This is a genomic window from Tardiphaga sp. 285_C5_N1_2 (assembly GCF_052076065.1).
GTDB classification, from domain to species: Bacteria; Pseudomonadota; Alphaproteobacteria; order Rhizobiales; family Xanthobacteraceae; genus Tardiphaga; species Tardiphaga robiniae.
Window position 1 is genome coordinate 4,487,755 of record NZ_CP197241.1, and the last position, 57,671, is coordinate 4,545,425.

Here is a 57,671-nt window from a genome sequence, read left to right on the forward strand (position 1 = left end):
GCAGCACGTCGCGCTGCTGCCGCAACGTCTCATCGTCCGCGCGAATGATCGCGATGTCGTACCGTTCGTAGGTCATGAAGCCGCGTCCGACCACCGTCGGGGCCGAGACAGCGACATCGGCAGCACGGTCCGTAATGGTGGGACGGTGATCGTTGTCTTTCGTCATCGTGTCCTACTGCGCAGCATCCCCGCCCGGTGCCGTTTCGATCCTGAACGCTGCGGCAAACAGCGCGCGGGTGTAATCGCTCTTCGGGTTCTTGAACAGCTCGGCCGCCGGCCCTTCCTCGACCACCTTGCCATGGCGCATCACGATGAGATGGCTGGCCAGTGACGCGACCACGCGCAGGTCATGCGAGATGAACAGATAAGTGAGATCGCGCTTGCGCTGCAGCTCGCGCAGGAGATCGACCATCTGCGCCTGGAACAGCATGTCGAGCGCGCTGGTCGGCTCGTCCAGCACAACGAAGCTCGGCTCCAGCACGGCTGCGCGCGCGATGCTGATGCGTTGGCGCTGGCCGCCGGAGAACTCATGCGGATAGCGGAACCGGGTCTTCGGATCGAGACCGACATCCTGCAGCGCCTTGACGACGCGCGTCTCACGATCCTCCGGCGAAAGAGAAGGCTGATGCACGCTGAGCCCCTCGGCGACGATATCTCCGACTGACATACGCGGCGACAGCGCCCCGAACGGATCCTGAAACACGATCTGCATGTCGCGCCGGATCGGCCGCATGTCCTTGAACTGCAAACCCTGAATGTCCTTGCTGAGGAACACGATCGGCCCCTGCGAGGAAATCAGCCGCAGCAGCGCGAGCCCTAACGTCGTCTTGCCCGAGCCGGACTCACCGACGACGCCCAGCGTCTCGCCCTGCCGCACTTGCAGGCTGACGCCGTCCACCGCTTTTACGTGGCCCACCGTCTTGCGCAGCAAGCCTCGCTTAATCGGGAACCAGACCTTGAGACCGTCCGCCGACATCACCACCGGCGCTTCCGGCCGTGGCGGCGCAGGATCAGGCTTCGGCTCGGCTGCGAGCAGCGCCTTGGTGTAGGCATGCTGCGGCGACGTGAACACCTGCTCCACCGGCCCCTGCTCGACGATCTTGCCATTGTTCATGACGCAGACGGTGTCGGCGATACGGCGGACAATGCCAAGATCGTGGGTGATGAAGAGGAGGCTCATGCCGAGCCGCTGACGAATATCGGCCAGCAGAGCGAGGATCTGCGCCTGCACCGTGACGTCCAGCGCCGTGGTCGGTTCGTCGGCGATCAGCAGATCGGGCTCGTTCGCGAGCGCCATCGCGATCATGACGCGCTGGCGCTGACCGCCAGACAGCTGATGCGGATAGCTGGCGAGACGCGTTTCCGGATCGGGAATGCCGACTTGCGTCAGCAATTCCAGCGTTCGTTCGCGCGGCTTGCTGCCGCGAATGCCGTTATGGAGTTGCAGTATCTCGCCGATCTGCGCACCGATCGTGTGCAGCGGGTTCAGCGAGGTCATCGGCTCCTGGAAGATGATGGAAATATCGTTGCCGCGGATGCCGCGGATCTCGCGCTCCGACATGCTCAGGAGCTCGTGGCCCTTGAAACGGATATGGCCGGACGGATGTGATGCCGTCGGATAGGGCAGCAGCCGCAAGATCGACATGGCGCTTACGGATTTGCCCGAGCCGGACTCGCCCACAAGCGCAACGCACTCGCCCCGTTTTATCTCGAACGACACCCTGTCGACCGCGACCGATGTATTGCCGCCATGGTGGAATGCGACCGAGAGATCGCGCACATCGAGCAGCGGCTGGTTGATGGCATCCATGCTGCGGCCCTACCTGAACGTCTTGCGCGGATCGAAGGCATCGCGGACGCCTTCGCCGATGAAGATCAACAGCGACAGCATGATCGCCACCGCGAAGAAGCCGGTGAAGCCCAGCCAGGGCGCCTGCACATTGGCCTTGCCTTGCGATAGAAGTTCGCCGAGCGATGGCGAGCCCGGCGGCAGACCGAAGCCGAGGAAATCCAACGCGGTCAGCGTCATCACCGAGGACGATACGATGAACGGCAGGAAGGTCATGGTCGCAACCATCGCGTTCGGCAGCAGATGCCGAATCATGATCTTGGCGTTGGATACGCCCAGCGCCCGCGCCGCCATGATATATTCGAAGTTGCGACCGCGGAGGAATTCAGCGCGCACGAGACCGACCAGCGATACCCATGAAAACAGCAGCAGGATGCCGAGCAGCACGAAGAAGCCGGGCACCAGAACCGATGACAGGATCAGCAGCAGATAGAGCGACGGGATCGCACTCCAGATTTCGATGAAACGCTGGAACGCCAAATCGACCCAGCCGCCGAAATAGCCCTGCACACCGCCTGCGGCGATGCCGATGATTGACGAAACGATCGTGAGCGCGAGGCCGAATAGCACCGAGATGCGGAAGCCGTAGATCAGCCGCGCAACAACATCGCGGCCCTGATCGTCGGTGCCGAGCCAGTTATATTCGAGATCGCGGCAGCTCTTGAGGCCCTTCTTTTCGACCACCGGCTTGCACTGCTCCTCGGTGAGCATCCATGTCGGCTTTGACGGCGCCGGCGTCGGCAAATCGAGATTGTGGGTATCGTAGGAATAGCGGATCAGCGGCCAGAGGATGGTGCCGTTCTTCTCGGCGATCAGCTTTTGCAGGAACGGGTCGCGATAGTCCGCAGCCGTCTCGAAATCACCGCCAAAAGTCGTTTCCGAATAGGTGACGAAAGCCGGGAAATACATCTTGCCGTCAAACTTGATGAAGAACGGCCGGTCATTGGCGATCACCTCGGCAAACAGCGAGATGAAGAACAGGAACAAGAAAATCCAGAACGACCAGTAGCCACGGCGATTGGACTTGAAGTTCTGCCAGCGACGCTGGTTGAGCGGCGAGATGCCGAGCGGGTGACGCGATGGTGGCACGGCTTCGCCGAGCGGCGACTGCGTGGTGCTTTCCACAGGAAGGGGCGCGGTGATGGTCATCAGACTTCTCGCGCCTCAAAGTCGATCCGCGGATCGATCCACATATAGGCCAGATCGGACAAGAGATTCACGACGAGACCGACCAGCGAGAAGATGAACAGCGTGCCGAACACCACGGGATAATCGCGGTTGAGCACGCTCTCGAAGCCGAGGAGACCGAGCCCGTCGAGCGAGAAGATGGTTTCGATCAGCAGCGAGCCCGAGAAGAACGCGTGAATGAACGCGCCCGGGAAACCGGCGATGACGATCAGCATGGCATTGCGGAAGATGTGATTGTAGAGCACCTGCCGCTCATTGCAGCCCTTGGCCCGTGCGGTCATCACATATTGCTTGCGGATCTCGTCGAGGAACGAGTTCTTGGTCAGCAGCGTCATGGTGGCGAAGGCACCGAGCACCATCGAGATCAGCGGCAGCGTCATGTGCCAGAAGTAGTCGATGATCTTCCAGTACCACGGGAACTGGCTCCAGCCGTCCGATGTCAGGCCGCGCAGCGGGAAGATGCTCCAGAACGATCCGCCTGAAAACAGGATGATCAATAGGATCGCAAACAAGAAGCCGGGAATGGCGAAACCGACAATGATGACGGCCGAGGTCCAGGTGTCGAAGCGTGAGCCGTCCTGCACCGCCTTGCGGATGCCGAGCGGGATCGAGATCAGGTAGGTGATCAGCATCATCCAGATGCCGAGCGACATCGAGACCGGCAGCTTCTCCTTGATCAGCTGCAGCACCGTCGTGTCGCGGAAATAGCTCTTGCCGAAATCGAAGCGCGCGAAATTCCACAACATCAGCGCGAAACGTTCAGGCGCAGGCTTGTCGAAGCCGAACTGCTTTTCCAGGCTCTTGACGAAATCCGGATCGAGCCCCTGCGCGCCGCGATATTTCGAGTTCACCGCATCGCCTGCGGCACCGGGCTGTGCCCGGTTACCGAAGTCGCCACCGGACGAGCCGGAGACGCGCGACGCGCCGGTATCCGCGCCGCTGAGCTGCGCGATCACGCGCTCGACGGGACCACCGGGCGCGAATTGTACCACGACGAAGGAGACGAACAGGATTCCCAGCAGCGTGGGAAACATCAGCAGCACGCGCCGTGCGATATATGCGCCCATGCTATTTGGCCTGCTCGCTTGAAGGTTTTACGGACGCCCACCAAAGATCGGGGGCACCGACGCCGATATATTTCGGCAGATTGGCGGGATGGCCGAACACATCCCAATAGGCCACGCGATGCGACGCTGCATACCATTGCGGCACCCAATAACGTCCGGCGCGGATCACACGATCCAGCGCCCGCGCCGCAAAGACCAGCTTGGGCCGCGTATCGGCGGCGATAACTTCGTTCATCAGGGCATCGACGACAGGATCGGAAATGCCGGCCAGATTGTTCGAGCCTTTGGTGGTTGCCGACTGCATCGAGAAGAACGAACGCAGGGAATCGCCGGGAATCGTGGAAAAGCTGAAACGTTCGATGGCTGCATCGAAGTCGAAATCGTCGCGGCGTGCGCGGAATTGCACGGGATCGACAAGGCGCACACTGGCCTCGATGCCGAGCGTGCCGAGATTCTTGATATAAGGCATGTGATGCGCCTGGAAGGCAGGCTCATCGAGCAAAAACTCGACCTTGAACGGCTCACCCTGCGCCGTCATGCGCTTGCCGTCCTTCATCACGCAGCCGGCGTCGTTCAGGAGCTGGATCGCCTTGCGCAGCAGCGCACGGTCCTGACCTGACCCATCCGATGTCGGTGGCAGATAGGGCGCTCCGAAAACCTCGGCCGGCACTTTGTCGCGGAACGGCTCCAGCAATGCGAGCTCTTCCGGCGACGGCGCACCAGTCGCCATCAGGTCAGAGTTCTGGAACGGCGACACCGTGCGCACATAGGCGCCATACATGATCGTCTTGTTGGTCCATTCGAAATCGAATGCATTGCCGAGCGCCTCGCGCACGCGCGGATCCTTGAACTTGGCGCGGCGTGCGTTGAGGAACCAGCCCTGCGCGCCGGACGGTGTATCGTCGGGCAGCATCTCCTGTTTGACCCGGCCATCCTTCACCGCCGGGAAATCGTAGCGCGTGTTCCAGATGCGCGAGGTGAACTCCTCGCGATACAGATAATTGCGGCCGGTGAAGCCTTCGAAAGCCACGTCGCGGTCGCGATAGAAGTCGAACCGCACCGTATCGAAATTGTAGCTGCCCCGGTTGACCGGAAGGTCCGCGCCCCACCAGTCCTTCACACGATCGAATTCGATATAGCGTCCGACCTCGAAGCGCCCGACCTTGTAGGGACCGCTGCCGAGCGGCGTCTCCAGCGAGGTCTCATCGAATGCGCGCTTGTCGTAATAGGCCTGCGAGAAGATCGGCATGCCGGCGACAAACAGCGGCACATCGCGGCCGCGTTTCTCGGCGAAGGTCACCACCAGCGTCACGTCATCGACAGCCTCGGCCTTCACCATATCACGCATCTGCTGCGTGATGATGGGATGGCCCTTGGTCTTGAGCGCCGTCAGCGAAAACGCCGCATCGCGCGCAGTGAGCTTGCTGCCGTCATGGAATCGCGCCTCCGGCCTCAGCGTAAAACGATAGGTCAGACCATCGGCAGAGATCTGCACGGACTTCGCGACCAGCCCGTACATCGCGTCTGGCTCGTCGCCCGCGCGCACCATCAGCGGGGCGAAGGTCATGCCCATGCCCTGCGCGCCGTCGCCCTTCAGAACATAGGCGTTCAGCGAATTGAAGGTCTGGAACGACTGGTTGAATGCACGGCTCGACGGCACCGTCGAAAAGGCGCCGCCCTTCGGCGCCTTGACGTTGACGTAGTCGAAATTCGGAAAATCGGCCGGATATTTCAGATCGCCAAAGGCGGAGATGCCGTGGGCTTCGCTCGGCGCCTGCGCCAAAGCGGGGCTGAAGTGCGCGACCGCAATAGCGCCGATCCCGAGACCCAGCACGTGCCGACGATTGAGCTGCGCCATGCGCGATGTGCTCCTCAAGAGCGCTTGCCGATCTTTGCGGCCTTGTCGGCGTCGTACCACCAGATGGCTGGGAAACCCGACTGGCCGTATTTCGGCGGCTCGGGCGGTCGGCCAAAGCGATCCCAGCGCGCGGTGCGTACCTTGTTGTAGGTCCATTGCGGCACCACGAAGTTATTCCACAGCAGCACGCGATCCAGCGCCTTGGTCGCAGCGACGAGATCGTTGCGGTCCTTGGTGAAGATCACGCGATCGATCAGCTTGTCGATCGCAGGATTCTTGATGCCGACGATGTTGCGTGAGCCGGCCATATCGGCAGCCTGCGAGCCCCAGAATTCACGCTGCTCGTTGCCGGGTGACAGCGACTCCGGCCAGGACGACACGACGATGTCAAAATCCCAGGTCCGCAGCCGGTTCTCATATTGGGTGGCATCGATGGTGCGGACCGACACGCCGATGCCGAGACGTTCGAGCGACGGCTTGAAGAACAGCATCACGCGCTCGAAAGAAGGATCCTCGCCGAGCAATTCCAGCTCAAACGGCGCACCGGTCTTGGCATTGACCAGTTTGCGATCACGGACTTCGTAGCCCGCTTCCTTGAACAATTGTAGCGCTTCGCGAAGATTGCCGCGTACATTTTCAGCACTGCCACCGACCGGATTCGTATAGGGCTTGGTGAAAACCTCCGGTGGCACTTCGGCACGCACCGTCTCCAGAATCTCCAGCTCCTTGCCTTCCGGCAGGCCCGACGACGCAAGCTCGGTGCCGTCGAAATAGCTGGAGATGCGCTTGTACTGGCCGAAGAAGATCTGCTTGTTCATCTCCTCGAAGTCGAACGCATAGTTCAGCGCGCGGCGAACACGCGCATCCTTGAACTTGTCGCGGCGAATGTTGAGCGCGAAGCCCTGCATGATGCCCGACGAACGATTGAGGAATTCTTCGAGGATGACGCGCTTCTCGGCCACCGCCGGAAAGTCATAGGCCGTCGCCCAGTTCTTCGCGCTATTTTCGGTGCGCCAATCCACCTGGTCGCCCTTGAAGGCTTCGAGCGCAACGGTGCCGTCGCGGAAATATTCGTAGCGCAGCTCGTCGAAATTATTGCGACCGACATTCACGTTGAGGTCGCGCCCCCAATAGTCTTTCACACGCTCCACCGACACCGAGCGCCCCGGGACGAACTCCTTGATGCGATAGGCGGCGCTGCCGAGCGGCATCTCCAGCGTGGTGCTGCCGATGTCGCGCTTGGTGCCGGAGGCGTTGCTGCCCTCCCACCAGTGCTTGGGCAGCACCGTGAGCTGGCCGACGATCTGCGGCAATTCGCGGTTGCCGGGTGCATCGAAGGTGAACTTGATCTCGCGCTCACCGACCTTCTCGGCCTTCACCACATGGCGGTAATAGGCGGAATATTGCGGGTGATATTTCTTGAAGGACTCCAGCGAGAAGATCACATCCTCCGGGGTCACCGGCTTGCCATCATGCCACTTGGCATTCGCCCGCAACCGATAGGACACCCAGGAGTAATCCTCGGGATGGCTGACGGCTTCCGCGAGCAGGCCATATTCGGTCGAGACCTCGTCCAGCGATCCTGTCGTAAGGGACTCGTAGATCAGTCCGACGGCACCGGCGATGTTGCCCTTCACGCCGGCCACCGCGATGTTGAAATTGTCGAAGGTGCCGATGGCGATCTGGCGGACGGTGCCGCCCTTGGGAGCTTCCGGATTGACGTAGTCGAAGCGCTTGAACTCCGCCGGATACTTGATCTCCCCGAACAGGGACAGCGCGTGGCGCCACTCTACACCTTTAGTCGTAGACTGGGCACTTGCTGCGTCGATGACGGAGAGGCTGCCGGCACCACCGATGACAGGGGCAAGTGCGGCGAAGGCGCTGGTCTGGAGAAGGCGGCGTCGGGAAATCGTCAATGTGTTGAATCCTGTGAACCGAAGCAGTCTATTAGAACGGTCATATAAGGCGAGGGTTCGACCGATTATGCCGGCTTTTCCGCAGGATACCACCCGTCACGCTGGTTGCATCCTAACGCGTTGCGGCCAAACGTCCCGCTTAAGCTTTGGTAATGCAGATACGAAAACGGCCAGGCTGAGCCTGGCCGTTGAATCGATGATAAATTACCCAGGAACAGCGTTACGACACCGTCCTCATTTCGCTGCAGTGGGCAGCGGCACCGGCTTATCGGCGAGAGTTGCCAGATAGGCGATCACGTCGGCGCGCTCGCTATCCTTTTGAATGCCGGCGAAGCCCATGGCCGTGCCCGGTACGGTGCCCTTCGGATTGGCGATGAACTTGTTCAACTCCTCGAAGGTCCAGGTGCCGCCCTTGGCCTTCATGCCCGCCGAGAAGTTGAACCCGGCCTTGCCTTCGCCCACCTTCTCATTGACGACGCCGAACAGGTTCGGGCCAACGCGGTTCGGACCGCCCTTTTCGAAAGTATGGCAGGCGGCGCACTTCTTGGCTGCGGTTGAGCCCTTCTCGACCGAAGCGGTCTGCAGCAGCTTTTCGATCGGTTCGGACGGCGCGGCAGCAGCCTTGGCACCACCGGCAGCCTCTTCCTTCACGGCAATATCAAAGCCGGGCTTTTCCATATGCTTCGGTGAAAACACGGCCTGGGCGGTGAAATTCGTCACCATCAGAACCAGGCAGGTGCCGAGAATGGCGCCCATAATCTTGTTGAGTTCGAAGGAGTCCATAGTCGAAAAGCCCCACGCCGTTTTAGGTCATTGGAAGGCCGCTCCAACGGCCTCGACACACTCAGGAATCACGTTCCTGCGGCCCTCGGGCCTGCCGTTTTGAGATAACGGTTTGCCCATCCTCTGGCAACCCGTATAAACGCCGCGCCCTTTGATGTGCATCATACTTTTCGGGGGGAAGATCACTGGAATCCAAGCCGATTTTGACATGACAGACACACGCACCCTGGTGCTCATTCCCGCCCGCATGGCGGCCACCCGCCTGCCCGGCAAGCCGCTGCTCGATATCGGCGGGCTGCCGATGATCGTGCATGTGGCGCGACGCGCCAAAGAGGCCGGTCTGGGCCGTGTCGCCATCGCCACCGATACGGCCGACATCGCGGACGCCGTTAAAGCCCACGGTTTCGAGGCGGTCATGACCTCCCCGGACCATCCATCAGGGTCCGACCGGATATTTGAGGCCCTGTGCAAACTGGACCCGGCCGGACACGTCCAGACCATCGTCAACGTCCAGGGCGACCTGCCCACTATTCCGCCGGGCGACATTAGCGCCGCGGTCCGCCTGCTCGACGACCCCGCGGTCGACATCGCGACCCTGGCGACCGAGATCCACAAGGATGACGAACATACCAATCCGAGCGTGGTGAAGCTGATCGGCTCGCCAGCCGGGCCTGACCGGCTGCGTGCGCTGTATTTCACCCGCGCCACGGCGCCCTATGGCGACGGGCCCCGCTACCATCACATCGGGCTTTATGCCTATCGGCGCGCCGCGCTCGAAGGCTTCGTCAAACTCGCGCCGTCGACGCTGGAGCTGCGCGAAAAGCTCGAACAGCTCCGCGCACTGGAAGCCGGCATGCGGATCGACGCCGCCATCGTCGATAGCGTCCCGCTCGGCGTCGATACGCCCGCGGATCTCGAAACCGCCCGCCGGCTACTGGCAAAAACCTGAGTGACTGATACAAGGCCCGCCATGACCATTCCCAAAAATCAGATCATGAAGATCGCATTCCAGGGCGAGCCCGGCGCCAATTCCCATATCGCCATCGTTGAGGCGTTTCCGAATGCCGAGCCGCTGCCCTGCGCCACTTTCGAGGATGCGCTGGCCGCGATCACCTCGGGCGAGGCCGATCTCGGCATGATTCCGATCGAGAACTCGATCGCCGGCCGCGTCGCCGACATCCACCATCTACTGCCGCAGTCAGGCCTGCATATCGTCGGTGAGTGGTTTCTGCCCATTCACCACCAGATGATGGCGCTGCCCGGCGCGAAGCTCACCGACATCAAGACGGTGGAAAGCCACGTCCACGCGCTCGGCCAGTGCCGCCGCATCATCCGCAAGCTCGGCATCAAGGCCATCGTCGCCGCCGATACCGCCGGCTCGGCCCGCGCGATTGCCGAACGCGGCGACAAGAGCTGCGCCTCGCTGGCCTCACGGCTCGCGGCAGATATCTACGGGCTCGAAATTCTCGCCGAGGACGTCGAGGACGAGGATCACAACACCACGCGTTTCGTCATCCTTTCCAAAGACGCCAAGTGGGCGCCGCAGGGCTCCGAACCGCTGGTCACCAGTTTTGTTTTCCGCGTCCGCAACCTTCCTGCGGCGCTCTACAAGGCACTCGGCGGCTTCGCCACCAACGGCGTCAACATGACCAAGCTGGAAAGCTACATGGTCGACGGCGAGTTCTTCGCCACGCAGTTCTACGCCGATGTCGACGGCCATCCGGATGACCGCAACCTCGCTTTCGCACTCGAAGAACTGAAGTTCTTCTCACGCGAATTCAGGATCGTCGGCGTCTATCCGGCGCATCCTTTCCGCGCGACCTTCGGCGAACCGACCTCGTAACCGGCAAGTTCAGGACGACGCCGGCCGGACGTGATCGGTCAGCGCATGCGTCGCCGCCATGGGCGATCCAGGCAGAAATAGCTGAACCGGACGGATTTCATAGACCGCAGTCGGATTGACGCGGCGCAGATCGCGCGCGGTCGCGACGGCGTCCTCACGGGTCGCACAATCGACGACATAGAAGCCGAGCAACTGCTCCTTGGTCTCAGCAAAGGGGCCGTCGATGACCACGCCAGCGCCGGGTCCGCGCAGGGTGAATGCACCCTTAGTGCCGCCCAGCCGCGCGGCCGGCCCCATCCGGCCGTCGGCCGTCAGCTTCTCGTGAAGCTCATGAAGATTGGCCATCACGGCGGTATCTTCATCGGCCGTCCACGACACGACGACGTCTTCGACGTGATAGGCCAGGATTGCATAGAGCATAGGTTTTACCTCGTGTGGTGACGGCGCCTATCCAAGGACGTTTCGGTAGTCCCGATCCCGACATTGCCTTTCGAAACTTTACGACGCCTCGCAAATTGACGCATCGACCGCAACCAACTCGACGATATTGCCGTCCGGATCGGTGACGTAAATGGAGCGCCAGCCGATCCATCGGTGTTCGTAGGTGTTCGGCTTGAAACCCGCCTTCGTCAGGGCATCAAGAGCAGACTGATAGTCCGATAACGCAATCTCCAGCGCAAGGTGATGCAGAGTGGGTGCCCGCAAATCGGGAGCGGACCATTTCGTGTCGTCACGATTGGACGGCTGATCGGCCCTGAAAAGGCCGATAATCCGGTGATGGCCTTCAAAGCCATCTTCCACTTTGAGAAATACAATCCGATCGTCGAAGGCGCGCAGCACACTGAGGCCAAGGACATCTCGATAGAAACTGACCGCGCGCGGCATGTCGCTGACACGCAGAACAACTTCGCCAAGGCCACGCGGTGTTACCAGAGGCGCCATCACCCCCTCCCATTGTCGCGGCGCTCGCTAAGCTCGCTGCGCCTAGGCTGCTGCTCTCTGCAATTGAAATACATCCGCCAACAGATCATAGGACCGCTTCCGCGCCTCATGATCATACATCGCGGTAATGACCATCAACTCATCGGCCTGGCATTCGCTGACGAGCGGCTGCAGCTTTTCCATGACTGTCGACGGGCTGCCGACGAACAGTCGCGAACGGTTGCGTGCGACCTTCATCTTCTCGCTGTCGCTATAGGGATAGGCCAGCGCCTCCTCTACGCTTGGCAGCGGCGCATATTCGCCGCGGTCGCGGCGCAGGCGATTGAGATCGGCTGACGAGGCCAGCCGCTCGGCCTCGGCATCCGTCTCCGCACAAATCACTGCGACGGCGAGAATCGCATGCGGCACCTGTCGCCAGCCGGAGGACTTGAAGCGCGCGCGGTAATGCACCATCGCATCCGCCGCATCATGGGATGCGAAATGATGCGCGAAAGCGAAGCCCATGCCAACCTGCGCGGCCAGATCCGAACTGTAGTCGCTGGAGCCGAGCAGCCAGAGTGGCGGCAGCGGCACGTCATTCGGCATCGCCACGACGTTGTTATAGGGATGACCTTCCGGGAATTGCCGCGTCTCCCACAGTACCAGTTCGCTCAGCCGCTCGAGGAAATCATCGCCCTCGCGGCCGGCAAGACGGTTGCGCAACGCATAAGCTGTGGCACCATCGGTCCCCGGCGCACGGCCAAGGCCGAGATCGATCCGGCCGGGAAACAGCGCCTCCAGCATCTTGAAGCGCTCGGCCACCATCAGCGGCGCATGGTTCGGCAACATCACGCCGCCGGAGCCGACCCGGATATGCTGCGTTACCGCCGCGATCTGCCCGATCATGATCTCCGGCGCCGGACTCGCGACCGATGCCAAATTGTGGTGCTCGGCCAGCCAGTAGCGGACATAGCCGAGGCGATCGGCATGTTTGGCCAGATCGATGCTGTTGCGGAGCGCGCCCGCGGGCGGCGTGCCTGACGTGACGACCGAGAGGTCGAGAATGGACAATGGGATCATGGCGCCAAGCTAGTGCCTGCGCTGGAGAGGGCAAAGAGCGTTTTGGGCCACCAACGCCTCCCCCAAACGCCGACGGCAACGAGGGCCGCCTCTCGTGGGACGAATTATGATATAAGAATAATTACACGACATCTGCCCACATACACCGTCCATAGATCGAAGTGGCTACATTGGCTATTTAAAGCCATATTCTGGCAGTTTTGCGGGAAACCGGCGCTGCCCACTTATATTCCAACGAGGGAAATTACGCGAGATATCTGCCCTTAGTTGGGCCAATTCCCACCCTAAAACTGCTCTAGATGGGCTATTTCAGTCACCGACCATAGCCTATCTTTGTGCAGTGCAGCCAAAGTCCCTTGGACTTGGCGCCAGATGACACCCGGTACCGCCCTGCGCGGTGGAGTTCGACGCGATGACCGAGATCAACCCGGCCACCTCAAGCAAGCTTCCCAATATCTCCTTCGAGTTCTTCCCGCCGAAGACCGAGGAGATGGACCGCACCCTGTGGGACACCATTGAGCGCCTGGCGCCGCTGAACCCGTCCTTCGTGTCGGTGACCTATGGCGCCGGTGGGTCGACGCGCGAGCGCACCCACGCCACCATCGTCCGCCTGCTCAAGGAGACCGCCCTCACCCCGGCGGCGCATCTGACCTGCGTCGGCGCGCCGAAAAGCGAAATCGACGATGTCGTGACCCGCTATCATGAGGCCGGCGTTCGCCACATCGTGGCCCTGCGCGGCGATCCGACCACAGGCATCGGCACGGAATATATACCGCACCCCGACGGTTACAAGACCTCCGCCGATCTGGTCGCCAGCATCCGCAACCGCTATCCCGATATCGACGTCACCGTCTCCGCCTATCCGGAGAAGCATCCCGAGAGCGCCGACTTCGATGCTGACATCGATACGCTAGAGGCGAAAGTCGATGCCGGCGCGACTCGCGCCATCACCCAGGTGTTCTTCGATAACGATCTCTACTTCCGCTACCTCGACAAGGTCCGCGCCCGCGGCATCGATATCCCTGTGCTGCCCGGCATCATGCCGATGCATAATTTCAAGCAGGCGAGAGCCTTCGTCACCCGTGCTGGCACCACAGTGCCCGACTGGCTCGCCGCCAAGTTCGACGGCCTCGATAACGATGCCGAGACACGCAAACTGGTAGCCACCACCGTGGCCGCTGGCCAGGTGCAGAAGCTCGCCAAGCAGGGCGTCAGTGACTTCCATTTCTATACGATGAACCGCGCCGATCTCGTTTTCGCCATTAGTCACCTGTTGGGCTTCCGGCCGAACGGCGCGCAGAAAGCTGCCTGATCTCATGTCCGTACCCGTTTCGCCGAAGCGTACCGAACTGCTTGCCGCCGCTGCCGAGCGCATTCTCGTGCTCGACGGTGCCATGGGCACCATGATCCAGGGCCTGCAATTCGACGAGGCCGCATTCCGCGGTGAGCGCTACAAGAATTTCCACCGCGACCTCCGCGGCAACAACGACCTGTTGATCCTGACGCAGGCCGACGCCATCGAGGACATCCACGCGCAATATCTGCGCGCCGGTGCCGACATCGTCGCCACCAACACCTTCTCCTCGACCTCGATCGCGCAGGCCGATTACGACCTGCAGGACATCGCCTATGAGATGAGCCGCGAAGGCGCGCGCCTCGCCAAGAACGCCGCGATCACCGTCGCTGCCGAGGACGGCAAGCCGCGCTTCGTCGCCGGCGCCATCGGCCCGACCAACCGCACCGCCTCGATCTCGCCGGATGTCGCCAATCCCGGCTATCGCGCGGTGACCTTCGACGATCTGCGCATCGCCTATAGCGAGCAGATCAACGGTTTGCTTGACGGCGGCGCCGACCTCCTGCTGGTCGAGACCATCTTCGACACGCTGAACGCCAAGGCGGCGCTCTATGCCATTGCCGAAATCTGCGAGGCGCGCGGCATCGACGTGCCCGTGATGATCTCCGGCACCATCACCGACAAGTCCGGACGCCTGCTGTCCGGCCAGATGCCCGAAGCGTTCTGGAATTCGGTGAAGCACGCCAGGCCCGCGACCATCGGCTTCAACTGCGCGCTCGGCGCCGAAGACCTGCGCGCGCATATCGCCGATATCGGCCGCGTCGCCGATACCCTCGTCTGCGCCTATCCGAATGCCGGCCTGCCCAACGAATTCGGCCAGTATGACGAGAGCCCGGAATTCATGGCGGGGCTGATCGGCGAGTTCGCTGCCAGCGGCCTCGTCAATGTGGTCGGCGGTTGCTGCGGCACCACGCCGGATCATATCGCGGCCATCGCCAAGGCCGTCGCGCCGCACAAGCCGCGCGTTGTACCGGAGATCGCACCGCTCCTGCGCCTGTCAGGTCTGGAGCCGTTCGAACTGACCTCGGCGATTCCCTTCGTCAATGTCGGCGAGCGCACCAACGTCACCGGCTCGGCTAAATTCCGCAAGCTGATCACCACCGGCGACTACACCGCCGCGCTGCAAGTGGCGCGCGACCAGGTCGAGAACGGCGCGCAGGTCATCGACGTCAATATGGACGAAGGCCTGCTGGATTCCGAGGCGGCGATGGTCGAGTTCCTCCATCTCGTCGCCTCCGAGCCGGATATCGCCCGCGTCCCGGTGATGGTCGACTCGTCGAAATTCAACGTCATCGAAGCCGGCCTGAAATGCGTTCAGGGCAAGCCGATCGTCAATTCGATCTCGATGAAGGAAGGCGTGGAGAAATTCATCCATGAGGCCAAGATCGCGCAGCGCCATGGCGCCGCCGTGGTCGTGATGGCCTTCGACGAAGTCGGCCAGGCCGATACGTTCGCGCGCAAGACCGAGATCTGCAAACGCGCTTACGACATTCTGGTCAAAGAGCTGAACTTCCCGCCGGAAGACATCATCTTCGATCCGAACATTTTCGCCATCGCGACCGGCCTCGAAGAGCACAACAATTACGGCGTCGACTTCATCGAGGCGACGCGCTGGATCCGCCAGAACCTGCCGCATGCGCATATTTCCGGCGGCGTCTCCAACTTGTCCTTCTCGTTCCGCGGCAACGAGCCGGTGCGCGAAGCGATGCACTCAGTGTTCCTGTATCATGCCATCAAGGCGGGCATGGACATGGGCATCGTCAATGCCGGCCAGATGATCGTCTATGACGACATCGATCCCGAGCTGCGCCAGGTCTGCGAAGACGTCATCCTCAACCGCGATCCCGGCGCCTCCGAACGGCTGCTCGAACTGGCCGAGAAATTCCGCGGCCAGACCAAGCAGGCGAAGGAACAGGATCTGTCCTGGCGCGAATGGCCGGTGGAGAAGCGGCTGAGCCACGCGCTGGTGCACGGCATCACCCAATATATCGACGAGGACACCGAAGCTGCGCGCCTGACCGTGGCGCGCCCGCTGCATGTCATCGAGGGCCCGCTGATGGCCGGCATGAATATCGTCGGCGATCTCTTTGGCGACGGAAAGATGTTCCTGCCGCAGGTGGTGAAGTCGGCCCGCGTGATGAAGCAGGCGGTGGCTTACCTGATGCCGTTCATGGAGCAGGAGAAGGCCGACAATCTCGCTGCAGGTATCACCGGCGATGGCCGCAAGAATGCCGGCAAGATTGTGCTCGCCACTGTGAAGGGCGATGTCCACGACATCGGCAAGAACATTGTCGGCATCGTGCTCCAGTGCAACAATTTCGAGGTCATCGATCTCGGCGTCATGGTGCCGGCCTCCAAGATCATCGACACCGCCAAGGCCGAAGGCGCCGACATCATCGGCCTGTCCGGCCTGATCACGCCGTCGCTCGACGAGATGACATTTTTGGCCGGCGAGATGGAACGGCAGGGTTTGAAGATGCCGCTGCTGATCGGCGGCGCGACGACCAGCCGTGTGCATACCGCGGTGAAGATCGATCCGAACTACCGCGCCGGCGCTGTGGTGCATGTCAACGATGCCAGCCGCGCCGTGGGTGTTGCATCGTCGCTGCTGTCGCCGGAGAAGAGCGTCGCCTATGCGGCCGAGGTGCGCGCCGATTATGCGAAGATTTCTGCCGCGCATTTCCGCGCTCAGCAGGACAAGAAGCGGCTCTCGCTGATCGCAGCGCGCGCCAACGCGCATGTCGCGGACTTCAGCAAGACGGTGCGCAAGCCGACCTTCCTGGGCATCCGGACTTTCAGCGATTATTCGCTCGAAGAGCTTGCTGCCTATATCGACTGGACGCCGTTCTTCCAGACCTGGGAACTGTCCGGCCGTTTCCCCGGCATCCTCACCGACAGCGTGGTCGGCGAAGTCGCGACGTCGCTCTATGCCGATGCGCAGAAGATGCTCAAGCAGATCGTCGAGGAGAAGTGGTTCACGGCGAAGGCAACCATCGGCTTCTGGCCGGCCAACGCCGTGGGCGACGACATCCGCCTCTATGCCGATGACACCCGCACAACCGAGATCGCGACGCTCTACACGTTGCGCCAGCAGCTCGAAAAGCGCGAGGGTCGCTTCAACGCCGCGCTTTCCGACTTCATCGCGCCGAAGACCTCGAATGTGCCGGATTATATCGGCGGCTTCGTCGTCACCGCGGGCATCGGCGAGGATATTATCGCCGATCGCTTCAAGAACGCCAATGACGACTACTCGTCAATCTTGTGCAAGGCACTGGCCGACCGTCTCGCCGAAGCCTTTGCAGAACGCATGCATGAGCGCGTGCGCAAGGAGTTCTGGGCCTATACGCCGGACGAGAACATCTCGACCGACGACCTGATCCTGGAGAAGTATCAGGGCATCCGCCCTGCTCCCGGCTATCCCGCACAGCCCGATCACACCGAGAAGGCGACGATCTTCAAATTGCTCGATGCGGAGAACACTGCGGGCGTAACACTCACCGAAAGCTACGCCATGTGGCCGGGCTCGTCGGTGTCCGGGCTCTATTTCAGCCATCCCGAGAGCTATTATTTCGGCGTCGGCAAGATCGAGCGCGATCAGGTCGAGGAATATGCCGCGCGCAAGAACATGAGCGTGGCCGAGGTGGAACGTTGGCTGGCGCCGGTGCTGAACTACATTCCGGGTGCCGAGCCTGCGCCGGTCGCCGTACCCGCGCCTGCCAATGACGAACTCGCGACCCATCCGCCGGGATGTAACTGCGCGGTGCATTTGATGTATCGCGGCAAGAAGGTCGGAGCGAAGTAGCGCTTTGCAAGTCGCAGGATGTGCTTGTCAAACAGCCAAGCTCTCGCATTCTCGCGGCGCTTGCGCGTCCGAGGTATGAGCAGTCCCCCTCAAACGATGAGGGGTGGCGGCGCGCCGTGAGGCGCAAAGGGTGGTTTTATCGCGATCCGCTCCACCGGAACGCCGGCAAGCTGCAACCGCGCAACGCCTCACGGCGCGCCACCGCGGCGATTTCTGTCCCCGGGACCGTTCTTCCGGGCAAAGGCGCAGAGCTCCGCACTCCGCTGATCCCGACGGTTTCCCGCCGTTCACCAATGCCACGTCCAGCCAGCATGAGTGGCAGACCCCCGTAGTGGGGCCGGACGGTGACCCAAGACCTCCCGAGTGCGCGGGGTACGTCACCCCACACCCGCAGGCGCCGCATCCCTGTCCACTTCAAGACGCCTCTAGAAGCGCCCCTCGCGAACGGGATAGAAGGCATATAGACCTATATAGGATTTTCGTCAATAGGGCGCGAGGGATTATTTTCTCTCTACCACCGCCGCGACGAATTCCGCTCCCGGCAAAGTTATCGTTTCAATCCCGTGGCGACGGAACGATCAGGAAGGCCGCAGCTTGTCGTATGCGCAATATTTGCGTTTGGAGGGTTGAAATGAAACGTACCATGATCGCGACGGCAGCCGCGGCGCTCCTGGGTCTGGGCCTGATGCTTCCAGCGAACGCCATGCCGGTCGGTGGGCTTGCACCTGCGAGCACCGCCAGCGACATCATCCAGATTCGTGGCCATGGCGGCGGACATCACGGCATGCACCGCGGCGGGCGTGGACATCATTACGGCTGGGGCCGCGGACGCGGCCATCATTATGGCTGGTCGCGCGGACGGCATCGCGGCTGGCGCTAAAATCTGATTCATCTTCGATGAATCAGATTCTAGCTTCTTCTTTTATTTGAGCATGATCTTATCCGAAAACCGGTATCTACTTTTCGGGATCATGCTCTAACGACCAACAGCAGGCGCGATCAACCTGACATGAACATCATGAAGAGCCGCCCGCACAGGCGGCTCTTTCTGTTGGCGAGCAGGCTTTCAATCCTTCCCCGGATCGCTCGCCAGCACACCCTTCACCGCCTGCGCCCAGCCCTTCAGTTTTCGTGTCCGCGTGGCTTCGCTCATGGCCGGCTTGAAGCGGTGTTCGAGCCGCCAGTTGTCGGCGAATTTGGCAGGCTCCGGAAATACGCCGGCCGTGAGACCGGCGAGATAGGCAGCACCCAGCGCGGTGGTTTCCTGGATCATCGGGCGATCGACTGGTGCATTCAGCAGATCCGCGAGACGCTGCATGGTCCAGTCCGATGCGGTCATGCCGCCATCGACGCGCAGCACGACAGTCGCAGCGGAGACATCGGGCCAGTCGGCACGCATCGCCGCATAGAGATCCCTCGTCTGATAGCAGACGCTTTCCAGCGCGGCATGGGCGAGTTCGGCCGGGCCGGTGTTGCGCGTCAGTCCGAACAGCGCTCCGCGCACATCGGGATTCCAGTAAGGCGCACCGAGGCCGACAAAGGCCGGGACCAGATAGACCGATTGCGAAGAATCGTTCTGATCAGCGAGCGGCCCGCTTTCGGCCGCGCTCTTGATGATGCCGAGCCCGTCACGCAGCCACTGCACGGCGGAGCCGGCAACGAAGATCGAACCTTCCAGCGCATAGGTCCGCACGCCGTTGAGCTGATAGGCAACCGTGGTGAGCAGCTTGTTCTTCGATTGCACCGGCGTCGTGCCGGTGTTGAGCAGCGCAAAACAGCCGGTGCCGTAAGTCGACTTGATCATGCCCGGCGCGAAACAGGCCTGCCCGATGGTTGCAGCCTGCTGATCCCCGGCAATGCCGCCGATGATGATCGTGCCACCGAACAGATCGGTGCTGCCGAAATCCGACGAAGAGTCCTGCACCCTGGGCAGCATCGCCTTGGGCACACGCAGCAGCTTCAGCAGTTCGTCATCCCACTCGCCGGTGTGGATGTTGAAGAGCTGCGTGCGCGAGGCATTGGTGGCGTCGGTGGCATGCACCTTCCCCGCCGTCAGCCGCCACAGCAGATAGCAATCGACAGTGCCGAACAGCAATTCGCCGCGCTCGGCGCGGTCGCGCGCGCCGGGGACATGATCGAGAATCCACGCCACTTTCGTTCCGGAGAAATACGGATCGATGATCAGGCCGGTCTTTTGCGTGATCAACGGCTCATGGCCGTCGGCTTTCATCTGCGCGCAGATCTCCGCGGTACGGCGGTCCTGCCAGACGATGGCACGGTGCACAGCCTGGCCGGTGACGCGGTCCCACACCACCACCGTCTCGCGCTGATTGGTGATGCCGATGGCGGCAATATCCTTCGCGGTAACGCCCGCCTTCGTCATGGCCTCGTGGCAAACGGCCAACGTCGAGGTCCAGATATCCTCGGGCTCATGCTCGACCCAGCCGGAGGCCGGGAAATGCTGCGGGAATTCCTGCTGCGCACTGGCCGCGATCGAGATGTCGGCGCGAAAGATCATCGCGCGCGAGGATGTGGTGCCCTGATCGATGGCCATCACGAAAGACATGACGTTTCTTCCCGAAAGATTGTGGTCGCGTTGTGTTGGGAGGCGCAGGCAACCGGATTAGCGCGGGCGCGTCAAGCGGCAGCGCCGGCGGTCAGGTCGCCGAGTCGATCATCATGACCAGAGCGGACGCGACCATCGCCAGTTCGCGCGGCAGCGTCTCGCGGGCCCGCCGCACCATGCCCTCGCCGAGCCGGCCAAAGAAACGCGCCCAGCGCTGCGCGCGCCAATACAGCGAATTCTCGACAGTGACTGAGCGCAGCTTGAACGCCTTGCCGGTGGCCCAGGCGTCGCATTCCAGCTTCAACGGATCGGCGTAATATTGCGCGATCTTGTCGGCGCCCATGCCTGAAGTCGCGAGCCAGTTCGGGATATGCACGCTGCAGAGCTGCGCGACATCGGTGAACACCTTGTCGGTGCCGGTGCCGCTGCCCGGGCACGGCGAAGCAAAGGCATCGCCAACCAGCACGACGCCAGGCTGGACCACATTGTCGCTCTCATAGAGATCGATGGGGCGGATCCTGATATCGCCGGATATCTTGTAGTCGCCGATCAGCGCGCGCAGTTTCGGCAGGCAGGCGTCAAGCGCCGCCTCGGGCGTCCGGCGCATCTGGCGAATCCAGGGATCGTCGGTCTCGCGATAGACGAACAGATTGCCGCGCATCGTGTCGCCGATCGGGAACAGCGTGACATAGGCGGTGCGATGAACCGTGGTTTCCGCGAAATAAGTGAGCGCCGGAAAGGCAAAACGTTCACGGCCGACGGGCGCGATATCGAAACCCACCGAGATCGAATGATTGGCCGAGATGACCGGGCGGCCGATATTGAGCTGATTGCGCAGGCTGACGCTGGCGCCGTTGGCGAGCACAACGAGACGCGCGGAAATCTCCTCGCCATTGGACAGGCCGATGGTCTGACGGTCATCCGATGTGGCGATCGACGTCGCCTTGGCGTGAATGGTCTCGACAGATGACGGGATCTGGCCACGCACGGTATTGACCAGCGTGTCATAGAGAAAGTCGTGCTGCTGACTGGGGCGCTTGTCGATCACGCGGCCGAAACGCGCGATCCAGATCTCGTCGTCATGGGTGGCGGCACCGAGCACCGCATCGACGAGACCCGTCTTGCGGAGCCGCTCGAGCTGGACGCCGCCGCTGATCTTCTCGCAGCGGAGTTCGGGCGGATGGACCTGATGCGGCTCGATCAGGATTGCAGACACACCGGCGCGACCGAGCATCGCCGCAGCCGTCGACCCGGCGAGGCCGCCACCAATGATCGCGATATCCGTCTGCCGCACGGGAACTCTCCAGCTGCGGCTATCCGTGCGCCCTAAGTGTTAAAAAACGGGAAAGGATTGAGGCAGGCGGCAAGTGGCTACCGCCGGAGGTTTGTTTCGCGGGATTTCTTACCCTCCCAGGGGGAGGGTCGGCGATCATCGCGCACAGCGCGGTGAGAGGCGGGGTGGGGTGAAGCTGCGGGGGACAGCGTCTGTGGCTTCACCCCACCTCGACGAACGCTACGCGTTCATCGACCCTCCCCCTTCAGGGGAGGGTAAGGACGTCACACCGATGCGGTTGTCACGCCGCCGTCGATCACGATGGTCTGGCCGGTCATGAAAGTGGAGGAATCCGAGCCGAGATAGGCGACGGCACCGGCGATCTCGTGGGGCTCGCCGATCCGGCGCAGCGGCGTGGTCGCGGTGCGGCGCTTGAGATTGGCCTCGTCTTCCCACAGCGCTTTCGCGAAGTCGGTCTTCACCAGCCCAGGCGCGATGCAATTGACGCGCACGCCCTTCGGTCCCCATTCGCCGGCGAGGCTGCGACACAGGGAGAAGTCGGCAGCCTTGGAGATGCCGTAGGCGCCAATCACCGTGGAGCCGCGCAGGCCGCCGATGGAGGAGATGATGACGACGGAGCCCTTGCCGCGCTCGGCCATCGCCGGGATCGCCTTGGCACAGAGCCAGATGTTGCTCTTGACGTTGGAGCCCATGATCTTGTCGAAGGCTTCGTCTGCGATATCGAGCAGCGGGCCGTAATAGGGATTCACCGCGGCATTGCAGACCAGAATATCGATCAGGCCGTAGTGTTTCACGGTGCCGTCGATCAAAGCTTCGACTTCATCGCGGCGCGAGATGTTGCAGGGAATGACATGGGCATCGCCGCCATTGGCCTTGATGCCATCGACCACGGCCTGACAGGCATCGGCCTTGCGGCTGGAGACGACAACCTTGGCACCGAGTTGCGCCAGCAGTTCCGCGGAGGCCTTGCCGATGCCGCGGCTGGACCCGGTGATGACGGCGACCTTGCCGGTGAGATCGAATGGATTGTTCACGGGCGGTCTCCTTGTTGTTGATTGATTTTAGCGACGGCGCATTCGTTCTCCCCGCATGCGGGGAGAAGGTGGCTCGAATGCGCGTAGCGCGTTCGAGTCGGATGCGGGGGACTCTCCACGAGTTCATGAGCGCGTGGAGAGTCCCCCTCACCCGGATTGCTTCGCAATCCGACCTCTCCCCGCAAGCGGGGAGAGGTTAAGAGCAGAGTTACTCCGTGATCCCGCCCGCCTGCGCGACGCGGCGGAGGTGATAATCGGCATCGCCGAACTGCTGCTCGATCATGGTCAGCCGCTTGAAGTAGTGGCCGATCTTGTACTCCATGGTCACGCCGACGCCGCCATGCAGCTGCACGCCGCCCTGGCCGACGAAGCGCGCGGAGCGGCCGATCTGCACCTTGGCAGCGGCGACCGTCTTGGTGCGTTCGTCGAGATCGGTGAAGCTCGACGCCATCGAGGCCAGGAACGACATGCTGCGCGCGGTCTCCAGCGCGGTGAACATGTCGGCCGCGCGGTGCTGCAGCGCCTGGAACGAGCCGATGGCGACGCCGAACTGCTTGCGCTCCTTGATGTACTCGACGGAGATCTTCAGTGCCTCTTCCATCGCGCCGACCGCTTCGGCACACAGTGCGATGCGGGCGTCATCGACGACCTGATTGACGATCGACAAGCCATCCTCGGCATTGCCGATCGCAGCATCTGCGCCGACCTCGACATTGTTCAGCTTGATATCGGCGGCGCGGCTGCCGTCCTGCGTCTCATAGCCCTTGATGTCGACGCCCTTGGCATTGGCCGGCACCAGGAACACGCCGACGCCCTTGGCATCGCGCTGGCCACCGGCGGTGCGTGCGGTGACGATCAGCGTATCGGCGGTGTCGCCGTGACCGACGACGAACTTCTCGCCGGACAACGTGTAGCCCGAACCGCTCTTCTTGGCCGACGTCTTGATGTCCCCGAGGTCATAGCGTGAGTCACGCTCGACCTGTGCAAAAGCCATGGTCTTGGAGCCGTCGATGATCCCGGGCAGATGCGCAGCACGCTGCTCCGCAGAGGCGCGGCGCAGGAAACCGCCGCCGAGCACCACCGTGTCGAGATAGGGCTCGACCACGAGATTACGGCCCAGCGCTTCCATCACGATCATGGTCTCGATCGGACCGGCACCGAAGCCACCGTCATCTTCCGAGAACGGCAGACCGAGCAGGCCCTGTTCGGCAAACTTGCCCCAGACGTCGCGGCTCCAGCCGCCCTTCTCGGCGCGATACTTCTTGCGGGCCTCGAATTCGTAGGACGATTTCAGCAGGCCGTCGACGCTGTCCTTGAGGAGGCGTTGCTCCTCCGACAAATCAAAATCCATGGTCTTTCTCTCTCGGATCGCGCGTAACGCGCGTGTGAATGTGTTTAAGCTCCCTAACCTCTCCCCGCTTGCGGGGAGAGGTTAGGGCGAGCGAAGCGGAGCCTTCGGGTGAGGGGGACTATCCGCGGGCCCCGAGCCGGCGGAGGCTCCCCCTCATCCGGTCCGAATGCGCTACGCGCAATCGGACCACCTTCTCCCCGCAAGCGGGGAGAAGGAAGACATCACAGCCCCAGCACCGCTTTCGCGATGATGTTGCGCTGGATCTCGTTGGAGCCGCCATAGATCGACACCTTGCGGTAGTTGAAATAGGTCGGCGCGATCGGCGAGGCCCAGTCGCCCTCTTCGTTCTGCCCCTCGCCTTCCGGCATGAACGGCAGTGCGAACGGCCCGGTGACTTCGAGCAGCAGCTCGGTGAGCGTCTGCTGGATTTCCGAACCCTTGATCTTGAGGATCGACGAGGCCGGATCCGGCTTGCCCTTGCCGTGCTTGCCTTCGGCCGCGACGACGCGCATCTGCGTCAGTTCGAGCGCCTTCAGCTCGATCTCGGTCGCAGCCAGCTTCTGGCGGAACTGCGGATCCTCGATCAGCGGCTTGTCACCGGACATCACGCTGGACGCCAGCTCCTTGATGCGGCGGATGCGCTCCTTCGACATGCCGACGCGCGCGATGTTGACGCGCTCGTTGCCGAGCAGAAATTTCGCGTAGTCCCAGCCCTTGTTCTCTTCACCAACCAGATTCTCGGCCGGCACCACGACCTCATCGAAGAACACTTCGTTGACTTCGACGCCGCCATCGATGGTCTGGATCGGGCGGACGGTGATGCCCTTCGACTTCATGTCGATGAGGATGAAGGAGATACCCGACTGTTTCTTCGCATCGGGGTCGGTGCGACAAAGGCAGAAGATCCAGTCGGCATGTTGCGCGAGCGTGGTCCAGGTCTTCTGGCCGTTGACGATATAGGTATCGCCCTTCTTCTTCGCCGTGGTCTTCAGCGAGGCAAGGTCCGAACCCGAGCCCGGCTCCGAGAAGCCCTGGCACCACCAGTCGTCCATATTCGCAATGCGCGGCAGGAAGTGCTTCTTCTGCTGCTCATTGCCGAAAGTGTAGATCACCGGACCGACCATGTTGACGCCGAACGGCAGTGGCGGCGGCGCTGGGGTCTTCTGCAGCTCTTCCAGGAAGATGTACTGCTTGGCGGCGCTCCAGCCGGTGCCGCCATATTCCTGCGGCCAATGCGGGACGGCCCAGCCCTTCTTGTTGAGCGTGCGCTGCCAGTTCACCAGGTCGTCTTTGCTGGTGTGGTGACCTTCCTGCAGTTTCTTGCGCACCGCCGGGTCGAGGCTTTCGCGGAAAAAGGTGCGCACCTCGTCGCGGAATGCTGTTTCTTCTTTGCTGAAGCTCAGATCCATCGGATCCTCCTTGTGAGCAGATTTGTAATTACTGAACGATTTCGAGCAGGCCGGCGGAGCCCATGCCGCCACCGACGCACATGGTGACAACGGCATACTTCGCCTTGCGGCGACGGCCTTCGATCAGTGCGTGACCGGCGAGACGTGCGCCCGACATGCCATAGGGATGGCCGACCGAGATCGCGCCGCCATTGACGTTGAGCTTTTCCGGATCGATGCCGAGCTTGTCGCGGCAGTACAGAACCTGCACGGCGAAGGCTTCATTTAGTTCCCAGAGATCGATGTCCTCGATCTTGAGGCCATGACGCTTCAAGAGACGCGGCACGGCGAACACCGGACCGATGCCCATTTCATCCGGCTCGCAGCCGGCAGAGACGAAGCCGCGGAAGATGCCGAGCGGCTTGAGGCCCTTCTGTGCGGCGAGCTTGTCGCTCATGATCACGGTGGCGCTGGCGCCGTCCGAGAGCTGCGAGGCATTGCCGGCGGTGATGGTGAAGCCATCGCCGCGCACAGCCTTCAGGCCGGCGAGGCCTTCGGCAGTGGTTTCCGGACGCGGACCTTCATCCTTGGACAGCGTGATGTCCTTGAACGAGACTTCGCCGGTCGCCTTGTCGACGACGCCCATCCTGGTCGCGATTGGCGCCAATTCGTCGTTGAACTTGCCGCCCTGCTGCGCAGCCGCGGTGCGGCGCTGGCTCTCCAGCGAATATTCGTCCTGGCGTTCGCGCGAGATGTTGTAGCGCTTGGCCACCGTCTCGGCGGTGTCAAGCATCGGCATATAGACGTCGCCCTTGATCTTCATCAGTTCGGGATCGACGGTGTGGAACTTGTTGGCGTGCTCGTTCTGCACCAGCGAGATCGACTCGCCGCCGCCGCCAACCGCGATCTCGACGCCGTCGAAGATCACCGAACGTGCGGCCAGCGCAATCGCCTGCAGGCCCGAAGCGCACTGACGATCGATAGTGGTGCCGCCAACCGTGACCGGCAGGCCGGCGCGGAGCAGCGCCTTGCGTGCGATGTTGCCGCCGGTCGCGCCCTGCTGCAGGGCTGCGCCCATCACCACATCTTCGACTTCCTTGGGATCGATGCCGGCGCGCTTGACGGCATGCTCGATGGCATGGCCGAGCAGCGTCGCGCCTTCGGTGGCATTGAGGGCGCCGCGAAAGGCCTTGCCGATCGGCGTACGGGCGGTGGAAACGATAACGGCTTCGGTCATGGGCGGGGTCCTCCAGAGGCGGTTTGTTGTTGCGAGGTTGTTTCTTGGTTCATGATGGGCGTGGGTTGCAGGCCACGCAAGGCGTGACGCGAGAGTTTTCCGACCGCAGTGCGCGGCAAATCGTCGACGAAATCCAGGGCGGCCGGTAGTTCATGCTTGCCGAGCTTGCCGGTGAGAAACGCGCGCAGCTCGTCGATGGTGAACGGCGCCGCGCCATTGCGCAGCCTGATAAAGGCCTTAGCCGCTTCACCGCGATATTGATCGACGACGCCGATCACGATCACTTCCTGCACCGACGGATGTTCGTAAATCGCCTGCTCGATCATCTGCGGATAGACGTTGAAACCGCCGGAGATGATCATGTCCTTCTTGCGATCGACCAGATAGAAGAATCCATCTTCATCCATGTAGCCGATATCGCCGGTGAGGAAGCGATCGCCGACGAATGACTCGGCACTCTCCTGCGCGCGGTTCCAGTAGCCTTTGGTGACGTTCGGCCCCTTGATGCGAATTTCGCCGGTCTCGTTGACACCGAGCACCCTGGTCGGGTCATCGAGTGACACCACGTCAATCTCGATCCCTGGCAGCATCAGGCCGATCGAGCCCGGCTTGTCGAGACCGCCGGGCGGATGGCTGGTGCCGGGCGAGCAGGTTTCGGTCATGCCCCAGCCGCTCTTCAGCGACAGGCCAGTCTTGCGCTCGAACAGACGCGCCACTTCATCGGGCAACGGCGCGCCGCCAGAGGCCGCCGACACCAGCGACGACAGATCGCGGGTCTCCAGCGACGGATCGGCCGCGATGGCGATCCACATGGTGGGCACGCCGGGAAATACGGTGGCTTTCTTTTTCTCGATATCGTCGAGCACGCGGCTGACATCGAAGCGCTGGTGCAGCGAGATGGTGTCTCCGAGGCTGATGCGGCTCAGCAGGATCACGGTCAGTGCATAGATATGAAACAGCGGCAGCACACAGATGACGCGCTCGATCCTATTGCGCCCGGCGCGTGCCGGCGCGCCCCACATATTGTAGATCGAGACCGCCGAGGTGAGATTGCCGTGGCTCAGCATCGCGCCCTTGGGCAGGCCGGTGGTGCCGCCGGTATATTGCAGCAATGCGACATCATCGGCCGAAATCTCGGGCCACTGCGTCGGCGGCGTGGCGCCTGCGGTAAAATTGCGGAAAGTGACGATGGCGGGATTTTCCGGCAGCGGCAGCTGCGGATTGTTGACGGGGCCCCAGTCGTCATCCTCGCAGACGATCAGGCGATCGAGCAGGCCTTTGTCGAGAAACTTCAGTGCCATCGGCAGCAACGCCGCGAGGTTGCTCGTCACCAGCACGCGTGCGCCGGAATCCTTGAGCTTGTGCGACAGCGCGATCTCGCCATCGAGCGGCGACAAATGCACGAGGCGGGCGCCGGCCTTGAGGCCACCGAAGAAATGCACCGGATGATCCGGCGTATTGCCGAGAACGATGCCGATGGAGGAGCCCTTGCCATAGCCGGCGCGCATCAGCGCGGCAGCTATGATATCGACGCGCGCCTGCAGATCATTGAACGAGATCGGCTGATCCCGAAATTCGATGGCGGTGCGGTCACCATGTTTTGCAACGGAGTCGGCAAGCAGACCCGGCAGCGACCCACGCGCAATCGGCGCGTCCCATGTGACGCCCGGTGGGTAGTGCTGTTCGCCGGGATGGGTCATGGACGATGGACCTGCAATGATAGTAGCCGCTGCGCGTAATATCCCTCCCCCTTGTGGGGAGGGTCGGCCGAGCGACGTCGATGCGCAGCATCGACGGAAGCGGAGGCCGGGGTGGGGGTGCCACAAGCTCTGAATGCGGGGCCACCCCCACCCGACCGACCTTCGGTCGGCCACCCTCCCCACAAGGGGGAGGGAAAAGAGCAGTGAGCGCTCCCGGCCATCTCAGCCCTTCGCCAGTGACGCAAACGTCTTGCCTTCATCGGCGAGCTTCTTCAGCAGCGCGGCCGGCTCCAGCGACGGATCGTTGGTCTGCTTGGCGTAGAACTGCAGGCGCTCGACAATCTGCTTGAGGCCGACCTGATCGGCATAGAACATCGGGCCGCCACGATAGATCGGCCAGCCATAGCCATAGAGCCAGATCACGTCGATATCGCTCGGACGCGATGCCACCTTCTCTTCGAGGATGCGCGCACCCTCGTTGATCATCGGATACATCATGCGTTCCAGGATTTCCTGATCGCTGACGGCGCGACGGGTCAGGCCCAGGCTCCGGCAGGTGTCGTCGATGAGCTTCTCGACGTCCGGATCCGGCACCGGCGCGCGGGAGCCGGCCTCATACTTGTAATAGCCCTTGCCGGTCTTCTGACCGAAGCGGCCGGCTTCGCAGAGCGCATCGGCGATCGGCGAGGTGATGCCGCGATCCTTGCGCGAGCGCCAGCCGATATCGAGGCCGGCGAGATCGCCCATGGCGAACGGACCCATCGGCATGCCGAACTTGGTGACGACGGCATCGACCTGCTGAGGCAGTGCGCCTTCGAACAACAGCTTCTCGGACTGCTTGGAGCGGGCCGCCAGCATGCGGTTGCCGACGAAACCGTCGGAGACGCCGACCACAGCCGGGACCTTGGCGATCTTGCGGGCGACGGCAACGGCCGTCACCAGTGCATCCGGCGCGGTCTTGTCGGCGCGGACGATTTCGCACAGCTTCATGACATTGGCCGGCGAGAAGAAGTGCATACCGAGCACGTCCTGCGGGCGCTTGGTGACGGCTGCGATCTCGTCGATGTTCAGATACGAGGTGTTGCTGGCGAGGATGGCGCCCGGCTTGGCATAGGCATCCAGCGCGGTGAACACTTCCTTCTTGATCGCCATGGTCTCGAACACGGCTTCGATCACCAGATCGACATCCTTGACGTTTTCGAGGCCAACGACGCCGTTGATCAGCGCCATGCGCTTGGCCGGTGCATCGGCAGGAATGCCGCCGCGCGCTGCAGTCGCCTCGTAATTCTTCTGCATGATACCGAGACCACGCTTGAGCTGCTCCTCGCCGGTCTCGATCAGCGTGACGGGAATACCGGCATTGGCGAAGGACATCGCAATACCGCCGCCCATGGTGCCGGCGCCGATGATGGCGACGCGCTCGACCGGACGCGGCTTGACGCCTTCCGGCACGTTCTGGACCTTGGCGGCTTCGCGCTCGGAGAAGAAGGCATAGCGCTGCGCCTTCGACTGGTCGTCGGCGACCAGCTTGAGGAACATCTCGCGCTCCTTCTTGAGCGCCTCGTCGAACGGCACGTCGAGCGTCCAGCTCACGGCTTCGGCGCAGGCCAGCGGCGCATTCATGCCGCGGTTCTTCTTGTTGGCGGCTGCGGCGGCGTTGGTGAAGATGGTGCGATCGGCGCGAGCGGCGGCGAGCTTGGAATCGTCGTTGCGCAGCAGGCGCAGCGGACGCTTTTCGGCGATCACCTTGCGCGCGAAGGCTTCTGCGCCCGAGGCCGGACCTTCGACGATCTCTTCGATCAGACCGTTCTTCAAGGCTTCAGATGCGCTGATCGGATCGCCGGTGACGACCATCTTGACGCCGAGTTCCGGGCCGACTGCGCGCGGCAGGCGCTGTGTGCCGCCGGCACCCGGCAGCAGGCCGAGCTTCACCTCAGGCAGGCCGAGCTTGGCTTCTTTTGTCGCCACGCGGAAATGACAGCCGAGTGTGAGCTCGAGGCCGCCGCCGAGCGCAGTGCCATGGATCGCGGCGATCACCGGTTTGGAACAATTCTCGATTTCCGCAATGACTTCGCTCAATCCGGGCGACTGCGGCGGCTTGCCGAATTCGGTGATGTCGGCGCCGGCAACGAAGGTACGGCCTGCGCATGCGATGACGATCGCCTTCACGGCAGGATCGGCAGCGGCCGTTTTGACGTTCTCAAAAATGCCGCGGCGAACCGCCGCACTCAGCGCATTTACAGGGGGAGAGTTGATCGTGACGATGGCGACTTCATCATGACGTTCAAGCTTTACGACATCGCTCACGGCATTCTCCTTGGCTACGTTCACCGGTCTGATTTTCTTAGTTTCGCACTGCGAAATTTAATTCCACATCTTGACACGGAGGGTTATTTTGAAGAGCGTCCCTTGTCAACGAGGGCCGTGGTGCAATCGTATGAAACTGACAAAACCAAATTTCGGGAAGCATGAAACGTCCAGCGAAGAATGTGGCGACAGATCGCAATTTCGTCGTCGCATTGGCTCGCGGCCTGGATGTCTTGCGTGCATTTCGCCCCAATGACGGGCTTCTCGGCAATCAGGAGATTGCCGCCCGCACCAAATTGCCGAAGCCAACCATCTCGCGATTGACTTACACACTCACGAAGTTGGGCTACCTTACACCTGTGCCACGCTTCGAGAAGTATCAACTCGCGCCAGCAGCCATGGCCCTGGGGTATGCTGCACTTGCGAACTTAGGCGTTAAGCATCTCTCGGAATCATTTCGCGACGAATTGATGCGGCAGACCGGCGGCGCCTGCGCAGTCGGCGCGCGCGATCGATTGAGCATGATCTATTTCGGGCAGAGCCGTTCCAGTCTCACTGTCGGCGTTCAACTCGACGTCGGCTCGCGCATTCCCATTGCAACCACGGCGATGGGCCGCGCCTATTTCTGGGCATTGCCACCGGAAGAACGTGCCCAATTATTGCGCGAATTTCGCGAGCACTACGGACATCGCTGGTCGAAGATGCGCGACGGGCTTGAGCGCGCAGGCGAAATGGTCGCGCGCCACGGCTTCGTCATCTCGGCTGGCGAGTGGCAGGACGATGTGCACGCTGCCGGTGTTGCGATGACATTGAATGACGGCACCGGTCCTTATGCCTTTAATTGCGGCGCGCCCGCGTTCCGTTTCACGGAAGAGCGCTTGCTCAACGATATTGGACCTCGGCTATTGGCGATGGTAAGAAACATCGAAGCGGCGCTCGGGGGAACAGCTGCACCACAATCCAAAAAACTCGACAGCAAAAAAATCAAATCAGGAGGGAAAGTTGCACGCATTGTTGAAGGGCTCTGACAGCCTTCATCGTCGTGACCTGCGCAAGACTTCGCCGCAGCCGACGATCGAGGGGCACCGCACATGACGCAGGCACAACTCGCAGAGCGCGCGCCCGTTGCATCGACGGCGGCGCTGCTTTCAGTTCGCGACGTCAGCGTTGTGTTCGGTGGCATCATCGCGTTGAACGGCGTCTCGTTCGACATGCAACAGGGCCACATCCTCGGCCTCATCGGACCGAACGGCGCCGGCAAGACCACGCTGTTCAATTGTCTCAGCCGGCTCTACCAGCCGAGCAAGGGCGATATCCTGATGGACGGCCAGACGATCCTGAATCGTCCGGCGCACAAGATTTCCGAGATCGGCATCGGCCGCACCTTCCAGAACGTTGCGCTGTTTCCGAACCTGACCGTGCGTGACAATGTCCGCGTCGGCAAACATGCGCGCACCAACAGCGACATCATCAGCGACTCGCTGAAGCTGCCATGGGTTCGATCAGGAGAAGCTGCGATCAACAAGGACGTCAACGACATCCTTGATTATCTCGACCTGCATAGCGTGGCCGACACGATCGTCAGCGGTCTTCCCTTCGGCACGCAGAAGCGCGTCGAACTCGCGCGTGCGCTCGCCGCCGAACCGAAGATCCTGCTGCTCGACGAGCCCGCAGGCGGTCTCAACCATGAGGAAGTCTACATCCTTGGCGACCTGATCCGCCGCATCCGCGACGATCGCGGCGTGACGGTGCTCCTGGTCGAGCATCACATGGGTCTCGTGATGTCGATCGCCGACCATGTCGTCGCATTGAATTTCGGCAAGAAGCTCGCTGAAGGCACACCTGCTGCCGTCCAGAAAGACCCTGCTGTGATCAAGGCCTATCTGGGAGACAAAGACTCATGACCGCGATGCTTCACGTAAAAGACCTGCGTGCGTATTACGGCCAGGTCCAGGCACTGCACGGCCTCGAATTCGAACTGCAGGAAGGCAGCCTGACCACCCTGCTCGGCGCCAACGGTGCCGGCAAGACCACCACGCTGCGCTCGATCTGCAACATGATCCGCTCCACAGGCTCGATCGAGTTCGAGGGCAAGAAGCTCGACAACAAGTCGACCGAAAGCATCGTGCGGCTGGGCATCGCCCATGTGCCGCAGGGCCGCGGCACCTTCACCACCATGACGGTGGAAGAGAACCTGCAGCTCGGCGCGATCAGTCGCAAGGACACCAAGGCGATCGGTGACGACATCGAGCGCATGTATGCCCATTTCCCGGTGCTCAAGCAGCGCCATACCCAGCAGGCCGGCACACTCTCCGGCGGCGAACAGCAGATGCTCGCGGTCGCCCGCGCGCTGATGCTGCGTCCCCGCCTGATGCTGCTGGACGAGCCGTCCTTTGGCCTTGCGCCGCTGATCGTGCGGGATCTGTTCAAGATCCTCGGCAAGATCAACCGCGAGGACAAGGTCAGCATCCTTGTCGTCGAACAGAACGCACAGCTCGCGCTCGAACTCGCCGACAAGGCCTATGTCATCGAAACAGGACGCATCGTGATGTCCGGCACCGCCGACGAGATCGCGAATAATGAAGACGTCCGTAAATCGTATCTGGGATATTGAGGGGGCGGCCATGGAACTCTTTACCAACCAAGTCCTGGCTGGCATCGCCACCGGCGCGATCTACGCCTGTATGGCGCTCGCCGTGGTCATGATCTACCAGGCGATCGACCACCTGAACTTCGCCCAGGGCGAAATGGCGATGTTCTCGACCTTCGTCGCCTGGCAGATGATGCAGTGGGGCATACCCTATTGGGGAGCATTCGCGCTGACGCTGATTTTCTCCTTTGTCGGCGGCATCGTCATCGAGCGGGCTTTGTTCAAGCCCCTCGCCAAGGCGCCGGTGCTGACCCACGTCGCCGGTTTCATCGCGCTGTTCGCCATCATCAACAGCGTCGCGGGCCTGACCTGGGACTTCACCATCAAGCAGTTTCCCTCGCCGTTCGGCTCGTCGCCCTTCCTGGGCAGCCAGCTGATCTCGACGCATCAGGCCGGCATGATCGGCGTGACGATCATCCTGCTCGTCCTGCTGTTCATCTTCTTCCGCTACACCCGCGTGGGCCTTGCGATGCGGGCAGCGGCGTCGATGCCTGAATCGGCGCGGCTGGTCGGCATCAACACGTCATGGATGATTGCACTCGGCTGGGGCATGGCAGCTGCGATCGGTTCGATCGCCGGTATGCTGATCGCCCCCGTCGTGTTCCTCGAGCCCAACATGATGGGCGGCGTGCTGATCTACGGATTTGCCGCGGCCGTCGTCGGCGGCCTCACGAGCCCACTGGGTGCTGTCATTGGCGGGTTCCTTGTCGGCGTCTTCGAGAACCTCGTCGGCACCTATATCCCGGGTGTCGGCAATGAGCTGAAACTGCCCATCGCCCTGGCGCTGATCATCACCGTGCTGGTCGTCAAACCCAATGGCCTGTTCGGCCGTGCCATCGTGAAGCGAGTTTGATCATGAGCACCGTTCAAGACGTCTCCGCCGCTCCCGCGGTCGCTGCCGTTCCCAAAAAGGCAATGGCGCTCGGCCCGCTGGCATCGCTGATCATCCTGGCGCTGCTCATCGTCACACCACTGTTCGTGAAGAACTTCATCATCTTCCAGATGACGATGTGGCTGATCTACGCCATCGCGGTTCTCGCACTGAACATCCTGACCGGCGCCAGCGGCCAGTTCTCGCTCGGCCAGAGCGCGTTCTACGCCCTCGGCGCCTATACGTCGGCAATCCTCATGGAACATGTCGGCGTCAACTACGCACTGACGCTTCCTGTGGCTGGTCTGGTCTGCTTCATCGCCGGCTTCCTGTTCGGCCTGCCGGCGCTTCGGCTCTCCGGCATCTACCTCGCGCTGGCGACCTTCGCCCTCGCGGTGGCGATGCCGCAGCTCCTGAAGCTCGGCGTGTTCGAACACTGGACCGGCGGCGTGCAGGGCCTTGTCGTCACCAAGCCTGATGCACCGGAAATCCTGGCCTCGCTGGGTCTGAAAGTGTCGCAGGACATGTGGCTGTACTTCTTCACCCTCGCGGTCACGATCCTGATCTACATCCTCTCGGTCAACCTGCTGAAGTCGCGGTCGGGCCGGGCCATGATGGCGATCCGCGACAACGAAATCGCCGCCTCGGCGATGGGTGTGGACGTCTCGCTCTACAAGACGCTGGCCTTCGGCGTCAGCGCCGGCATCACCGGCGTTGCTGGCGGTCTCGGTGCCATCGCCGTGCAGTTCGTCGCGCCGGATGGCTACACCATCCAGCTCGCTATTGCGCTGTTCCTGGGCATGGTGGTCGGCGGCGTCGGCTGGCTGCCGGGCTCGCTGGCCGGCGCGGCTTTCATCGTCTTCGTTCCGAATATCGCGGAACACGTCTCGAAGGGTCTGTCTGGCGCCGTGTTCGGCGTCATCCTGATCATCATCATCTTCCTGCTCCCGAACGGGGCCAGGCAACTCGCCTATTTGGCACAGGGCTTGATAGGCAAACTACGTAAACACTGAGGACCTATGAACTGCAGAAACTTTCTGCGCACCGCCGCGCTCTCGAGCGCGGCGTTTGCGTTTCTCGCCTTCTCAACTTCCGCGAATGCCCAGAAGAAATACGATACCGGGGCGAGCGATACCGAGATCAAGATCGGCAACATCATTCCCTATAGCGGCCCGGCTTCGGCCTACGGCATCATCGGGAAGATGGAAGAAGCCTACTTCAAGATGATCAACGATCAGGGCGGTATCAACGGCCGCAAGATCACCTTCGTCAGCTATGACGATGCCTACAGCCCGGCCAAGGCTGTGGAACAGACCCGCAAGCTGGTCGAATCCGACGAAGTTCTGTTCGTGTTCGGTCCGCTCGGCACGCCGTCGAACACCGCTATCATGAAGTACCTGAACGCCAAGAAGATCCCGCAGCTGTTCGTCGCCACCGGCGCGACCAAGTTCGGCGAGTACAAGACCGCGCCATGGACGATGGGCTGGCAGCCAGCCTATCAGAGCGAAGGCCGCATCTTCGCGCAATACGCGATAACCGAGAAGCCGAACGGCAAGATCGCCGTGTTCTACCAGAACGACGACCTCGGCAAGGACATGCTGAAGGGCCTCAAGGACGGCCTCGGCGAGAAGACTTCGATGATCGTGGCTGAAGACAGCTATGAAGTGTCCGAGCCGACCATCGACTCGCACATCGTCAAGATGAAGGCATCGGGCGCCGACATCTTCGTCTCGATCTCGACGCCGAAATTCGCGGCGCAGGCGATCAAGAAGGTGGCCGAGATCGGCTGGAAGCCGATGTTCTTCCAGAGCAATGTCGGCTCCTCGGTCGGCGCAGTGATGCGTCCGGCGGGTATCGACAACGCGCAGGGCGTGCTGTCGCTGGCCTATGCCAAGGACGCCATCGACCCGCAGTGGAAGGACGATGAGGGCATGAAGAAGTATCTCGACTTCCTCGCCAAATACGCCCCCTTCGCCAATCCGGCTGAAAGCTCGGCTGCCTATGGCTACGGCCAGGCGCAGACCGTGGTTCAGGTGCTGAAGCAGGCCGGCGACGACCTGACGCGTGCGAACATCATGAAGCAGGCCGCCAGCCTGAAGGACTTCGCACCCGACACGTTGCTGCCGGGCGTCAAGATCAACACTTCGGCGACCGATTTCTATCCGATCGAGCAGCTGCGCATGATGCGCTTCACCGGCGAGAAGTGGGACGTGTTCGGCCCGCCGATCGACAGCAAGCTCGGCGGTTAATCGTTCACAAAAATGCGACCGTCTTACGCTCCGTCATGGCCGGGCTTGTCCCGGCCATGACGACTGGGAAGACAGCGACAAAGCGCGTTGCAACAACTCGCGCTGGAACATTAAAACTGCTTAATAAAACAGCCCCTTACGACGAAAGTCGTGAGGGGCTTTTTCTTGCTAGTTGCAGCGGAAAAGTATTCAATCCGACGCGCCGCAGCATTCAACAAAAAACAAGAATATGCGCGGTTTTATCTAGAGATCAGGGAGATCAGAAATGCCTTCATTCAGCTCGCGTGCAATGACGTTCACGGTTGCCGCAGCCCTCAGTGCGGCCCTTGGCGGTACTGCCTTCGCCCAGAAAAAATACGACACCGGCGCCAGCGATACCGAGATCAAGATCGGCAACATCATGCCCTATAGCGGGCCCGCCTCCGCCTATGGCGTGATCGGCAAGATGGAAGAAGCCTATTTCAAGATGATCAACGATCAGGGCGGCATCAACGGCCGCAAGATCAATTACATTACCTATGACGACGGCTACTCGCCGCCGAAGGCCGTTGAGCAGGCCCGCAAGCTCGTCGAATCCGACGAAGTGCTGTTCATCGCCAGCTCGCTCGGCACGCCATCGAACTCCGCGATTCAGAAATACATGAATGCGAAGAAGGTGCCGCAACTGTTCGTGGCCACCGGCGCCACCAAGTTCGGCGACTACAAGGACTTCCCCTGGACCATGGGCTGGCAGCCCGCCTATCAGAGCGAATCCAGGATCTATGCGGCCTATCTGCTGCGGGAAAAGCCCGACGCCAAGATCGCGGTCATGTATCAGAACGACGATTTCGGCAAAGACATGCTGAAGGGTCTGAAGGATGGTCTCGGCGCCAAGGCGGCATCGATGATCGTCGCCGAAGAAAGCTATGAAGTGTCGGAGCCGACCATCGAGTCCCACATCGTCAAGCTCAAGTCGACCAATGCCGACACTTTTGTCAGCTTCACCACGCCGAAATTCGCTGCGCAGGCGATCAAGAAAGTGGCGGAGCTCAGCTGGAAACCAACCTTCATCCAGAGCAATGTCGGCTCTTCGGTCGGCGGCGTGATGAAGCCGGCGGGTTACGAGATCGCCCAGGGCATCCTGTCGGCGAACTACGCCAAGGACGGCGCCGATTCCAGCTGGGACAATGACGAGGGCATGAAGAAATTCTACGCCTTCCTCGCCAAATATGCGCCCACCATGGACAGGAGCGACGGCTCGGTCGTCTATGGCTATGGCCAGGCGCAGACCATCGTTCAGGTGCTCAAGCAGGCCGGTGACAACCTGACCCGCGCGAACATCATAAAGGAAGCAGCCAACCTCAAGGAATTCGCGCCCGACACATTGCTGCCCGGCGTGACCATTTCGACCTCGGCGACCGACTTCTACCCGATCGAGCAGCTGCAGATGCAGCGCTTCAAGGGCGAGAAGTGGGAGCTGTTCGGCCCGATCATCGCGGGCAAGATCGACGGCTGATGTTCTGATCTCTCCCCGCCGGTTGAAGCCAAGCTTCGCCAGGCGGGGAGAGATCGAGATCAGTAATAATCCCGGAACGCATCCGCGAGACTGTCGGGCTGCCAGTCGATCTGGTCCGACGCGATCGGATCGTCCGATAGCAGCGCACTCGCCTGCGTCTTGTAATCCGGCGCCACGTAATCCGCCTGCGGCAGGCCACGGCGCACGATATCCTGATAGTTGAGATAGTTGTCGCGATTTCCCACGAAGGTACACATGCATTTGGCGGGATCGGCATAGAGATAGCGCGGACCGTTCGGCGTGGTGTGCACGACGAAGCGATAGGCCGGCAATTTGCTTAAGGCCGCCTTCCCTGCGGCATCGTTGGCAAAGCGCGCCTTGAAGCCGGCGGACTCCATATCGAAACCGACCTTCTGCAGCACTGGCACGCTCGGCAATTCCCGCGCCACCAGCAGCGTGATATCGAGCAGCGCCAGCACCGCGATGACAGCGAGCGCGATGCCGCGCGGGTGCAAAGCGGAAAACGTCATCATCGTTACTGCGCGCATGTCGCAAAACCCCGGCTATAAGCGCGCATCGGCGCGCACTATTGCGCGCGACACTAACGGACCCCGCATGCGGTGTCACGGCAGCGCCGCCGCAGGAAGCAAGGCCGGTTAACAAATCCATCACGCCGCCTCGCTGGCGACGAGCGCCTCCAGGACGCGCCAATACATTTCGTCCAGCATCGCTTGCTGCTGCTCTGCATTCAGAACACGCCGTCGTTGAAACAGAAGACAGATCGGCCGACTGCCTGTGCAATGGTGTGCACGACGACAGGCCTTGATGACGCAAGTGCGATGGGTGCGCAGGATGTTCGCATTGCCGCGCTCGATCTCCTCGATGCAGGCGGCGACGATCATATCCGACAGCCGCTTGGCCGCCAGGTCGCTCTTGTCCCTGGCGCGCTGCGCGAGATGCCAGGCGTCGTGTTGCGAGATGATCATGTGAACTCCCGTTGTGACGATGATGACTGGATATGAGTGACTTGGGTGACGGTCACGCGCCGTCCTTGCCCGCGCCTGAGCGCGTGAGTGGCAGTCCCGGTGCTCTCCCTCGAAAATGAGGGAGATGAAGCGCCGAAAGGCGCGACTTGGTAACAGTGCCGCAGCGTAGTGTCCGGATCGCCGGACAGCAGAGGCCGCGGAAACGCCTTTCGACGCTCCACCGTGGCGATTTCTGTCCCCGGGACCGTTCTTCCGGGCAAAGGCGCAGACCTCCGCAGTCCGCTTATCCCGACGGTTTCCCGCCGTTCACCGATGCCACGTCCAGCCAGCATGAGTGGCAGACCCCCGTAGTGGGGCCGGACGGTGACCCAAGGCCTCCCGAGTGCGTGAGGGAACGTCTCCCTCCCGCCCGCAGGCGCCACATCCCGCCCCGCGCTAACAAGCGTCCCTGGCAACGCCCCTCAAAGTGGGACGAGATGCAATGGAATATAATCTCCTCGAAAACAGCGTCAAGGATTATTTTCAGAATTCTTCGGAGGCACCCGCCAGAGAGCCCACCTCCTGAGAGAGCGACGCAGGTGTACAGATGAATATCGAGGCGTGATAGAAAACGGACCCGCTAACGCAGATCATGACGAAATACCTGGTTCAACATCGGCGCGCCGTTACGCCCGACGATATATGTCGCGGAATATACTCCGCCTGGCCAAGGTTCGGTGGACCGCTTTTTTCCGATGAAGAGAAGCGTCTGGGCCTGATTTTGCGCAACTGCAACTGGACCCTTCTCGGCGATGATCCTGCCGTCGGGATCGCGCAGCGTCAGTGACTGTTCGTCGCCCGTCTTCAAGCCAATTGTCCGAACATAAACGACAAGGGCTTCAGATTTCGTACTTGGCTTGCGCTGAGAGACAGCGTCAACCTCGATCATATCGTTCGTGACCGCTTCGGTAGCGAATCCGAAGTTCAAGACTGCGCGCGGTGAATAGGCCAGACGAACCCGAGCATCGTCCGTCCATTCACTTTCAGTATGACTGCCGCAAGCGCCAGGCATCAAGCCTGTTCCAAAGGGATCGATGACCTTCCCTTCTCGCCGCACAATAAAGTGTAGATGCGGATACTCAGTTAGCCCCGACATGCCGACGGCACCGAGAACTTGGCCAGCGCGGACTGTATCTCCAGCTCTTACCAAGATGCTGTCTTTGGCCATATGGCAGTACTGGGTTTCGCGATCTCCGGAATGTCTGACAACAACGCCATTGCCGCATTCATTTCCTTTGGCTGCATCGCGCCTGTCGCCTTTCACAGGGCTGTCCGCAAGGCCATCGCGAGTTCGCAGCACCGTGCCCTCGGCGGCTACGACGACGTGAACCGGCTTCTGCTGTCTGCCATGTGACGTTAATCGAAAATCGACGCCGTTATGGCCGTCATAGGTCAATGTCCCGCACATGTAGTCCTTGGCCGAGGGACTATCGTCGATGTCTACGTAATTCTGGATGAAACACGTGCGACCAATGTCGCACGATAACGGTATGATCAAATCTCCAGCAGTCGCCGCGTGCGATATTCCTATAACGAGGGGCAGCGCTAACAATATCGCAATCTGTTGCCGATGCGCCATCTGATCACGTCTGGATGCCCGCGGGAACTCCACGATTTTACATGGATGAAGATGTGGTGATGTAGGGTGCCCCGGGCTGTCGCAACTTGAACGGTGAGAATGTTCGACTATGCAGAACGAAAAATTCCGATTGGCGATTGATTCCAACTTTCAGCATGACGCGTTTGATGTAAGTCCGTACGGTTTCTTCCGTGAAACCAAGTTCCAATCCGATGGCGCGTGGACAGCGCCCGCGGAGAATACAGCGAACAATCCGCGCCTCCACCCAACTCAAGCCAAACGCGAGAGCAATGCGCTGGGCACCGGCCTCCTCATTGAATTGAGGAACGTAGATGAGAGCAAGATTTGGATCGGTATTTCCAGGGATTGAACCGATCACAGCAAACAAAAATCGCTGCTCCTCTTGCGAGATGAGTACGGTCGATCCGACGTTCTTTTGGTTTAGATCCGGAATGATAGCGGCTCGAACAGCGTCCCTGAGCTGGGTGGTGATGAGGGGGGTCGATCCCGAGAGCGTACCACCATCGAGAGTGATGACACCTTCGCCGACAAGTCGCCGAAACCCGCTGTTCATGCTCCGAACGATCAGATTTTCGTCAATGGTCAGGGCGGGCGACTCAATGTCATCCAGCCACATTTGATGAGACTGCAATGTGGTCTTTGTCAGATCAGCGACCGCATCCCATAGGAGCTCGATCGCGCGCCTAGCGGTAGCGAATTCTGCATCAGGAATCTGCACCTGCCACCATCCCGCAATAAAGATGGCAGTATCCCCAGAGACCGTACATACACGTCCGATGACCGAGTGGTGCCCGTAGACCGGGCGCGTTCCGATCAGCCGGCGTGCAAACCCGTTTGGCGACGTAGACGACTGATATATGAAATTGCCGTCTCCGTTGAAAGTCTCCGAGATGGATCTCGCCAACGCTTCCGATGCGGGACTGGGCGCGGGTAATCCAACTGAAGTCTGATCGAGTAGATCTCCTTCTGGAGACAAGAACACAGCGTAGCAGCGTTTGCATTCGAGCAGTCGGGCTAAGGATCGCGCAAACCACAGGTTTTGTGGCGCACTGGAGTTGCGGCTGGGGCGGGGCAATGGATTCGCCGGAGTAGCTCGAAGCCTGAAGGCCAGTGAGCCGATGGTGTCAGAGCGGTCGTTTTCCTGTTGGTATCCTTGCTGCATAAATGCCTCCCAAAGAATTTGTGTGTTCAATATTCCGCCAAGGCGTCAACTCTCCCGGAAGGCACGGTGGACGCGTAGGCGCAGCGGCTGAATTAAGTACTCCGCAAATGTTCTTATGCCTGTTTCAACAAAGACTTCGACCGGAAGGCCGGGCTTCAAAGTCGTGAGATGAGGTTCGACCTCCGGTGATCGCTGCAAATCAATTTCTGCCATGTAGGATGTGACGCCGCTCTTCGTGTCAGTGAACGCATCCGCCGCGACAGCAGTCACCTGGCCTTCCAGCATGGGTCGGCGGCGAATGTTGAGGGCAATGATGCGGATACGAGCGTTCTGCCCCGCCATGACTTCCTCGCGATCCTGCGGCCGCAGGGATGCCTCGATGACGAGGCGATCCTCGATGGGCACGATCTCCATGAGTGTCTCTCGAGGCGCTAACACAGTGTTCAATTCCCTGCTGTTGAGGCGAACAACCCGTCCCGACTCCGGTGCGCGTAAATCAGTCCGCGCCAGTTGTTCACGCAATGCGCCAATCCGATGTCTGAGATCGCCGATCGATTCTCGCGTTGCGTGACTCTGTTTTGCGATATCCTGACTTTGGTTGAGACCCAGCTGTTTTCCACGATCGACGAGTTCTGCGATTTTCCCGCGTGTTTCTGCTTGCTGGGTCAGATTGCGCGTGAGTTGGGCCTGCATGTCCGCTTCCGCCCTCTTCAACGCAAGTACGCGTGGCTTTCGTGCGAGCCCTTTTTCCAATAGCGATGCTGTATCTCGTATTTCTTCCTGAAGAAACTGAAGTTGCTCTTGCAGGCTTGTCCTGCTGTTTTCGAGGCCATGGGCCGTTTCCATGAGTTGTCGGGTCTGCTGATCGATCAATTTCCGCTCGCCGGTCAATGCACTTGATCGCGTCGCGAACTCCGTCTCCTGGGTCTGAATTGCCGTCTTTGCTTCGGGGCGAGGAGAATTCCGTAATTCGTCAGGAAATGAAATAGCGGTGGACTGCATTTGTTCAGCGAGTAACCGTGCATCCAGCGAGAGATCAGCAAACAATTTTGTCTCTAATACGCCAAGGCTTCCCTCAACTTGGGTCGTATCGAGTTTTGCAACGATCTGACCGGCCTCGACTTGCTCGTTCTCGCGGACATAAATGGTCTTCAATATCCCACCGTCGAAATGTTGCACCGCCTTCCGCTTGGATTGGACCTTTATGATACCGGGAGCGATGACGGCGCTGCGCAGCGGGACGAATGTAGCCCAAAGGCCGAATCCGCCGAATTGAATCGCTAAAAGGAAGGCTCCCCATTTTATGAGTCGTCGGGCATCGGACCTGGGTTTCTCCAGGATTTCGTGGCTGCTCGTTGCACCGAGTAAAAGTTCGTGGACGTGAGTTGTCACAATTCCTGCTCCTAGCCAGATAGCAGTTGCGGGCGCTCGGGCTGACGCGGACCCCGGCGTGAAGGGAGCCCCGCTGTGTTGCTGGGTAGAACTTCCGAAACGGGACCGAAGGCGACCTGCGTGCCGTCGCGGAGCAGCAATACGTGATCCGCAATCGTCAGGAGGCGTGGCCGGTGGGTCACGATCAGGAAGGTTGCGCCCTGCGATCGTGCGCTCAATATCGCAGTGCACAGCGCTGCCTCGCCATCCGGATCGAGATTTGCGTTGGGCTCGTCGAGCAGTATCAGTTTACGGTTGCCGAAGAAGGCTCGTGCCAAGCCGATGCGCTGTCGCTGGCCACCAGAGAGGCGATGACCGTCGCGACCGATCTGCGTTTGATACCCGGCCGGCAGTGCCAGAATCATCTGATGCGCGCCAGCCAGAGTTGCCGCCATGACGATATCTTCGTCGCGCGGGCTCTCCTCAAATCCCGAGATCGCTTCAGCAACGGTACCGGCGAGCAATTCGACATCCTGAGGAAGATAGCCGATGTAGCTTCCGAGCTGATCGGGGTGCCAGCTCTCCAGCAACGCGTTGTCGAGCCGGATTTCACCGACGCTGGGCTTCTCCAAGGCGGCCGCCATCCGCAAGAGAGTGGACTTGCCCGCGCCGGTCGGACCAACGACCACGACGATCTCGCTGGGCCTGCATCGGAAGGCAATACCTCTCAGGATCGAACGTCTCGCCTGCGGAATGGTGAAGCCGACACCATTGAGTTCCAGTAAGCCATTTGGGGCAGTGAGGCGGGTCCGATGAGGTTGCTTCAACACCCATGTCGCCGCGGCGCTGACGCGTTTCCATGCCTCCTGCGCCGCGGTCACCCCGCGCCAGGCAGAGATAAGGCTCTCCATCGGTTGCAGGGTTCGGCTGACCATGATCGAGCTCGCGATCAGGCTGCCGGCGAGTACCTCGTTTTGCAGTACAAGCCAGGCACCACATCCGATAGATAGAACTTGCAGAGTAGACCTCACCATGCGTGCCGCCGATGCGATCGCGGCGACCCGTTCGCTGGCGCGAACGACAGGAGATAACGCCTCATCATTGGCGCGCATGAAGGCGTGGATGGCGCCTCCAGTCCAGCCCATGGCCCTGATGAAGTTGCCGTGTCGTACGATGCCATCCATTAGCATCTGACAACGTGCGGCCGCACCGCTCGCTTCATTGACCTCCGCCCGGGCAATACAGCTACTCACATATCCCATGATCGACAGAACGACCGCGCCAGTCAGCGCAATAGCGCCGTAGTAGGGATGGATGAGAAAGAGGATAAGTATGAAGACGGGAAGAAACGGGGCATCGACCAACGTAATGACAGCGCCGCCTGAAAAGAAGTTCCGTAGCTCCCGAACTTTCACCAGATCATGCGTCGAGCCTTCGCGGCGTCGCGCCGGATCGGCAATGGTTGCCTCCAGGATGAGCGGTGCGATGCGCTGTTCGAAGGTGACGGCGAACCGGCTGAGCAATCGAAATCGAATGACGTCGAAGAAGGCGCTGAAGATCAACGCCGCAATTCCGAGGGAGGTCAGGCCGATGAGAGTCTCGATGCTTCCGCTGCTGATGACCCGGTCGAAGACCTCGATGGAGTAGAAGGGTAACACAAGCAGAAGGATGTTGGCCGACACGCTGAAGACGACGACCCACACGAGCGTGGTTCGCCCTGGAACGGCGCTGACAACAGATTCTGCTCGGGCCGAGTGAGCCAGACGCATAGTGACTGCCTAATTGCGCAGAATGCGTAGGGCGGCAACGTGCCGCCCTACGTCGTCAATAATCAGACAACTTCGATAGCGGTGTAACCCGCTGCGTTATTTATGTCCTCGATCGAGGCATAGGGGGTTCCTCCGCCCGTAATGCCATCGAGGGTGATGGTTCCGAAGCCGAAATCCAGCGTGGTATTGGTACCATCGTCGTCGACGACCACCGTTGTCGGGTCATAGCCAGGCGCCGCATCGATGCTGATGGTGTCACCGTCAGCGAAACTAAGATCGGTAACTTCGTCATCACCGAAGTCCGCGCCCGTACCATCGCCAGCGTTGATCGCGTCGGTTCCGGCGCCTCCTGTAAGCACGTCATCACCGATACCGCCGTTCATCGCGTCAGCGCCGTTACCGCCGCTCAGCTCATCGTCGCCCGCCGCGCCGTTGAGCGTGTCATTTCCTGCACCGCCGGCCAGCGTATCGTCACCGTCGCCGCCTTCAAGCGCATCCGCTCCATTGCCGCCGGCAAGCGTATCGTCGCCTGCATCGCCGTTTAACGTATCGACGCCGGTGCCACCGGACAGTTCGTCTGCCCCGTCGCCACCACTAGCGACGTCATCGCCAGCGCCGCCTTCGATTGTGTCGTCACCGGCGTCACCTGCCAGCAGGTCGTTACCCGCACCGCCATCCATGACGTCGTCGCCCGCTCCACCATTAAGTGTGTCGTTTCCGGCGTCGCCGTTCATGATATCGTTCCCGTCATCGCCATTGAGGGTGTCGATACCATCGCCTCCGTTCATGGTGTCGTTACCGGCACCGCCATTCAGTGTGTCATCACCGAGACCGCCATTCACCGTATCATCACCCAGGCCGCCACTGGCGGTATCATTGCCGTCGCCGCCTTCCAGCGTGTCATTGCCGAGCCCGCCGGTCAGGGTATCGTCGCCGGCATCACCATTGATGGTATCATCGCCCACCCCGCCAGACAGGACGTCAGCACCATCACCACCATTCAATGTGTCATCGCCAGCAGCGCCTGCGAGTGTATCATCGCCTGCGCCCCCCGAGAGGACGTCATTTCCAGCACCGCCGTCGACGTTGTCATTTCCGTCGCCGCCATCGATCGTATCCGCCCCGGCGTTGCCGGAGAGATCATCATTCCCTGAGCCGCCATTGATCGTATCGTCCCCCGCGTCGCCGCTAGCCGTATCATCTCCAGCGCCACCGTCGATCGTATCAATGCCAGCGCCGCCACTGATCTGGTCGTTTCCGTCTCCTCCGAGAATGGAGTCGTCTCCCGCGTTGCCGTTCAAGGTGTCGTTGTCGACGCCACCATCGATCGAGTCGTTACCGGCTCCACCGTTGATCGTGTCATCACCGCCGAGGCCTGAGAGAGTGTCATTACCCGGGAGCCCATTGATCGTATCCGCAACTGGGGTTCCGTCCAGAATGTCGTCACCTGGTGTACCATTGATCAGTGCCATGATTGCCGCTCCATGATGATGTCGCGCTTCTAACGCGACTACGCTTCGCGCTGAACATAGATGCATGATCCTAGCTATCCCCTCGACAACCGGAGATCGCTGACACCGAGCGTGTCGATCGAGCGAATTTTGCGCAATCCCCAGGTGGGGACAAAATGCAGCGCGTGATAGGGAAAGCTATTGCGTAAATGTTCGCTCAGGATTCATCTGAAGGACAGCCCTGCTGCCGTAACTCAAGTTCGACAATAATGCTCTGAGGCCATGATTAAGCGCGTCGAGCGTGCAATCTGAAGATGAAGGGCAGAGCAGAACTCTAACTATCCGGTATTCTTACGGATTACAGAGTGCTCTCGCGCGTGGCTCGTGACGACTGCTCCATCTAGCCGAGTGCCTTCGTCTACTTCAGCCATAATCTCGTTAATCGTCTCAATAGGTCTTGCAGAAAGGAAGGATGACGCGAAGCTCATGTGCGTGAAACTGGCTTAACGCCAACAATGTGCAACGCCCGTCCCAAGTATATTATCCTGGAATCGATCTATCCTACGAGTGTCACATGTAATCGGCATCGTGTCGCACATCGACGAGCTGCTCGACCGCAACATCGGTGCCGGGTATCCAATTGGTCGATTTGAAGCCGCTCACGCATGCGGCAATCCCTTGCGACATTAAGATAGCTCACGTCCGCTTCTGGTGCCAAACCGACAATCGGTAACGGACGATGTCGGCCGCTTGCCATGAGCGAGACAAGACCTTTGTGGCGGTCAACTTACTCTGAACTACACTTTCGAGAGATTTTTGCAGCGGCTCCTTTTCGAATCTGCAGCGCTCCTGTCGACAGGTGACATCAATCCAGAGCGACGCAGCCCCTAGAAGCCGCATTTCCCGCGGCATCCGGGTCGCTCCGCACCGTCGATCTGATCGATCAAGCGCGCACTTCGAAGATCATATTGAAAGGCGTCTCAGTCGCGCGGCGAAAGCGCTTGAATCCTGCCTCAGTCGCGACCTGACGCAATTTGCTTTCACCTGCCTGGGCACCGAGCCCCAAGCCCACCTCCTGAGAGAGCGACGCAGGCGTACAAATGAATGTCGAGGCGTGATAGAAAATGGACCCGATCGGGTTGAGATTATCCTTGAGATTGTCATGAGCAAATGGCTCGACGATCATCCACGATCCGTCTTTGGCCAGTGTTTCCTTGACATGCTTGCCCGCACCAACGGGGTCGCCCATGTCATGCAGGCAATCGAAGAAAGCGACGAGATCGTAGTCTTTTGCCGGAAAATCCTTGGCACTGGCCTGCGCGAATTCAATTCGGTCTCCGACCCCCGCTTCCTGGGCCAGGACCTTCGCGCGATCGATCGAAGGTTTGTGGTAATCAAACCCGAAGAACCTGGATTTGGGGTACGCCTGCGCCATCACGATGGTCGAGGCGCCGTGGCCGCATCCGACATCGGCCACCTTGGCGCCAGCTTTCAGTTTGGCTTCGACGCCTTCGAGCGTCGGAATCCAGTTCGAAACCAGATTGGCGTTGTAGCCCGGCCTGAAGAAGCGTTCGGTGCCCGAGAATAGGCACTTCGAATGCTCATGCCAGCCAACGCCCTTCCCTGTTCGAAATGCTTCGGCAACCTTGGGTTCGTCGAGATAGGTGGACTGTACGACATCGAATGCACCGGCGAAGAAAGCTGGCGACCCCTCCTCGGCGAATGCCATCGCTTGTTCGGCCGAGAGCGAGAACGCGTTTTTTTCAGGGTGATAATCGATGTAACCAGAGGCGGCTTGGCCGGAGAGCCACTCGCGGACATAACGCTCATGCAGGCCGGTCTTCTTGGCAAGCGCCGACGGCGTGAAGATATCTCCATTCGCCATTGCCTTGTAGAGGCCGAGACGATCGCCGAGCAGTATACTGGCACCGCCAAGTGAAATGCCGAGGTCGTTGACCAGCTTTCCTACGAGTGCGTTCAGCTTTTCAGGATTTGGTTCACGCATTGCAGCATCCTCCACTTTGTGAAGAACAGCCCTCGCTCTAGTTAAGCACGACTGGCGAATTACAAGTGGGCGCCGAGCGCCACGCGATGTCAGATTCAGAATTATGCGGAATTGTCCGCTGCTGGCGCAATCCCCGCGTTCCCTCTAGACTTGCTTCTGCGAAGTTTTGAAATTGCCGCTCAATTTTCACGAATTTTCGGGGGAAAGTATCCTTGGCCGAAAGTGGGATTGCGAATATTCGCGCGGTACTGTTGTCAAAGCCCCGCCCGGTCGGGTGGGATCAGCGCCGGCAGCGACTTGACGAAGTCGGGTCGATCTGGCCGGTGGCCGACGATGTCGAGCTGCGGACTGTCGATTGCGGAAATGTCGCGGGGGAATGGTCCTTCTCACCGGGGGCAGATACGACGCGCGTGCTTCTGTATTTTCATGGCGGCGGTTTTTGTTCGGGATCAATCCTCAGTCATCGACGCCTCGTGACAGAGGCGGGGCGGGCTGCTGGCATAAGCACCCTGGCGATTGACTATCGGCTCGCGCCGGAAAACCCGTTTCCTGCCGCTCACGACGACGCGATGAGCGCTTGGCGATATCTGCGCCAGCAGGGCATAGACGCCAGCAATATCGTAGTTGGCGGTGACAGCGCTGGCGGCAATCTAACAATTACCCTCATCAACGCTTTGCGCGGAGCCAATGAAGAGTCGCCGGCATGCGCTTGGCTTATTTCGCCCTGGACCGATCTTTCAATGTCCGGGACGACGCTACAAAGCAAGGATCAGATCGATCCGATCATCCACCGTGGCTACCTTGAGGAACTGGCTGACGCCTTTGCTCCGGCATCGCTCGACCGCAGGAGCCCGTTTCTGTCTCCGCTGTTCTCGAACCTCATCGGATTTCCACCAACACTCATTCAGGTCGGGTCAGCCGAAACTTTGCTCGCAGACTCGACGCGTTTCGCGGAGGCTGCCGCAATAGCCAACGTCGCGACGACATTGGAGGTATGGCCCGATATGATCCATGCGTGGCCTCTGTGGAATGGCGGTCTTACAGACGCAAGGTTGGCGCTCAGGTCAGCTGGACAATTCATCAAGTATCAATTGTCTGATCTGGTTCAAATCAGTTCCAAGTCTTCGTGATTCATGATTCTTCACTCTGACATCGGAGGGAGTTCGCCGCATCGCAGGACATCAAGGCGCCATTCCCGCCACGACACTACGGACGGCACTGCGCGCATTCGGAAGGCGGCATCGCAACCTCAGCTCTGATGCGGGCCTTGCATGATTTTCATGGCATCCTTCACGTGGCGCCACTCGTTTGCTTCTTCCACCTGACCTTTTTGCTCGCATGTCAGTGCATTCTGAGCGGCATGAGCGATGGCCACGGGGCCGTGCCGATCAAGCATCTGCCGGGCGATGGTGTGGACTTGAGTTTCGGACATCATTTGCTTTCTCCTGATTTTCACGAGCCAAGGAGAACCGGTCCTGCTGTAACCGAACCGGCCCGGTGTCTCTGAAAACGGTGGAACAGCCAAACTCGTTCCCGGAAAAACAACCGGCCGCGCGCCGGCGGCCGGCCATCTATCGCGACCGCTTTGCCATGAATTTCAAACTCAAATTGCGATCGGACAAAGCATTGTGCGCCGCAAATCAATCATCCGATGTTAAACATCGGATGATTGCATTCGCTCTGAAAACGTGAGATACGCCACTGAGGAAACAAGCGGGGAAAGAACACTCGTGGCACGAAGTCCTACGAAATCGCTGGAGCGGGGAAGCAAGCCAGGCCGTATCAACTCGGTCTTGACCACGCTCGGCTGCGAAATCGCGCAGGATATTATCCCGATTGGCGCAACCCTCCCCCCGGAGCCGGAACTGGAGGCGCGCTTCGGTGTCGGGCGCGGCGTCATCCGGGAAGCGATCAAGACCCTCGCTGCGAAAGGAATGGTCAGCGTCCGTCCGCGTTACGGTACGCACGTCTTGCCGCGCCGCGACTGGAGCCTGCTCGATCGCGATGTGCTGGGATGGCTGGTCGGCGGCGGCGAACCGGACCGCGATCTTCTGATGGCGATTCAGGAAGTCCGACTGATCATCGAGCCGGCAGCAGCCGCGCTCGCGGCAACGCGGAGCACCAAGCAGGACAGGTTGCGCATCGAGGCCGCACTCGTCGGCATGGAAACCTCGCACGATCAGGAAAGCGCCATCAAGGCGGACAAGGCATTCCACCTCGCCATTCTAGATGCGACGCATAACCCCGTGTTGCAGGGTTTTCGCGGCGCCATCGATACCATTCTGAGCGCGGTGTTTCTTGTCGCGGTCGGCAGCCCCGGCTGGTTCGAAGACAATCTGCCAAACCACGCGGCCGCCGCGCGCGCGATCGCCGCCGGCGATGCAAAGAAGGCCAAGACCGCCATGGAGCAGGTGCTCGGCTACACGCAATTCAAGCTCTCGAAGCGTCGCGCGACTGCGCCGCCTGAAGGCATAACGCGGGTCTCAACCGCGACGGCGAAAAAAAGAAAGAGGAAGCCCCATGTATCGTGACATGATTGGATCGACGCACGTCCTTGCATCACCGGAAATCGCCGTCGTCGCTATTCCCGAGGACGAGCGCGTCTGGGTGCCGCAGGCGCCGGATGTCTGGTTTCGTCCGCTGATGCTGAACACACGACAGGGGCAGTGGTGCAATCTGCTGCGCGTGCGACGCGCCGGCGTATTATCGCGGCATCTGCATCCCAATCCGGTGCATGGCTTCGTGTTGCGCGGCAAGTGGTTCTACCGCGAACACCAGTGGGTGGCGACGGAAGGCTCCTACGTGTTCGAGCCTCCGGGTGAGATCCACACGCTGATCGTCCCAGAGGACGTTCCGGAAATGATCACCTTCTTCAACATCCAGGGATCGATGCTATATCTCGATGAGAATAACAAGCACGTCGGCTATGAGGACGTCTTCACCAAGATCGATATGTGCCGCGCCCACTACGAGTCCGTCGGCCTTGGCCGTGACTACGTCGACCAGTTCGTGCGCTGATGGCAGACGGTGCCAACATGATCGAGGAGATTCCGTCGGCCGCATGGGCGTCGATCTGGTACGCGGGAAAACGCGTGCTGGTGACGGGCGGAACGTCAGGGATCGGCGCGGGCCTCGCGCGCGGCTTCGTTGAGGCCGGCGCGGAGGTCATCGCGACCGGCGTGAATGCTGCGGAGATCGAGCGGGCACGTTCGGATTCGGTGTTGCGCGAGGCTCAGGCGCATCAGCTCGACGTTCGCGACGACAGCGCGATCAAGTCCCTTGTCGGCTCGCTCGGCGAGCTCGACGTGATCGTCAATTGCGCCGGCGTCATTCGTCGCAGCGAAGAACTCGACCCCGCGGTTTTCCAGTCGGTCGTCGATATCAATCTCAACGGCACCATGCGGATGTGCGCCGCCGCGCGGCCGCTGCTGGCACGCTCCAAGGGCGCGATCGTCAATCTGGCATCCATGCTGTCGTTCTTCGGCGGCGGTCTCGTTCCCGGTTATGCCGCCAGCAAGGGCGGTATTGCACAACTGACGAAATCGCTGGCGATCGCCTATGCGAATGACGGCATTCGCGTCAACGCGATCGCGCCGGGCTGGATCGCCACGCCGTTGACGACCGATCTGCAGGCCAGCCCGGAACGCAGTCAGGTCATTCTGGGGCGCACGCCGTTGGGCCGTTGGGGCAAGCCGTCGGACCTTCTGGGCGGCGTGCTCTATCTGTGCTCGCCGACGGCTTCTTTTGTGACGGGGACGATCCTCGTCATCGACGGCGGATATGCCGTGACGTGATCAGGCGGCGGCGAAGTGCCGCCGTTCGCAGACGAGATTTGAGTACTAAACTGCGTAGCCGAGAGCCTCGCAGATAAAAACAAAGCGGCCAGAACGCTGGTCAAAGGGAGGTCGCGTGCTCGTTGCGCCCGGTCAAAAAGTGCGGTCACGCGTCGCCTGGCGCGGCATGAACTCGCTGGTGGGCGCAGCCTTGTTCGTGGCGCCCTTGCTGGTGCTCGTCGCCATCTGGGCGATCGTGGTCCCGCTGTTCAATGTCAATCCGCGGATTTTTCCCTCGGTCGGCTCGGTGGCGGAAGCAGCGGTTGCCGCGATCGGCGATGGCTCGCTCATCCGCCACATCGGCGCGAGCATGCTGCGTGTGGGACTGGGCACGTTTCTCGGCGTGCTCGTCGCCGTTCCGCTTGGCATCGCCATGGGCGTGAGCCCTGCGGTCTCGGCATTTCTGACGCCGCTGTTTCGCTTCTTCTCTGTGCTTGCCGGCATCGCCTGGATACCGATCGCGACATTGTGGTTCGGCTACGGCTTCGGCGCCATCATCTTCGTGATCTTCAACGCCGTCTTCTTTGTGGTCGCCTACAACACGCTGCTTGGTGTCTCCACCATTCCGATGACGATCCGCAATGCCGCCGCCTCGCTCGGTGCCGGACGATGGGCCTTGCTCACCGAAGTGCTGCTGCCGGGTGCGCTCCCCAATATCGTGACAGGCGTGCGCACCGGGCTCGGCTTCGCGTGGCGCGGCCTGATCGCGGCGGAGATGATCGCGACCAATGTCGGACTTGGCTACATGCTGTTCGTTGCCCGTGACTTCTATCGCACCGAAGTGATCGTGCTCGGCATGATCGTCATCGGCGTGTTGTGGCTATTCATCGACCGGTTGCTGCTCGTTCCGCTGGAACGCGCGACGATCGAGCGATGGGGACTGGTGAGGCGCACATGAACATTGCACTGAAATTCTGGAGCGGTTACGTGCGCGCGACGCATCGGTGGCCGATTATCGCGACCATCGTGCCATTTATTCCCGTGGTGGCGATCTGGAGCATTGTCGCCAATTCAGGCATGTTTCCGCGCGCCTTCTTCCCGGCGCCGGTGGATGTGATGCGGTCGTTCATCTCCCTCACCTACAAGGGAATTTTGCCGGACTATCTGCAGGACAGTCTGATCCGGCTGCTGTTCGGCGCAACCATCGGCGTCGCGCTGGGTATTCCGCTCGGCATCCTGATCGGCTCCAGCCGCCTCGCACATCGCATCTGCTGGCCGGTGCTGCTGTTCTTTCAAGCCATCGGCGATATTGCGTGGCTGCCGATCCTGCTGATCTGGTTCGGCTTCGGCCTCACCACCATGACGTTCGTCATCGTCTACACCGTGCTGTTTCCGATCGTGCTGAGCACCGTGCTCGGCGTGCAGTCGGTACATCGCGATCTCGCACGTGCCGCCCAGAGCCTCGGCGCTTCGCCGATGCGGGTGCTGTGGGAAGTGACACTGCCCGGTGCATTGCCGAACATCATCACCGGCCTGCGTAATGGCCTCGGCTATGGCTGGCGCGCGCTGATCGCGGTGGAGATCATCGTCGGCACCAGCGGCATCGGATTCATGATGTTCGATGCACGTCGTGCCGGCTCAACGGTCGAGATCCTGCTCGGCATGATCGTTCTCGGCACTCTTTGGTACATCGTCGATGCCTGGATCCTTGCGCCGATCGAGCGCGCAACGGGCCAGCGGTGGGGATTGGTTACGTCATGAAAACACTGTCGCTGAAAAATCTTCGCAAGACCTATTTCGATCCCTATGCGGGATCGCAGGTCACCGCCGTCCACGACGTCTCGCTTGATGTCGAGCAAGGCGAATTCGTCTCCGTCGTTGGTCCCTCCGGTTGCGGAAAGACGACGATCCTGAACATGATCGCGGGCTTCATCCCCTATACGGGTGGTGAAATCCTGATCGACGGCAGTCTCGTCAAGGGACCGGGTCCGGATCGCGGCGTTGTTTTCCAGTCGTTCGCCCTCTTCCCGTGGAAGACGGTGCTGGAGAATGTCGGCTTCGGCCCGAAAATGCGGGGCGTGCCGAAGGACGAGCGCGACCGGACCGCGCGGGAATATCTCGCGCTCGCCGGCCTCTCGCATGCCGCGGATCGCTACCCGAATGAACTGTCCGGCGGCATGCAGCAGCGCGTCGGCGTCGTCCGCGCGCTGGCCAACAATCCGGCCGTGCTGCTGATGGACGAGCCGTTCGCCAGCGTCGATGCACAGACCCGCATGACACTGCAGGAAGAGCTGACGCGGATCTGGCAGGAGCGCAAGCCGACCGTCATTTTCATCACACACGATGTTGCCGAAGCCGTGTTTCTTGCGAACCGCGTCGTCGTGCTGTCCAAGGGCCGCGTGCTCGATCAGATCAAGGTCGATCTTCCGCGTCCGCGCGTCTGGGATCAACTGATCGAAGATGAAACGTTCAAGCGTCTGTCGGCGCAGGTGCTGCAAATGGTGCGGGCCGCATGAGCATCGCGCGAGATGTCATTCGTTCGACACGCGGGCGTGTGGTGCTCGCTGTCGTTGCCCTGTGGGCCGCGTTTCAGGGCTGGCTGAGCATCGAGGCGCCGGGCAAGATCTCCAAGGAGCTCGCCGGCGCGTCCGACAAGGTCAATATCCAGATCGATATGCCGTTTACGCCGGAGCGTTTTCACGTTCTGGCGTTTCAGAAGTATGGGCGGATCGCCGGAGCCGACGATCATTCCATCGGATTAAGGGGTGTGAAACGAACGGACCTCAACGCGGTTGCCCGGCCTTACTGGGTCACGAGCGTGGGGCCAATCAAGGAGGAGGACTGATTTTGAAACGCATATTATGGGCCTTAACTGCCGTGATGCTGGCTTGCGTGCCCGCACAATCGCAGACATTGACGAAACTGAATGTCGGCATGGTCAGCGCCATCGACATGCTGGCGATCCCGGTGGCGCTGGAGCGCGGTTACTTCGAGAAGCAGGGTCTCGATGTCACCATTGCGCGCCCCTACGCGACCGGCGTTGATGCGCTGAACGCGCTGCAGGCTGGCGAGACCGAGATCCTGCAGGTCGGCGTTCCGATGATCGGCGCCGTGTTGCGCGGCATGGATCTCGTAGCGCTCGGCAATTACAGCGGCAGCGCCACCAAGTCCGGTTCGGATGCGACAATGGCGATCATTGCCCGTGAGGGATCGGGCATCGTCAAGGGTGACCTCAAGAGCCTCAAGGGCAAGAAGATTGCGACCTCCTTCGGCACCATCAACCATCTCTATATCCTGGCACTGCTGGAAAAGGCGGGGCTCAAGCCCGACGACGTCCAGCTGGTCAACACGCCGCCACCGGATATGACGGTCGCGCTGCTCGCCAAGGGCATCGATGCGTTTTCCGGCTGGGATCCGTGGCCGATCATCGCGCAGAAGGACGTCCCCGGCGCCTTCGAAGTGATCCGCGGCGGTGATGTCATCGCCTATCTCGGCTATGTCGTCTCGCTTCGGTCCTGGGTCGAGAAAAATCCGGAATCGACGGAGAAATTCCTGGCCGCGACCTCACAGGCCGACCAGTGGATGCGCAAAAATCCCAAGGCCGCCGCCCAGATCGGCACCCGCTGGATTCCGGGCCTGAAGCCAGAGATCGCCGAAGCCGCAATGGAGTTTAATGTCCAGCAGCTTGATCGACGTCTTTCGGCCAACAGCTACAAGGCACTCTGGAGCGCGCAGGACCGGCTGCAGCGGCTGGGCGTGCTGAAGGCGACATTCGACGTCAACAAGAACATCGACGCCAAGCCGATGCTGAACGTCATGAAGAAGCATCCCGAACTATTCGCCGATCTGCCACCCATTCCGGCTGACGTCGCGCTCGGGCCGGACTTCACGTTCAAGCCCTGAATAAAGGAGGCGGTCTGCCCAATTGCGGACCGCCTTTCTTCTGATCGATGCATCATTCGAAAACACAAGCTAGCAGCTTCGTGCTTTTGCGACTGGCTCACGTTTACCCGCAACGCTAACTGCAACTAAGCCAGTCCCAGACCGCCATCAACAGCAACAACCTGGCCCGTCATCCATTCCGAAGCGGGACTCGAAAGCCTCACGATCCATTCCGCCAGATCGTCAGGAACGCCGCGCCGCCCGAGCGGTATGCGCGCACGCTCCTGTTCCTTGATTGCCGCAGCCTGTTCCAGGGAGAGCCCCATCATGCCAGTCAACGCGCCTGATTCCGTGGGCCCTGCCGCCACGGCGTTCACGCGTATGCCGAGTGGTGCAAGCTCCAGCGCCCAGCAGCGGGTCAATTGCTCCAAGGCCGCCTTGCTGGCGGCGTAATGAGACAGTCCAGCCACCGGCTTGTGACCGAAAGTGCTCGAGACATTAACGATCGTCCCCCGTGTCGCCCTTAGGTGAGGAAGAGCAGCAGAGGCGAGGAGACTTGGGCCGAGCACATTGACGGAAAAAATGTCCATGATCCGATCGGCTGTCGCGTCTGCCAGCGGAAGGATGGCACCTGCGCCCGCGTTGTTGACCAAGGCATCAACCCTGCCCCAAAGATCGACCGTCCTGGCGATTGTGCGCTTGGCATCTTCGGCGGAGGCTGCATCCGCCACCATGCCGGCTATGTTCGCATGCTCAGCAATCGTTTCTTCAATTGGGCCTAGGCGACGACCCGTTACGAACACCTTGTTGCCTTCCCTTGCGAAGCGCAGCGCCGCCGCCCTCCCTATGCCGGAGCTGCCGCCCGTCACAATCACGACCTTTTCACTCTGCATTTTCAATCTCCTTCTTGCCAAGATGACGCGGCTTGGCCCCACAACTCTGCAGTCCTTCTGAATCGGCGCTGCTAAAACCAGGGCGCGCACTCATTAGCGAAGAGAACGCGCCCCGGTCCTAACCCGGCAAACGATCAGTAGTCCCAGGAGATCGGAACCCAGCGAAACGCATCGCCATCGATCGCCACGTGACCGGCGGACGGGAATGGCAGATGGGTCGCGACCAACAATTCGCCTGTTGCCGCCAGCTCCCGCAACAGACGGGTCCGAACGCGCGCCGCTTCTTCGGGGTCGTGCTCGAAACCGTTGTGCCAATCGGGTTGGTCAAACCCGACCGTGAACACGGCGTCGCCGGCGAAGGTCAGCGCGTCACCGCCGGATGCCAGGCGGACGACACTGTGTCCGGGCGTGTGGCCGCCGGTCCGACGCACGATGACTCCCGGCGCCAGTTCGTGCTCGTCCGTGAATGTCCGAAAATGCTTTCCATATTCGGCCATGAACCGCTTGGCGGTTGCCCGCAGCGCGTCCGGGAATCCGGGCGGCATTTGGGTGTGAGAGAAATCGGGCGCTTTCCAGAATTCGACCTCGGCGGCAGCGACGTGGATCCGCAGATCCGAACGCAATTGATCCTTCACCCCTTCGACGAGAAGTCCGCCGATATGGTCCATATGCAAGTGCGTCAGCACGATATCGGTGACGCATGCGAGATCGATCTCGGCAGCTGCCAATCGCTGGATCAGTTGTCCGGCCCGCGGCAAATGCAGGTCCGGGTCCAATCCCAGCCCGGCGTCGACAAGAATGGTCTGCTCGCCACTCTGCACGACGACCACGTTCAGCGGCCAGTCGAAAGCGTCCGGCGGCAGGAACATGTCGCGCATCCAGGCGGCCCGGACGGCGGGGTCTGCGTTATGTCCCAACATGGAGGTTGGGAGTGGCA

General features: G+C 60.9%; 50 protein-coding genes (2 of these 50 only partly in view). 21 read left to right on the forward strand and 29 right to left on the reverse strand.

The genetic code is table 11. The features are described from left to right. From AB7951_RS21195 to AB7951_RS21225, 7 genes are all read right to left on the reverse strand, one after another. Window positions 1–166, reverse strand: the 5' end (the start) of a protein-coding gene (locus AB7951_RS21195; protein ID WP_439062422.1) for an NUDIX domain-containing protein. It extends 491 nt beyond the left edge of the window; the window shows 166 of its 657 coding nt (coding positions 1–166); its start codon is at window positions 164–166; its stop codon lies off the left edge, out of view. 6 nt (window positions 167–172) lie between these two features. Further along, complete coding sequence (locus AB7951_RS21200) at window positions 173–1,810, reverse strand: ABC transporter ATP-binding protein (protein ID WP_439062421.1); 1,638 nt, start codon at window positions 1,808–1,810, stop codon at window positions 173–175. Between the two features lie 9 nt (window positions 1,811–1,819). Next, entirely contained in the window at window positions 1,820–2,998 is a 1,179-nt protein-coding gene (locus tag AB7951_RS21205; RefSeq protein WP_439062420.1) for an ABC transporter permease, read from the reverse strand. Then, window positions 2,998–4,104, reverse strand: coding sequence for a microcin C ABC transporter permease YejB (locus tag AB7951_RS21210; protein WP_068736211.1), 1,107 nt, complete (start codon window positions 4,102–4,104; stop codon window positions 2,998–3,000). The genes AB7951_RS21205 and AB7951_RS21210 overlap by 1 nt, the downstream gene beginning before the upstream one ends. A 1-nt stretch (window position 4,105) precedes the next feature. Then, window positions 4,106–5,962 carry an extracellular solute-binding protein gene (locus tag AB7951_RS21215; RefSeq protein ID WP_439062419.1) on the reverse strand — a complete coding sequence of 619 codons (1,857 nt, stop codon included), beginning with the start codon at window positions 5,960–5,962 and terminating at the stop codon, window positions 4,106–4,108. Between the two features lie 14 nt (window positions 5,963–5,976). Further along, window positions 5,977–7,878, reverse strand: a complete 1,902-nt coding sequence (locus tag AB7951_RS21220) for an extracellular solute-binding protein (RefSeq protein WP_439066184.1) — start codon at window positions 7,876–7,878, stop codon at window positions 5,977–5,979. 234 nt (window positions 7,879–8,112) lie between these two features. Beyond that, window positions 8,113–8,661, reverse strand: a complete 549-nt coding sequence (locus AB7951_RS21225; protein WP_068736206.1) for a c-type cytochrome — start codon at window positions 8,659–8,661, stop codon at window positions 8,113–8,115. A 208-nt stretch (window positions 8,662–8,869) separates the two neighbouring features. On the opposite strand from AB7951_RS21225, the gene AB7951_RS21230 reads away from it, so the two are divergent. Both AB7951_RS21230 and AB7951_RS21235 read left to right on the forward strand, forming a co-directional pair. After that, the gene (locus AB7951_RS21230) at window positions 8,870–9,610 is read left to right on the forward strand and encodes a 3-deoxy-manno-octulosonate cytidylyltransferase (RefSeq protein WP_089261562.1); all 741 of its coding nucleotides are present in this window, start codon (window positions 8,870–8,872) and stop codon (window positions 9,608–9,610) included. A 45-nt stretch (window positions 9,611–9,655) separates the two neighbouring features. Beyond that, entirely contained in the window at window positions 9,656–10,504 is an 849-nt protein-coding gene (locus tag AB7951_RS21235; RefSeq protein ID WP_068736325.1) for a prephenate dehydratase, read from the forward strand. A 9-nt stretch (window positions 10,505–10,513) separates the two neighbouring features. On the opposite strand, the gene AB7951_RS21240 is transcribed toward AB7951_RS21235, so the two are convergent. The 3 genes from AB7951_RS21240 to AB7951_RS21250 form a co-directional block, all read right to left on the reverse strand. Next, the gene (locus AB7951_RS21240) at window positions 10,514–10,924 is read right to left on the reverse strand and encodes a YciI family protein (protein WP_093759237.1); all 411 of its coding nucleotides are present in this window, start codon (window positions 10,922–10,924) and stop codon (window positions 10,514–10,516) included. 78 nt (window positions 10,925–11,002) lie between these two features. Next, a complete protein-coding gene (locus tag AB7951_RS21245) occupies window positions 11,003–11,446 on the reverse strand; it encodes a VOC family protein (protein WP_439062417.1) in 444 nt (147 codons plus the stop codon). Between the two features lie 42 nt (window positions 11,447–11,488). Continuing rightward, a complete protein-coding gene (locus tag AB7951_RS21250) occupies window positions 11,489–12,505 on the reverse strand; it encodes an LLM class flavin-dependent oxidoreductase (protein WP_439062416.1) in 1,017 nt (338 codons plus the stop codon). Window positions 12,506–12,917: 412 nt separating this feature from the next. Here AB7951_RS21250 and metF point away from each other — a divergent pair, with 412 nt between their 5' ends. From metF to AB7951_RS21265, 3 genes are all read left to right on the forward strand, one after another. After that, window positions 12,918–13,817 (forward strand): methylenetetrahydrofolate reductase [NAD(P)H], encoded by a 900-nt coding sequence (metF, locus tag AB7951_RS21255; protein ID WP_309947381.1) that lies wholly within the window; start codon window positions 12,918–12,920, stop codon window positions 13,815–13,817. A gap of 4 nt (window positions 13,818–13,821) precedes the next feature. Beyond that, window positions 13,822–17,661 (forward strand): methionine synthase, encoded by a 3,840-nt coding sequence (metH, locus tag AB7951_RS21260; RefSeq protein WP_439062415.1) that lies wholly within the window; start codon window positions 13,822–13,824, stop codon window positions 17,659–17,661. Between the two features lie 631 nt (window positions 17,662–18,292). After that, the gene (locus AB7951_RS21265) at window positions 18,293–18,541 is read left to right on the forward strand and encodes a hypothetical protein (protein WP_089261574.1); all 249 of its coding nucleotides are present in this window, start codon (window positions 18,293–18,295) and stop codon (window positions 18,539–18,541) included. Window positions 18,542–18,727: 186 nt separating this feature from the next. Here AB7951_RS21265 and glpK read toward each other — a convergent pair whose 3' ends face one another. From glpK to AB7951_RS21305, 8 genes are all read right to left on the reverse strand, one after another. Next, window positions 18,728–20,227 carry a glycerol kinase GlpK gene (gene glpK / locus AB7951_RS21270; protein ID WP_175365663.1) on the reverse strand — a complete coding sequence of 500 codons (1,500 nt, stop codon included), beginning with the start codon at window positions 20,225–20,227 and terminating at the stop codon, window positions 18,728–18,730. Between the two features lie 91 nt (window positions 20,228–20,318). Next, window positions 20,319–21,521 (reverse strand): FAD-dependent monooxygenase, encoded by a 1,203-nt coding sequence (locus AB7951_RS21275; protein WP_441256041.1) that lies wholly within the window; start codon window positions 21,519–21,521, stop codon window positions 20,319–20,321. A gap of 263 nt (window positions 21,522–21,784) precedes the next feature. After that, complete coding sequence (locus tag AB7951_RS21280; protein ID WP_439062414.1) at window positions 21,785–22,555, reverse strand: SDR family NAD(P)-dependent oxidoreductase; 771 nt, start codon at window positions 22,553–22,555, stop codon at window positions 21,785–21,787. Between the two features lie 208 nt (window positions 22,556–22,763). Then, a complete protein-coding gene (gene pimD, locus AB7951_RS21285) occupies window positions 22,764–23,906 on the reverse strand; it encodes a pimeloyl-CoA dehydrogenase small subunit (protein WP_089261584.1) in 1,143 nt (380 codons plus the stop codon). A gap of 221 nt (window positions 23,907–24,127) precedes the next feature. Then, on the reverse strand, window positions 24,128–25,315 hold the full coding sequence (gene pimC / locus AB7951_RS21290; protein WP_089261586.1) for a pimeloyl-CoA dehydrogenase large subunit: 1,188 nt from the start codon (window positions 25,313–25,315) through the stop codon (window positions 24,128–24,130). 28 nt (window positions 25,316–25,343) lie between these two features. Then, complete coding sequence (locus AB7951_RS21295) at window positions 25,344–26,531, reverse strand: acetyl-CoA C-acyltransferase (protein ID WP_089261588.1); 1,188 nt, start codon at window positions 26,529–26,531, stop codon at window positions 25,344–25,346. Beyond that, window positions 26,528–28,231, reverse strand: a complete 1,704-nt coding sequence (gene pimA / locus AB7951_RS21300) for a dicarboxylate--CoA ligase PimA (protein ID WP_439062413.1) — start codon at window positions 28,229–28,231, stop codon at window positions 26,528–26,530. The genes AB7951_RS21295 and pimA overlap by 4 nt, the downstream gene beginning before the upstream one ends. A 222-nt stretch (window positions 28,232–28,453) precedes the next feature. Next, a complete protein-coding gene (locus AB7951_RS21305) occupies window positions 28,454–30,538 on the reverse strand; it encodes a 3-hydroxyacyl-CoA dehydrogenase NAD-binding domain-containing protein (protein WP_089261592.1) in 2,085 nt (694 codons plus the stop codon). Between the two features lie 161 nt (window positions 30,539–30,699). On the opposite strand from AB7951_RS21305, the gene AB7951_RS21310 reads away from it, so the two are divergent. From AB7951_RS21310 to AB7951_RS21340, 7 genes are all read left to right on the forward strand, one after another. Beyond that, window positions 30,700–31,566 (forward strand): IclR family transcriptional regulator, encoded by an 867-nt coding sequence (locus tag AB7951_RS21310; RefSeq protein ID WP_120288678.1) that lies wholly within the window; start codon window positions 30,700–30,702, stop codon window positions 31,564–31,566. Window positions 31,567–31,629: 63 nt separating this feature from the next. Continuing rightward, window positions 31,630–32,442: an ABC transporter ATP-binding protein gene (locus tag AB7951_RS21315; protein ID WP_439062412.1), complete on the forward strand. Its 813-nt coding sequence runs from the start codon at window positions 31,630–31,632 to the stop codon at window positions 32,440–32,442. After that, window positions 32,439–33,152, forward strand: a complete 714-nt coding sequence (locus AB7951_RS21320; protein WP_116663743.1) for an ABC transporter ATP-binding protein — start codon at window positions 32,439–32,441, stop codon at window positions 33,150–33,152. Before AB7951_RS21315 ends, AB7951_RS21320 begins: the two co-directional genes overlap by 4 nt. Window positions 33,153–33,162: 10 nt before the next feature. Next, window positions 33,163–34,041 (forward strand): branched-chain amino acid ABC transporter permease, encoded by an 879-nt coding sequence (locus AB7951_RS21325; RefSeq protein ID WP_089261600.1) that lies wholly within the window; start codon window positions 33,163–33,165, stop codon window positions 34,039–34,041. 2 nt (window positions 34,042–34,043) lie between these two features. Next, window positions 34,044–35,072: a branched-chain amino acid ABC transporter permease gene (locus AB7951_RS21330; protein WP_093759247.1), complete on the forward strand. Its 1,029-nt coding sequence runs from the start codon at window positions 34,044–34,046 to the stop codon at window positions 35,070–35,072. Window positions 35,073–35,078: 6 nt separating this feature from the next. After that, entirely contained in the window at window positions 35,079–36,308 is a 1,230-nt protein-coding gene (locus AB7951_RS21335) for an ABC transporter substrate-binding protein (RefSeq protein ID WP_231077867.1), read from the forward strand. A 289-nt stretch (window positions 36,309–36,597) separates the two neighbouring features. Continuing rightward, window positions 36,598–37,803 (forward strand): ABC transporter substrate-binding protein, encoded by a 1,206-nt coding sequence (locus tag AB7951_RS21340; RefSeq protein WP_439062718.1) that lies wholly within the window; start codon window positions 36,598–36,600, stop codon window positions 37,801–37,803. 59 nt (window positions 37,804–37,862) lie between these two features. Here the strand turns inward: AB7951_RS21340 and AB7951_RS21345 are convergent, their stop codons facing one another. From AB7951_RS21345 to AB7951_RS21380, 8 genes are all read right to left on the reverse strand, one after another. Then, entirely contained in the window at window positions 37,863–38,351 is a 489-nt protein-coding gene (locus AB7951_RS21345) for a hypothetical protein (RefSeq protein WP_175365670.1), read from the reverse strand. Window positions 38,352–38,471: 120 nt separating this feature from the next. Beyond that, window positions 38,472–38,789 carry a hypothetical protein gene (locus AB7951_RS21350; RefSeq protein WP_175365671.1) on the reverse strand — a complete coding sequence of 106 codons (318 nt, stop codon included), beginning with the start codon at window positions 38,787–38,789 and terminating at the stop codon, window positions 38,472–38,474. Between the two features lie 619 nt (window positions 38,790–39,408). Next, window positions 39,409–40,407, reverse strand: coding sequence for a M23 family metallopeptidase (locus AB7951_RS21355; protein WP_175367534.1), 999 nt, complete (start codon window positions 40,405–40,407; stop codon window positions 39,409–39,411). Between the two features lie 37 nt (window positions 40,408–40,444). Further along, on the reverse strand, window positions 40,445–41,590 hold the full coding sequence (locus AB7951_RS21360) for a helix-turn-helix transcriptional regulator (protein WP_175367535.1): 1,146 nt from the start codon (window positions 41,588–41,590) through the stop codon (window positions 40,445–40,447). 45 nt (window positions 41,591–41,635) lie between these two features. Further along, window positions 41,636–42,982 (reverse strand): HlyD family type I secretion periplasmic adaptor subunit, encoded by a 1,347-nt coding sequence (locus AB7951_RS21365; RefSeq protein ID WP_231077868.1) that lies wholly within the window; start codon window positions 42,980–42,982, stop codon window positions 41,636–41,638. A gap of 11 nt (window positions 42,983–42,993) precedes the next feature. After that, on the reverse strand, window positions 42,994–44,730 hold the full coding sequence (locus tag AB7951_RS21370) for a type I secretion system permease/ATPase (protein ID WP_210269197.1): 1,737 nt from the start codon (window positions 44,728–44,730) through the stop codon (window positions 42,994–42,996). Window positions 44,731–44,792: 62 nt separating this feature from the next. Then, window positions 44,793–46,202: a calcium-binding protein gene (locus tag AB7951_RS21375; RefSeq protein WP_439057424.1), complete on the reverse strand. Its 1,410-nt coding sequence runs from the start codon at window positions 46,200–46,202 to the stop codon at window positions 44,793–44,795. A 922-nt stretch (window positions 46,203–47,124) separates the two neighbouring features. Further along, the gene (locus AB7951_RS21380; RefSeq protein ID WP_439060437.1) at window positions 47,125–48,186 is read right to left on the reverse strand and encodes a class I SAM-dependent methyltransferase; all 1,062 of its coding nucleotides are present in this window, start codon (window positions 48,184–48,186) and stop codon (window positions 47,125–47,127) included. A 212-nt stretch (window positions 48,187–48,398) separates the two neighbouring features. On the opposite strand from AB7951_RS21380, the gene AB7951_RS21385 reads away from it, so the two are divergent. After that, a complete protein-coding gene (locus AB7951_RS21385; protein ID WP_439057423.1) occupies window positions 48,399–49,316 on the forward strand; it encodes an alpha/beta hydrolase in 918 nt (305 codons plus the stop codon). A gap of 119 nt (window positions 49,317–49,435) precedes the next feature. Here the strand turns inward: AB7951_RS21385 and AB7951_RS21390 are convergent, their stop codons facing one another. After that, window positions 49,436–49,621, reverse strand: coding sequence for a hypothetical protein (locus AB7951_RS21390; RefSeq protein WP_439062409.1), 186 nt, complete (start codon window positions 49,619–49,621; stop codon window positions 49,436–49,438). A 295-nt stretch (window positions 49,622–49,916) separates the two neighbouring features. On the opposite strand from AB7951_RS21390, the gene AB7951_RS21395 reads away from it, so the two are divergent. The 8 genes from AB7951_RS21395 (at window position 49,917) to AB7951_RS21430 (ending at window position 55,862) form a co-directional block, all read left to right on the forward strand. Further along, the gene (locus AB7951_RS21395) at window positions 49,917–50,717 is read left to right on the forward strand and encodes a FadR/GntR family transcriptional regulator (RefSeq protein WP_439057420.1); all 801 of its coding nucleotides are present in this window, start codon (window positions 49,917–49,919) and stop codon (window positions 50,715–50,717) included. After that, window positions 50,707–51,204, forward strand: coding sequence for a 2,4'-dihydroxyacetophenone dioxygenase family protein (locus tag AB7951_RS21400; RefSeq protein WP_244628405.1), 498 nt, complete (start codon window positions 50,707–50,709; stop codon window positions 51,202–51,204). The genes AB7951_RS21395 and AB7951_RS21400 overlap by 11 nt, the downstream gene beginning before the upstream one ends. Continuing rightward, on the forward strand, window positions 51,204–51,980 hold the full coding sequence (locus AB7951_RS21405; RefSeq protein WP_439062408.1) for an SDR family NAD(P)-dependent oxidoreductase: 777 nt from the start codon (window positions 51,204–51,206) through the stop codon (window positions 51,978–51,980). The genes AB7951_RS21400 and AB7951_RS21405 overlap by 1 nt, the downstream gene beginning before the upstream one ends. Before the next feature lie 115 nt (window positions 51,981–52,095). Beyond that, window positions 52,096–52,917, forward strand: coding sequence for an ABC transporter permease (locus AB7951_RS21410; protein WP_309947350.1), 822 nt, complete (start codon window positions 52,096–52,098; stop codon window positions 52,915–52,917). Continuing rightward, window positions 52,914–53,720 carry an ABC transporter permease gene (locus AB7951_RS21415; protein ID WP_184513946.1) on the forward strand — a complete coding sequence of 269 codons (807 nt, stop codon included), beginning with the start codon at window positions 52,914–52,916 and terminating at the stop codon, window positions 53,718–53,720. Before AB7951_RS21410 ends, AB7951_RS21415 begins: the two co-directional genes overlap by 4 nt. Then, on the forward strand, window positions 53,717–54,475 hold the full coding sequence (locus AB7951_RS21420; RefSeq protein ID WP_439062407.1) for an ABC transporter ATP-binding protein: 759 nt from the start codon (window positions 53,717–53,719) through the stop codon (window positions 54,473–54,475). The genes AB7951_RS21415 and AB7951_RS21420 overlap by 4 nt, the downstream gene beginning before the upstream one ends. Next, complete coding sequence (locus tag AB7951_RS21425; protein ID WP_439062406.1) at window positions 54,472–54,804, forward strand: hypothetical protein; 333 nt, start codon at window positions 54,472–54,474, stop codon at window positions 54,802–54,804. Before AB7951_RS21420 ends, AB7951_RS21425 begins: the two co-directional genes overlap by 4 nt. Before the next feature lie 2 nt (window positions 54,805–54,806). Then, on the forward strand, window positions 54,807–55,862 hold the full coding sequence (locus tag AB7951_RS21430; protein WP_093759258.1) for an ABC transporter substrate-binding protein: 1,056 nt from the start codon (window positions 54,807–54,809) through the stop codon (window positions 55,860–55,862). Window positions 55,863–55,987: 125 nt separating this feature from the next. Here AB7951_RS21430 and AB7951_RS21435 read toward each other — a convergent pair whose 3' ends face one another. Next, the gene (locus AB7951_RS21435; RefSeq protein ID WP_439062405.1) at window positions 55,988–56,734 is read right to left on the reverse strand and encodes an SDR family NAD(P)-dependent oxidoreductase; all 747 of its coding nucleotides are present in this window, start codon (window positions 56,732–56,734) and stop codon (window positions 55,988–55,990) included. Between the two features lie 134 nt (window positions 56,735–56,868). Then, window positions 56,869–57,671: the 3' portion of an MBL fold metallo-hydrolase gene (locus AB7951_RS21440; protein WP_120288666.1), read on the reverse strand. It continues 115 nt past the right edge of the window; only the last 803 of its 918 coding nucleotides appear in the window; its start codon lies off the right edge, out of view — the gene reads right to left on this strand; its stop codon occupies window positions 56,869–56,871.

Bases quoted from the DNA above. Each gene is read 5' to 3' on its own strand.
- AB7951_RS21345 (WP_175365670.1), bottom strand. From the start codon at position 38,351: ATGCGCGCAGTAACGATGATGACGTTTTCCGCTTTGCACCCGCGCGGC.
- AB7951_RS21350 (WP_175365671.1), bottom strand. From the start codon at position 38,789: ATGATCATCTCGCAACACGACGCCTGGCATCTCGCGCAGCGCGCCAGG.
- AB7951_RS21335 (WP_231077867.1), top strand. From the start codon at position 35,079: ATGAACTGCAGAAACTTTCTGCGCACCGCCGCGCTCTCGAGCGCGGCG.
- AB7951_RS21380 (WP_439060437.1), bottom strand. From the start codon at position 48,186: ATGCGTGAACCAAATCCTGAAAAGCTGAACGCACTCGTAGGAAAGCTG.
- AB7951_RS21240 (WP_093759237.1), bottom strand. From the start codon at position 10,924: ATGCTCTATGCAATCCTGGCCTATCACGTCGAAGACGTCGTCGTGTCG.
- AB7951_RS21375 (WP_439057424.1), bottom strand. From the start codon at position 46,202: ATGGCACTGATCAATGGTACACCAGGTGACGACATTCTGGACGGAACC.
- AB7951_RS21225 (WP_068736206.1), bottom strand. From the start codon at position 8,661: ATGGACTCCTTCGAACTCAACAAGATTATGGGCGCCATTCTCGGCACC.
- AB7951_RS21200 (WP_439062421.1), bottom strand. From the start codon at position 1,810: ATGGATGCCATCAACCAGCCGCTGCTCGATGTGCGCGATCTCTCGGTC.
- AB7951_RS21215 (WP_439062419.1), bottom strand. From the start codon at position 5,962: ATGGCGCAGCTCAATCGTCGGCACGTGCTGGGTCTCGGGATCGGCGCT.
- AB7951_RS21310 (WP_120288678.1), top strand. From the start codon at position 30,700: ATGAAACGTCCAGCGAAGAATGTGGCGACAGATCGCAATTTCGTCGTC.
- AB7951_RS21265 (WP_089261574.1), top strand. From the start codon at position 18,293: ATGAAACGTACCATGATCGCGACGGCAGCCGCGGCGCTCCTGGGTCTG.
- pimD (WP_089261584.1), bottom strand. From the start codon at position 23,906: ATGGATTTTGATTTGTCGGAGGAGCAACGCCTCCTCAAGGACAGCGTC.
- AB7951_RS21355 (WP_175367534.1), bottom strand. From the start codon at position 40,407: ATGGCGCATCGGCAACAGATTGCGATATTGTTAGCGCTGCCCCTCGTT.
- AB7951_RS21340 (WP_439062718.1), top strand. From the start codon at position 36,598: ATGACGTTCACGGTTGCCGCAGCCCTCAGTGCGGCCCTTGGCGGTACT.
- AB7951_RS21435 (WP_439062405.1), bottom strand. From the start codon at position 56,734: ATGCAGAGTGAAAAGGTCGTGATTGTGACGGGCGGCAGCTCCGGCATA.
- pimC (WP_089261586.1), bottom strand. From the start codon at position 25,315: ATGGATCTGAGCTTCAGCAAAGAAGAAACAGCATTCCGCGACGAGGTG.
- AB7951_RS21360 (WP_175367535.1), bottom strand. From the start codon at position 41,590: ATGCAGCAAGGATACCAACAGGAAAACGACCGCTCTGACACCATCGGC.
- AB7951_RS21295 (WP_089261588.1), bottom strand. From the start codon at position 26,531: ATGACCGAAGCCGTTATCGTTTCCACCGCCCGTACGCCGATCGGCAAG.
- AB7951_RS21415 (WP_184513946.1), top strand. From the start codon at position 52,914: ATGAACATTGCACTGAAATTCTGGAGCGGTTACGTGCGCGCGACGCAT.
- AB7951_RS21330 (WP_093759247.1), top strand. From the start codon at position 34,044: ATGAGCACCGTTCAAGACGTCTCCGCCGCTCCCGCGGTCGCTGCCGTT.
- AB7951_RS21420 (WP_439062407.1), top strand. From the start codon at position 53,717: ATGAAAACACTGTCGCTGAAAAATCTTCGCAAGACCTATTTCGATCCC.
- metH (WP_439062415.1), top strand. From the start codon at position 13,822: ATGTCCGTACCCGTTTCGCCGAAGCGTACCGAACTGCTTGCCGCCGCT.
- metF (WP_309947381.1), top strand. From the start codon at position 12,918: ATGACCGAGATCAACCCGGCCACCTCAAGCAAGCTTCCCAATATCTCC.
- glpK (WP_175365663.1), bottom strand. From the start codon at position 20,227: ATGTCTTTCGTGATGGCCATCGATCAGGGCACCACATCCTCGCGCGCG.
- AB7951_RS21210 (WP_068736211.1), bottom strand. From the start codon at position 4,104: ATGGGCGCATATATCGCACGGCGCGTGCTGCTGATGTTTCCCACGCTG.
- AB7951_RS21230 (WP_089261562.1), top strand. From the start codon at position 8,870: ATGACAGACACACGCACCCTGGTGCTCATTCCCGCCCGCATGGCGGCC.
- AB7951_RS21325 (WP_089261600.1), top strand. From the start codon at position 33,163: ATGGAACTCTTTACCAACCAAGTCCTGGCTGGCATCGCCACCGGCGCG.
- AB7951_RS21405 (WP_439062408.1), top strand. From the start codon at position 51,204: ATGGCAGACGGTGCCAACATGATCGAGGAGATTCCGTCGGCCGCATGG.
- AB7951_RS21400 (WP_244628405.1), top strand. From the start codon at position 50,707: ATGTATCGTGACATGATTGGATCGACGCACGTCCTTGCATCACCGGAA.
- AB7951_RS21235 (WP_068736325.1), top strand. From the start codon at position 9,656: ATGAAGATCGCATTCCAGGGCGAGCCCGGCGCCAATTCCCATATCGCC.
- AB7951_RS21250 (WP_439062416.1), bottom strand. From the start codon at position 12,505: ATGATCCCATTGTCCATTCTCGACCTCTCGGTCGTCACGTCAGGCACG.
- AB7951_RS21425 (WP_439062406.1), top strand. From the start codon at position 54,472: ATGAGCATCGCGCGAGATGTCATTCGTTCGACACGCGGGCGTGTGGTG.
- AB7951_RS21390 (WP_439062409.1), bottom strand. From the start codon at position 49,621: ATGATGTCCGAAACTCAAGTCCACACCATCGCCCGGCAGATGCTTGAT.
- AB7951_RS21315 (WP_439062412.1), top strand. From the start codon at position 31,630: ATGACGCAGGCACAACTCGCAGAGCGCGCGCCCGTTGCATCGACGGCG.
- AB7951_RS21370 (WP_210269197.1), bottom strand. From the start codon at position 44,730: ATGCGTCTGGCTCACTCGGCCCGAGCAGAATCTGTTGTCAGCGCCGTT.
- AB7951_RS21245 (WP_439062417.1), bottom strand. From the start codon at position 11,446: ATGGCGCCTCTGGTAACACCGCGTGGCCTTGGCGAAGTTGTTCTGCGT.
- AB7951_RS21205 (WP_439062420.1), bottom strand. From the start codon at position 2,998: ATGACCATCACCGCGCCCCTTCCTGTGGAAAGCACCACGCAGTCGCCG.
- AB7951_RS21320 (WP_116663743.1), top strand. From the start codon at position 32,439: ATGACCGCGATGCTTCACGTAAAAGACCTGCGTGCGTATTACGGCCAG.
- pimA (WP_439062413.1), bottom strand. From the start codon at position 28,231: ATGACCCATCCCGGCGAACAGCACTACCCACCGGGCGTCACATGGGAC.